The sequence below is a fragment of the Pseudomonas sp. 9.3L genome (assembly GCF_058536285.1).
This window is the reverse complement of the sequence record NZ_JBZUBK010000001.1, coordinates 1,414,520-1,470,707: the sequence shown is the minus strand read 5'-3', so window position 1 is coordinate 1,470,707 and position 56,188 is coordinate 1,414,520. Positions and strand designations below refer to the sequence as shown.

50 protein-coding genes, 3 tRNA genes and 1 pseudogene (2 of these 54 cut by a window edge) are annotated in these 56,188 nt (G+C 61.0%); 21 read left to right on the top strand and 33 right to left on the bottom strand.

Translation table 11 applies throughout. The features are described 5' to 3' along the window. Positions 1–221: the 5' end (the start) of an ATP-dependent Clp endopeptidase proteolytic subunit ClpP gene (clpP, locus tag AC4LE2_RS06675; protein WP_491825004.1), read on the bottom strand. Its footprint begins 418 nt before the window's first position; 221 of the gene's 639 nt are visible here — the first part of the coding sequence; its start codon is at positions 219–221; its stop codon lies off the left edge, out of view. Positions 222–309: 88 nt separating this feature from the next. After that, complete coding sequence (tig, locus tag AC4LE2_RS06670; protein ID WP_491825003.1) at positions 310–1,623, bottom strand: trigger factor; 1,314 nt, start codon at positions 1,621–1,623, stop codon at positions 310–312. A 232-nt stretch (positions 1,624–1,855) separates the two neighbouring features. On the opposite strand from tig, the gene AC4LE2_RS06665 reads away from it, so the two are divergent. After that, on the top strand, positions 1,856–2,470 hold the full coding sequence (locus AC4LE2_RS06665; protein WP_491825002.1) for a biliverdin-producing heme oxygenase: 615 nt from the start codon (positions 1,856–1,858) through the stop codon (positions 2,468–2,470). 22 nt (positions 2,471–2,492) lie between these two features. Here AC4LE2_RS06665 and hepT read toward each other — a convergent pair whose 3' ends face one another. From hepT to AC4LE2_RS06640, 5 genes are all read right to left on the bottom strand, one after another. Further along, complete coding sequence (gene hepT, locus AC4LE2_RS06660) at positions 2,493–2,915, bottom strand: type VII toxin-antitoxin system HepT family RNase toxin (RefSeq protein WP_491825001.1); 423 nt, start codon at positions 2,913–2,915, stop codon at positions 2,493–2,495. Then, on the bottom strand, positions 2,905–3,300 hold the full coding sequence (gene mntA / locus AC4LE2_RS06655; RefSeq protein ID WP_491825000.1) for a type VII toxin-antitoxin system MntA family adenylyltransferase antitoxin: 396 nt from the start codon (positions 3,298–3,300) through the stop codon (positions 2,905–2,907). Before mntA ends, hepT begins: the two co-directional genes overlap by 11 nt. A 306-nt stretch (positions 3,301–3,606) precedes the next feature. Then, positions 3,607–3,691: transfer RNA gene (locus tag AC4LE2_RS06650), tRNA-Leu, on the bottom strand. A gap of 57 nt (positions 3,692–3,748) precedes the next feature. Then, a tRNA-His gene (locus AC4LE2_RS06645) sits at positions 3,749–3,824 on the bottom strand. A 44-nt stretch (positions 3,825–3,868) separates the two neighbouring features. Beyond that, positions 3,869–3,945 (bottom strand) — tRNA-Arg (locus tag AC4LE2_RS06640). A 286-nt stretch (positions 3,946–4,231) separates the two neighbouring features. Between AC4LE2_RS06640 and folD the strand changes: the two genes are divergently transcribed. Then, a complete protein-coding gene (gene folD, locus AC4LE2_RS06635; protein ID WP_491824999.1) occupies positions 4,232–5,086 on the top strand; it encodes a bifunctional methylenetetrahydrofolate dehydrogenase/methenyltetrahydrofolate cyclohydrolase FolD in 855 nt (284 codons plus the stop codon). A 49-nt stretch (positions 5,087–5,135) separates the two neighbouring features. Here folD and AC4LE2_RS06630 read toward each other — a convergent pair whose 3' ends face one another. The 7 genes and pseudogenes from AC4LE2_RS06630 to AC4LE2_RS06600 all read right to left on the bottom strand — a co-directional run bounded on the left by AC4LE2_RS06630 (position 5,136) and on the right by AC4LE2_RS06600 (position 11,097). After that, entirely contained in the window at positions 5,136–6,878 is a 1,743-nt protein-coding gene (locus tag AC4LE2_RS06630; RefSeq protein ID WP_491824998.1) for an ABC transporter substrate-binding protein, read from the bottom strand. A gap of 77 nt (positions 6,879–6,955) precedes the next feature. Next, on the bottom strand, positions 6,956–7,228 hold the full coding sequence (locus AC4LE2_RS06625; RefSeq protein ID WP_491824997.1) for a DUF2160 domain-containing protein: 273 nt from the start codon (positions 7,226–7,228) through the stop codon (positions 6,956–6,958). A gap of 12 nt (positions 7,229–7,240) precedes the next feature. Continuing rightward, complete coding sequence (locus AC4LE2_RS06620) at positions 7,241–8,041, bottom strand: carbohydrate ABC transporter permease (RefSeq protein ID WP_491824996.1); 801 nt, start codon at positions 8,039–8,041, stop codon at positions 7,241–7,243. A 4-nt stretch (positions 8,042–8,045) separates the two neighbouring features. Continuing rightward, entirely contained in the window at positions 8,046–8,909 is an 864-nt protein-coding gene (locus AC4LE2_RS06615) for a carbohydrate ABC transporter permease (protein ID WP_491824995.1), read from the bottom strand. Beyond that, complete coding sequence (locus AC4LE2_RS06610; protein ID WP_491828070.1) at positions 8,906–9,268, bottom strand: TOBE domain-containing protein; 363 nt, start codon at positions 9,266–9,268, stop codon at positions 8,906–8,908. Before AC4LE2_RS06610 ends, AC4LE2_RS06615 begins: the two co-directional genes overlap by 4 nt. Then, positions 9,247–10,003, bottom strand: a pseudogene (locus AC4LE2_RS06605) (ABC transporter ATP-binding protein); the annotation flags it as partial. The gene AC4LE2_RS06610 and the pseudogene AC4LE2_RS06605, both read right to left, overlap by 22 nt. Further along, positions 10,003–11,097: an ABC transporter ATP-binding protein gene (locus AC4LE2_RS06600; RefSeq protein WP_491824994.1), complete on the bottom strand. Its 1,095-nt coding sequence runs from the start codon at positions 11,095–11,097 to the stop codon at positions 10,003–10,005. The gene AC4LE2_RS06600 and the pseudogene AC4LE2_RS06605, both read right to left, overlap by 1 nt. Before the next feature lie 210 nt (positions 11,098–11,307). On the opposite strand from AC4LE2_RS06600, the gene AC4LE2_RS06595 reads away from it, so the two are divergent. Beyond that, positions 11,308–13,086 (top strand): sigma-54-dependent Fis family transcriptional regulator, encoded by a 1,779-nt coding sequence (locus tag AC4LE2_RS06595; RefSeq protein WP_491824993.1) that lies wholly within the window; start codon positions 11,308–11,310, stop codon positions 13,084–13,086. Positions 13,087–13,140: 54 nt separating this feature from the next. Here the strand turns inward: AC4LE2_RS06595 and cysS are convergent, their stop codons facing one another. Then, complete coding sequence (gene cysS / locus AC4LE2_RS06590; protein WP_491824992.1) at positions 13,141–14,523, bottom strand: cysteine--tRNA ligase; 1,383 nt, start codon at positions 14,521–14,523, stop codon at positions 13,141–13,143. Positions 14,524–14,529: 6 nt separating this feature from the next. Next, positions 14,530–16,242, bottom strand: coding sequence for a glutamine--tRNA ligase/YqeY domain fusion protein (locus AC4LE2_RS06585; protein WP_491824991.1), 1,713 nt, complete (start codon positions 16,240–16,242; stop codon positions 14,530–14,532). A gap of 139 nt (positions 16,243–16,381) precedes the next feature. Here AC4LE2_RS06585 and AC4LE2_RS06580 point away from each other — a divergent pair, with 139 nt between their 5' ends. Further along, entirely contained in the window at positions 16,382–16,885 is a 504-nt protein-coding gene (locus tag AC4LE2_RS06580) for a peptidylprolyl isomerase (RefSeq protein ID WP_491824990.1), read from the top strand. After that, on the top strand, positions 16,882–17,604 hold the full coding sequence (locus tag AC4LE2_RS06575) for a UDP-2,3-diacylglucosamine diphosphatase (protein WP_491824989.1): 723 nt from the start codon (positions 16,882–16,884) through the stop codon (positions 17,602–17,604). The genes AC4LE2_RS06580 and AC4LE2_RS06575 overlap by 4 nt, the downstream gene beginning before the upstream one ends. Before the next feature lie 14 nt (positions 17,605–17,618). Here AC4LE2_RS06575 and AC4LE2_RS06570 read toward each other — a convergent pair whose 3' ends face one another. Continuing rightward, positions 17,619–18,422, bottom strand: a complete 804-nt coding sequence (locus AC4LE2_RS06570) for a substrate-binding periplasmic protein (protein WP_491828069.1) — start codon at positions 18,420–18,422, stop codon at positions 17,619–17,621. Between the two features lie 161 nt (positions 18,423–18,583). Between AC4LE2_RS06570 and AC4LE2_RS06565 the strand changes: the two genes are divergently transcribed. Beyond that, positions 18,584–19,141: a 3'-5' exonuclease gene (locus AC4LE2_RS06565; protein ID WP_491824988.1), complete on the top strand. Its 558-nt coding sequence runs from the start codon at positions 18,584–18,586 to the stop codon at positions 19,139–19,141. 63 nt (positions 19,142–19,204) lie between these two features. Further along, on the top strand, positions 19,205–19,486 hold the full coding sequence (gene ppnP, locus AC4LE2_RS06560) for a pyrimidine/purine nucleoside phosphorylase (RefSeq protein WP_491824987.1): 282 nt from the start codon (positions 19,205–19,207) through the stop codon (positions 19,484–19,486). A 47-nt stretch (positions 19,487–19,533) separates the two neighbouring features. Here ppnP and pdxB read toward each other — a convergent pair whose 3' ends face one another. Genes pdxB through rlmM form a run of 3 tightly spaced genes read right to left on the bottom strand, consistent with a single transcriptional unit; the run spans position 19,534 to position 22,058 of the window. Further along, positions 19,534–20,676, bottom strand: coding sequence for a 4-phosphoerythronate dehydrogenase PdxB (gene pdxB / locus AC4LE2_RS06555; protein WP_491824986.1), 1,143 nt, complete (start codon positions 20,674–20,676; stop codon positions 19,534–19,536). A gap of 17 nt (positions 20,677–20,693) precedes the next feature. Next, the gene (tusA, locus tag AC4LE2_RS06550; RefSeq protein ID WP_491824985.1) at positions 20,694–20,948 is read right to left on the bottom strand and encodes a sulfurtransferase TusA; all 255 of its coding nucleotides are present in this window, start codon (positions 20,946–20,948) and stop codon (positions 20,694–20,696) included. 54 nt (positions 20,949–21,002) lie between these two features. Further along, positions 21,003–22,058, bottom strand: coding sequence for a 23S rRNA (cytidine(2498)-2'-O)-methyltransferase RlmM (gene rlmM, locus AC4LE2_RS06545; RefSeq protein WP_491824984.1), 1,056 nt, complete (start codon positions 22,056–22,058; stop codon positions 21,003–21,005). A gap of 251 nt (positions 22,059–22,309) precedes the next feature. Here rlmM and acnA point away from each other — a divergent pair, with 251 nt between their 5' ends. The 3 genes from acnA (at position 22,310) to AC4LE2_RS06530 (ending at position 27,574) form a co-directional block, all read left to right on the top strand. Then, positions 22,310–25,048 carry an aconitate hydratase AcnA gene (gene acnA / locus AC4LE2_RS06540; RefSeq protein ID WP_491824983.1) on the top strand — a complete coding sequence of 913 codons (2,739 nt, stop codon included), beginning with the start codon at positions 22,310–22,312 and terminating at the stop codon, positions 25,046–25,048. Positions 25,049–25,265: 217 nt separating this feature from the next. After that, positions 25,266–26,831 carry a methyl-accepting chemotaxis protein gene (locus tag AC4LE2_RS06535; protein ID WP_491824982.1) on the top strand — a complete coding sequence of 522 codons (1,566 nt, stop codon included), beginning with the start codon at positions 25,266–25,268 and terminating at the stop codon, positions 26,829–26,831. 83 nt (positions 26,832–26,914) lie between these two features. Next, entirely contained in the window at positions 26,915–27,574 is a 660-nt protein-coding gene (locus AC4LE2_RS06530; RefSeq protein ID WP_491824981.1) for a helix-turn-helix transcriptional regulator, read from the top strand. 7 nt (positions 27,575–27,581) lie between these two features. Here the strand turns inward: AC4LE2_RS06530 and AC4LE2_RS06525 are convergent, their stop codons facing one another. The 3 genes from AC4LE2_RS06525 to AC4LE2_RS06515 all read right to left on the bottom strand — a co-directional run bounded on the left by AC4LE2_RS06525 (position 27,582) and on the right by AC4LE2_RS06515 (position 30,303). Then, complete coding sequence (locus tag AC4LE2_RS06525; protein ID WP_491824980.1) at positions 27,582–28,532, bottom strand: ornithine cyclodeaminase family protein; 951 nt, start codon at positions 28,530–28,532, stop codon at positions 27,582–27,584. After that, on the bottom strand, positions 28,529–29,521 hold the full coding sequence (locus AC4LE2_RS06520; protein WP_491824979.1) for a threonine/serine dehydratase: 993 nt from the start codon (positions 29,519–29,521) through the stop codon (positions 28,529–28,531). The genes AC4LE2_RS06525 and AC4LE2_RS06520 overlap by 4 nt, the downstream gene beginning before the upstream one ends. 119 nt (positions 29,522–29,640) lie before the next feature. Next, positions 29,641–30,303 (bottom strand): alpha/beta family hydrolase, encoded by a 663-nt coding sequence (locus AC4LE2_RS06515; RefSeq protein WP_491824978.1) that lies wholly within the window; start codon positions 30,301–30,303, stop codon positions 29,641–29,643. 133 nt (positions 30,304–30,436) lie between these two features. Between AC4LE2_RS06515 and ccoN the strand changes: the two genes are divergently transcribed. From ccoN to AC4LE2_RS06465, 10 genes are all read left to right on the top strand, one after another. Further along, on the top strand, positions 30,437–31,888 hold the full coding sequence (gene ccoN / locus AC4LE2_RS06510) for a cytochrome-c oxidase, cbb3-type subunit I (RefSeq protein ID WP_491828068.1): 1,452 nt from the start codon (positions 30,437–30,439) through the stop codon (positions 31,886–31,888). Beyond that, positions 31,885–32,493 (top strand): cytochrome-c oxidase, cbb3-type subunit II, encoded by a 609-nt coding sequence (gene ccoO, locus AC4LE2_RS06505; protein WP_491824977.1) that lies wholly within the window; start codon positions 31,885–31,887, stop codon positions 32,491–32,493. Before ccoN ends, ccoO begins: the two co-directional genes overlap by 4 nt. Positions 32,494–32,495: 2 nt before the next feature. Next, on the top strand, positions 32,496–32,657 hold the full coding sequence (locus tag AC4LE2_RS06500) for a cbb3-type cytochrome oxidase subunit 3 (RefSeq protein WP_491824976.1): 162 nt from the start codon (positions 32,496–32,498) through the stop codon (positions 32,655–32,657). Next, positions 32,650–33,615 carry a cytochrome-c oxidase, cbb3-type subunit III gene (gene ccoP / locus AC4LE2_RS06495; protein WP_491824975.1) on the top strand — a complete coding sequence of 322 codons (966 nt, stop codon included), beginning with the start codon at positions 32,650–32,652 and terminating at the stop codon, positions 33,613–33,615. The genes AC4LE2_RS06500 and ccoP overlap by 8 nt, the downstream gene beginning before the upstream one ends. Further along, positions 33,612–34,994, top strand: a complete 1,383-nt coding sequence (ccoG, locus tag AC4LE2_RS06490; protein ID WP_491824974.1) for a cytochrome c oxidase accessory protein CcoG — start codon at positions 33,612–33,614, stop codon at positions 34,992–34,994. The genes ccoP and ccoG overlap by 4 nt, the downstream gene beginning before the upstream one ends. After that, positions 34,991–37,402, top strand: a complete 2,412-nt coding sequence (locus AC4LE2_RS06485) for a heavy metal translocating P-type ATPase (protein WP_491824973.1) — start codon at positions 34,991–34,993, stop codon at positions 37,400–37,402. Before ccoG ends, AC4LE2_RS06485 begins: the two co-directional genes overlap by 4 nt. Next, complete coding sequence (gene ccoS / locus AC4LE2_RS06480) at positions 37,399–37,572, top strand: cbb3-type cytochrome oxidase assembly protein CcoS (protein ID WP_491824972.1); 174 nt, start codon at positions 37,399–37,401, stop codon at positions 37,570–37,572. The genes AC4LE2_RS06485 and ccoS overlap by 4 nt, the downstream gene beginning before the upstream one ends. After that, on the top strand, positions 37,565–38,233 hold the full coding sequence (locus tag AC4LE2_RS06475; RefSeq protein ID WP_491824971.1) for a sulfite exporter TauE/SafE family protein: 669 nt from the start codon (positions 37,565–37,567) through the stop codon (positions 38,231–38,233). Before ccoS ends, AC4LE2_RS06475 begins: the two co-directional genes overlap by 8 nt. A gap of 94 nt (positions 38,234–38,327) precedes the next feature. Further along, a complete protein-coding gene (fnr, locus tag AC4LE2_RS06470; RefSeq protein WP_491824970.1) occupies positions 38,328–39,062 on the top strand; it encodes a fumarate/nitrate reduction transcriptional regulator Fnr in 735 nt (244 codons plus the stop codon). A gap of 56 nt (positions 39,063–39,118) precedes the next feature. Further along, entirely contained in the window at positions 39,119–39,667 is a 549-nt protein-coding gene (locus tag AC4LE2_RS06465; RefSeq protein WP_491824969.1) for an adenine phosphoribosyltransferase, read from the top strand. 66 nt (positions 39,668–39,733) lie between these two features. On the opposite strand, the gene recR is transcribed toward AC4LE2_RS06465, so the two are convergent. From recR to dnaX, 4 genes are all read right to left on the bottom strand, one after another. Then, entirely contained in the window at positions 39,734–40,336 is a 603-nt protein-coding gene (recR, locus tag AC4LE2_RS06460; RefSeq protein ID WP_491824968.1) for a recombination mediator RecR, read from the bottom strand. A gap of 75 nt (positions 40,337–40,411) precedes the next feature. Continuing rightward, the gene (gene curA / locus AC4LE2_RS06455) at positions 40,412–41,443 is read right to left on the bottom strand and encodes an NADPH-dependent curcumin/dihydrocurcumin reductase (protein WP_491824966.1); all 1,032 of its coding nucleotides are present in this window, start codon (positions 41,441–41,443) and stop codon (positions 40,412–40,414) included. A 79-nt stretch (positions 41,444–41,522) separates the two neighbouring features. After that, positions 41,523–41,849 (bottom strand): YbaB/EbfC family nucleoid-associated protein, encoded by a 327-nt coding sequence (locus tag AC4LE2_RS06450; protein WP_491824964.1) that lies wholly within the window; start codon positions 41,847–41,849, stop codon positions 41,523–41,525. Positions 41,850–41,876: 27 nt separating this feature from the next. Beyond that, positions 41,877–43,922 (bottom strand): DNA polymerase III subunit gamma/tau, encoded by a 2,046-nt coding sequence (gene dnaX, locus AC4LE2_RS06445; protein ID WP_491824962.1) that lies wholly within the window; start codon positions 43,920–43,922, stop codon positions 41,877–41,879. A gap of 164 nt (positions 43,923–44,086) precedes the next feature. On the opposite strand from dnaX, the gene AC4LE2_RS06440 reads away from it, so the two are divergent. Next, entirely contained in the window at positions 44,087–44,569 is a 483-nt protein-coding gene (locus tag AC4LE2_RS06440; RefSeq protein WP_491824960.1) for an N-acetylmuramoyl-L-alanine amidase, read from the top strand. A gap of 24 nt (positions 44,570–44,593) precedes the next feature. On the opposite strand, the gene AC4LE2_RS06435 is transcribed toward AC4LE2_RS06440, so the two are convergent. From AC4LE2_RS06435 to AC4LE2_RS06410, 6 genes are all read right to left on the bottom strand, one after another. Continuing rightward, complete coding sequence (locus AC4LE2_RS06435; RefSeq protein ID WP_491824959.1) at positions 44,594–44,869, bottom strand: hypothetical protein; 276 nt, start codon at positions 44,867–44,869, stop codon at positions 44,594–44,596. A 114-nt stretch (positions 44,870–44,983) separates the two neighbouring features. Then, complete coding sequence (locus AC4LE2_RS06430) at positions 44,984–46,423, bottom strand: hypothetical protein (protein ID WP_491824957.1); 1,440 nt, start codon at positions 46,421–46,423, stop codon at positions 44,984–44,986. 23 nt (positions 46,424–46,446) lie between these two features. After that, positions 46,447–48,690, bottom strand: coding sequence for an autotransporter outer membrane beta-barrel domain-containing protein (locus tag AC4LE2_RS06425; protein ID WP_491824956.1), 2,244 nt, complete (start codon positions 48,688–48,690; stop codon positions 46,447–46,449). 93 nt (positions 48,691–48,783) lie between these two features. Next, positions 48,784–50,307, bottom strand: a complete 1,524-nt coding sequence (locus AC4LE2_RS06420; RefSeq protein ID WP_491824954.1) for a hypothetical protein — start codon at positions 50,305–50,307, stop codon at positions 48,784–48,786. 521 nt (positions 50,308–50,828) lie between these two features. Next, positions 50,829–53,141, bottom strand: a complete 2,313-nt coding sequence (locus tag AC4LE2_RS06415; protein ID WP_491824952.1) for a hypothetical protein — start codon at positions 53,139–53,141, stop codon at positions 50,829–50,831. A 1-nt stretch (position 53,142) separates the two neighbouring features. Further along, positions 53,143–56,188: the end of an RHS repeat domain-containing protein gene (locus AC4LE2_RS06410; protein WP_491824951.1), read on the bottom strand. The gene runs 3,977 nt beyond the window's last position; the window shows 3,046 of its 7,023 coding nt (coding positions 3,978–7,023); its start codon lies off the right edge, out of view — the gene reads right to left on this strand; the stop codon is at positions 53,143–53,145.

The following is a 56,188-nucleotide window of genomic DNA, read 5'->3' as shown; positions in this document are numbered from 1 at the left end:
TCCTTGTCAGGGTTTTCTGCCTCCAGGAACAGCAACTGGGCTGCCACCAGGTTGGCCATGTAGTCTTCAACAGGGCCGATAAGGAAAATCACGCGCTCCTTGAGGAGGCGAGAGTAGATATCGTATGCACGTTCGCCACGTGCGGATTGCTCGATAACCATCGGGACCAAGCCGCCAGCGGCCTGGATGTCTGAGCTCTGAATAAACGAATTGCGGGACATGCCTGCACTCACTCCCAATTAGTCATGACTTAGATACGCATAAGCCAGCGCGAAGGCTGGCTTATGGTTGTTCCGAAGCTGGGCCGGTTTACTCGGCTTCAGGCGCTGCCTGGGCTGGTTTCACCGCTTCTTCGTAAGAGACCGCTTTGTCAGTAACACTAGCTTTCTGCAGGACAGTATCCACAACTTGTTCTTCCAGCACAACAGAACGCACTTCGTCCATTTGCTGCTCGTTCTTGTAGTACCAACTTACGACCTGCTCAGGCTCCTGGTAGGCCGAGGCCATTTCCTGGATCAGCTCGCGCACACGGGCGTCATCTGCCTTGAGTTCGAACTGCTTGACCACCTCGGCGACCACTAGCCCCAAGGCCACGCGGCGACGCGCTTGCTCTTCGAACAACTCGGCAGGCAGTTGGTCTGGCTTGATGTTGCCACCAAACTGCTGCACGGCCTGAACGCGCAGGCGGTCCACTTCATTGGCCAGCAAGGCTTTAGGGGCTTCGATCGGGTTGGTGGCAAGCAAGCCATCCATGACCTGGTTCTTGACCTTGGACTTGATGGCCTGGCGCAGCTCGCGCTCCATGTTCTTGCGCACTTCGGCGCGGAAGCCGTCGATGCCGCTTTCCTTGATGCCGAACTGGCCAAAGAAGGCTTCGTTCAGCTCGGGCAGCTCAGGGGCTGCTACGCTGTTCACCTTCACGGTGAATTCAGCGGCTTTGCCGGCCAGCTCCAGGTTTTGGTAATCCTCAGGGAAGGTCACGTTCAGTACGCGCTCTTCGCCTGCTTTTGCGCCAACCAGGCCGTCTTCGAAGCCCGGGATCATACGGCCAGAGCCCAGTACCAGCTGGGTGCCAGTGGCCGAACCGCCGCTGAAGGCTTCGCCATCGATCTTGCCAGCGAAATCGATGTTCAGCTGGTCTTCGTTCTGGGCTTCGCGCTCGACGGTTTCATAACGGACATTCTGCTTGCGCAGGATATCGAGCATGTTGTCGACGTCGGAATCGGCAACTTCAGCGCTTTGACGTTCGACGGTGATGCCTTCGAAACCTGCTACGGTGAACTCAGGGAATACTTCGAAGGTAGCGATGTACTCGAGGTCCTTGCCCTTTTCGAACACTTTAGGCTCGACGGAAGGCTGGCCGGCCGGGTTGAGCTTTTGCTCACGCACGGCTTCGAAGAAGGTGGCCTGGATCAGTGTGCCCAAGGCCTCTTCGCGCGCAGCGGCTTCGTAGCGCTGGCGAATGACGCTCATTGGCACCTTGCCAGGACGGAAACCCGCCACCTTGGCGTTGCGGGCGGTCTGTTGCAGACGCTTGTTGACTTCAGTCTCGATGCGCTCGGCGGGAACGCCGATGGTCATGCGGCGCTCGAGCGCAGAAGTGTTTTCAACAGAAACTTGCATGGATATTCCTCGTTGCACAGACGATAGCCGGCGATTCCCGACTCCAGATCAAGGGCAAGCATTCTAGTGGCTCGAATGCCAGAAGTCACCCCACCCGGTACGTCAATGAAACCGGGCATCGGGCGCCGCTGACCGCCCATGGCGCCAGAACCCTCGAACCGCTACCTGGCCAGGCGGCTGGGCGGTGTACCGGTAGGCTACAGGCAGGGGTACTGCTATCCTGCGCACTACTTTGTATTTGCCGGAGAGCACCATCATCGCCTCGGACATTTCCCCCGCTCTGGCTGCGCTACGCGAGGCCACTCGCACGCTGCATGAAACCCTGGACGCAGCCTCCCCCTTGACCGGCCCTGGCTTCACCGGCGCAGATTACCTGGCGTACGCTACCCGGGTGGCCGGCTGGATGCGCCCTGTGGAGCGCCAGCTCTATAGCACCGGCCTGCTTTGGCCTAAGGCCGTTGATGCTCCGGCCCGCTCGCTCAAAAGCATGTGGCTGGCCGAGGACATTGGCCAGGCCCTGCACTCGGCCCCCGAATGCCCCTATACGCCAACACCCCGCAGCCTGGCGGCGGCGTATGGCCTTGCCTACGTATGCGAAGGCGCGACACTAGGCGGGGCCTATTTGTATAAACGGCTGCTACCCCAACTCGCGCCTCTCCCCTTGCATTGGCTAAAAGGCTATAGCGCGCAGACCGGGCCCATGTGGAAAGGCTTCACCGCCAGCCTGGCCACCGAGGTCACAACGCCCGAGCAGATCAAGGCCGCATCCAATGCGGCGCGGGAAGGGTTCATCACGTTCGAGCGGTGGATGCGCGAGGGACAGTGCGTCAACCTTGGCTCTGCGTAGGGCCTGGCGAGGTTTAAGGCCTTCAGTGCCGCTCACCATCGCGCAAGAGCAGAGCCTTGCTGAAGGCTGTAAAGCTTTCAAGGTGCTGCGTGATGATGGCGACCGTGATCGGCAGTTGCAGCGTTTGATACTCATGAACTGCGATATTTCTGAAACCCACCATGCTTTTCATCGAAGGCAGCAGGTCAGCCGCCACCCAGCCATTTCTAGCTAACAAATCGAACGCGTCGCGAGCGCTCTGGGGCCCCCCCAAGCGATCGCGACGAATCAAGTGCTGCGCCATGTCAAGCGCGGCCTCGCAGGCACGCTGTATGTTGAAAATTGCTGCATCCTGACGAGTGAAATCAGCGGCGAACGTTTCAGGGCCCTTGTCGTATTCTTCCCTAGCCCTGGCAACGCATCGTTCGATGGAAGCCGCCTTATTGACCAGCACATCATCGTGCATGCACACGCCCCTCTTGGTAGATATCGCTAAGCAGCCCGGCCCGCGCCGTGTCCAATGCTGTTTTTTCGCTAAGCATGAACGCCTCGTACACACCCGCCTGGACACCACCTCCTGCTATCCGTCGGCCAGTGGTGATTATTTGGTATTGCATGATCGTGCTCGCGCTACGCAGATCTAGCAAGTCTACCGGGCGCTGTACGATGTCAGCCAGTTCACCGCTCAGCGCCCACAACTCCAGCGCGCTTATGCAGCCATCCACCAGCACCGCAAGGTCAACGTCACTATCAACGGTCGCCTGCCCCGTGGCTTGACTACCAAACAGGTAGACAGCCATCAGACCGGGGACGCGGTGCTGAAGATGCGCGATAGCAGAGTCGAGATTCATGTGAAGTGCCTTTCCCGCGCGAGTGCAAATTGAGTAGAGGGCCTGAGGCGAATCAACATCTGGCAGAGGCTAGACGCACTGCAAGCGATTAGCACCCTGAGACTGAAAGATTAAGGCACTCCTGCTGACAGAGCCTCATAAGAGACTTTCAGATCATCGTGTAGGCGCACATAGCGCTAGCGATTTTGGGAGGGGTCAGATGCAGACCAAGACCATGAACAGGCAAGTTCACGTACAGTTCGCGCTGCTAATCCAGCGCGCCAAGGGGGAGCATTGCTTAACGCTCGTGACCCTTTGACTTATAAATGGTGCGGACGGAGAGACTCGAACTCTCACAGCTTGCGCCGCTGGAACCTAAATCCAGTGTGTCTACCAATTCCACCACGTCCGCGAATCTTTGCGTAAAGCAAGGGCGCCAAACTCTCGCAAGGCGCCCTGATACAGAATATGGGGTGGACGATGGGAATCGAACCCACGACAACTGGAATCACAATCCAGCGCTCTACCAACTGAGCTACGCCCACCAAAACGCAATTACCTGTTCGAACCGGCTACCCAAGCTGCCTGATGGCGCACCCGGCAGGACTCGAACCTGCGACCATCCGCTTAGAAGGCGGATGCTCTATCCAGCTGAGCTACGGGCGCTCAATATTCAACTTCAGGCTGAAGTTAAAAAGCTGCTACCGCCAAAAGCACAACCTGCTGATTAACAACGGGTTTTTAGCGATCACTTGCGCCAGTGTTAGGCCCTGCCCGACAAGTGCGACGAATCTTATAGAGCGCTCTAAACCTCGTCAACTCTTTTTTGGCAAAAAAAGGCTGGGATATAAAGGGCTTAGCAGATTCAGTGCCGTCTGCGCCTTTGACCTGATCGCCTACCGTGCGAGAATGGCGCCACATTTTTTTCCCCTTCGAGGGTTTACCACGCGTCATGACAGCACAACTTATCGACGGCAAGGCGATTGCCGCCAGCCTGCGCCTGCGCATCGCTCAGCAGGTTATCGAGCGGCGCGAACAGGGCCTGCGCGTTCCAGGGCTTGCGGTCATTCTGGTCGGTACCGACCCAGCCTCCCAGGTATATGTTTCCCACAAGCGCAAGGATTGCGAGGAAGTCGGCTTCCTGTCACAGGCCTACGACTTGCCAGCTTCCACTCGCCAGGATGAACTCGAGGCGCTGATCGACCGCCTCAACGCAGATACCGCCATCGACGGGATTCTCCTGCAACTGCCACTGCCGGCTGGCCTGGAGGCCTCCAGCCTGCTGGAGCGTATCCGGCCCGATAAAGACGTGGACGGCTTCCACCCCTATAACGTCGGGCGCCTGGCCCAGCGTATCCCGCTCCTGCGGCCTTGTACCCCCAAGGGCATCATGGCCTTGCTAGAAAGCACCGGCCAAGACCTCTATGGCATGGACGCCGTCGTGGTGGGCGCATCGAACATCGTCGGCCGTCCCATGGCGATGGAGCTGCTGCTTGGTGGCTGCACGGTAACGGTTACCCACCGCTTCACCCGCGACCTGGCGGCCCATGTGGCCCGGGCCGACCTGGTAGTGGTAGCCGCCGGCAAGCCAGGGCTGGTCAAAGGGGAATGGATCAAGCCGGGCGCCATCGTGATCGATGTAGGCATCAACCGTCAGGAAGATGGCAAGCTGGTCGGTGATGTGGTGTACGAAACCGCCCTGCCCCGCGCAGGCTGGATTACGCCCGTACCTGGGGGCGTAGGGCCCATGACCAGGGCCTGCCTGCTGGAAAATACGCTCTACGCCGCAGAAGCCCTCCACGGTTAACGCACACCCTGGCCGCCCAGCAGAGGGCGCCCAGGGTACGAATGGCCCGTTATTTCTTGGCCGACTCCCATGATTTCAGCAGCTCGTTGTAGTTGACGGTCTGGCCTTGAGGCTTCTCGTCAGCCAGCTTCGGCTTGGGTGCGCCTGGCTGGTCGAACCAGTACTGAGCGGTTTTTTCCTCGTTGAGCTTAGGCCCGCACGTAGAGGCGCTCTGGGCGCGCTCCAGCCGCTTGAGCATCGCGTCCTGGTCTGCCGCCAAGCCATCCAGGGCCTGCTGGGCGGTTTTCTCGCCACTGACTGCATCGGACACGTGCTTCCACCACAGTTGAGCCAGCTTTGGATAATCCGGCACGTTGGTACCGGTAGGCGTCCACTGCACCCGCGCCGGGCTGCGGTAAAACTCCACCAACCCGCCCAGCGTGGGCGCCAGGTCGGTCATGGCCTGAGAGTTGATATCGGACTCGCGAATAGGCGTCAGGCCCACGATCGTTTTCTTCAGAGAGACGGTCTTGGCGGTCACGAATTGCGCATACAACCAAGCGGCCAAGCGTTGCTTCTCAGGGGTCGATTTGAAGAACGTCCAAGATCCGGTGTCCTGATAGCCCAGCTTCATGCCCTCCTCCCAATACGGCCCTTTGGGCGACGGGGCCATGCGCCACTTAGGCGTGCCGTTGTCGTTCATCACCGGCAGCCCGGGCTTGGTCATGTCCGCCGTAAACGCGGTGTACCAGAAGATCTGCTGGGCCACCGCACCCTGGGCAGGCACCGGGCCCGCCTCAGAGAAAGTCATGCCTGCGGCCTCAGGCGGCGCATAGGCCTTGAGCCAGTCGATGTATTTTTGCGTGGCGAACACTGCCGCCGGGCCGTTGGTGTCGCCGCCGCGGGTGACGCTTGAACCTACCGGGCGGCAGTTGTCCACGCGAATACCCCACTCGTCTACAGGCAGGCCGTTGGGCAGGCCTTTGTCACCACCGCCCGCCATCGAGAACCAGGCATCGGTGAAGCGCCAGCCCAGCGACGGGTCTTTCTTGCCGTAGTCCATGTGGCCATACACGCGCTTGCCGTCGATTTCCTTCACGTCTTCGCTAAAGAATTTGGCAATGTCTTCGTAGGCGGACCAGTTCACCGGCACGCCCAGCTCATAGCCGTATTTGGCTTTGAACTTGGCCTTGAGGTCTGGGCGCTCGAACCAATCGGCGCGGAACCAGTACAGGTTGGCAAATTGCTGGTCAGGCAACTGATAGATTTTTTTGTCAGGGGCGGTCGTAAAGGAGATGCCGATGAAGTCCTTGATATCCAGAGTCGGCGATGTGTAATCCTTGCCTTCATTGGCCATCAGGTCGGTCAGGGACTCCACCTTGCCGTAGCGCAAGTGCGTACCGATGAGGTCAGAGTCGTTGACCCAGCCGTCGTAGATGTTCTGGTCGGACTGCATCTGGGTCTGCAGCTTTTCGATCACGTCCCCTTCCTGCAACAGATCGTGCGTCAGGTTGATGCCGGTGATTTCGGTAAAGGCCTTGGCCAGCGTCTTGGATTCGTACTGGTGAGTGGTGAGGGTTTCGGACACCACCTTGATGTTCATACCGCGGAAGGGCTTGGCCGCCTCGATGAACCATTTGAGCTCGGCCATCTGTTGCTCGGGCGTCAGCGTGGACGGCTTGAACTCGCTGTCGATCCACTTCCTGGCCGCCTCTTCATAAGCGTCTGCCCAGGCCATTGAACCGTAGACACTGCACACCAGCAGGGCCGCCAGTGTAAGGCCCTGTCGCCTGTTGTTTTTATTCTCGAACATGGGTTACCTCCCAAATGGATAGATGCGCACACCCCAAAGGGCCTACGCCACTCTTGCAATGCGTTCGCGCCAAGTGCCTAGCCCCAGCGCATGACTACTGCCAACCACACCAGGGATAGGCCCGAGGCCACCCAGATGCTCCAGTCGGTGGCGCCAATGATCACTAAGTGAAGGTAGGCGCTACCGAGAAGGCCGATGAACAGCCGGTCGCCACGGGTAGTGGCGATCGGCAAAAACCCTCTTCGTTCAGTGCTGGGCCAACGCAGCTCGACAGCTGTCATGGCGGCCAATACCAGGCCGATGGCGATGAAGAACAAGGCGGTGGGAAGGGTCCAGGCCATCCAACTCATGCTACGGCTCCCTTAAACGCGGCCCAAGGCAAAGCCCTTGGCCACATGGTTGCGAACGAACCAGATCACCAGCAGACCCGGAAGGATGGTCAACACCCCTGCCGCTGCCAGCACGCCCCAATCGATACCCGAGGCCGACACCGTGCGGGTCATGACCGCCGCGATAGGCTTTGCATTCACGCTGGTCAACGTACGGGCCAGCAGCAACTCCACCCAGGAAAACATGAAGCAGAAGAACGCGGTGACGCCAATGCCTGACCCAATGAGCGGGATGAAAATCCGTAGGAAAAACTTCCCGAAACCATACCCGTCGATGTACGCGGTTTCGTCGATCTCCTTGGGCACGCCGGACATGAAACCTTCAAGAATCCATACGGCCAACGGCACGTTGAAAAGGCAATGGGCCAACGCCACCGCGTAAGGCGTATCGAACAGACCTATGGAGGAATACAGCTGGAAGAACGGCAGCAGGAACACAGCTGGCGGTGCCATGCGGTTGGTCAGCAGCCAGAAGAACAAGTGTTTGTCTCCCAGAAAGCGGTACCGCGAGAAGGCGTAGGCCGCTGGCAAAGCTACCAGCAAGGAGATGGCCGTGTTCAGGCTCACGTAAGTCATGGAGTTAAGGTAGCCCTCGTACCAACTAGGGTCGGTGAAGATGACCTTGTAGTTCGCCCAGGTGAAATCCCGCGGCCACAGGGTCAGGCCGCCGAGGATTTCGGTGTTGGTTTTGAAGGACATGTTCACCAGCCAGTAGATCGGCACCAGCAAAAAGGCCAGAAACAGCAACAGCACGAGGGTTTTGCGAGTGGTCATGGCCTTAGTCCCTGTCCGAATGGGTCATGGCGGTATAGAACAGCCAGGACACCAACAAGATGATCAAGAAATACACCAGCGAAAACGCTGCAGCCGGGCCTAGGTCGAATTGCCCTACCGCCATCTGTGTCAGGGTCTGGCTCAGGAAGGTCGTCGCGTTACCTGGGCCGCCCCCGGTGAGCACGAAGGGCTCGGTGTAGATCATGAAGCTGTCCATGAAGCGCAGCATCACTGCGATCAACAGCACGCTCTTGAGCTTGGGCAGTTGGATATAACGGAACACTGCCCAGGCCGAAGCGCGATCGATACGGGCCGCCTGGTAATACACATCGGGGATGGCGCGCAGCCCTGAATAGCACAGCAAGGCCACCAGCGACGTCCAGTGCCAGACGTCCATCACCAGCACCGTGCCCCAGGCATCTGCGGTGTGAGCGGCATAGTTGTAGTCCATGCCCAAGGCATTGAGGCCCCACCCCAGCAAACCGATATCGCCCCGGCCGAAGATCTGCCAGATGGTCCCCACGACGTTCCAAGGGATCAACAAGGGAATGGCCATTACGATCAGCACCAACGAGGCGCGACGTCCACGCGCGGGCATGGTCAGCGCAATGCCGATGCCCAGGGGTATTTCAATGGCCAGTACGCACGCGGAATAAATGAACTGACGTAGCAGCGAGTCGTGCAGGCGTGGGTCCTGAAGCACCTGACGGTACCAGTCGGTGCCCACGAAGAAGCGGCTGCTGGTGTCGAAGATGTCCTGCACCGAGTAATTCACCACGGTCATCATCGGCACGATGGCGCTGAAGGCCACTAGCACAAACACTGGAAGCACCAGCCACCAGGCTTTGTTATTAGGGACTTTATTCATTGTTCAGCCTCCACCAGCAGGTCGTTGGCGTACAGCATTAACCAAGGCGCCGGGAAACTGATCGGTACCTCACCCTCTGGCAAGGGTCGGTCTTCCGGCAAGCGCGCCATGATCCGCTGCCCGCCCAGTTCCAGGGTGAGGATGCGGTACGTGCCGAGGTCTTCGACGTGACGCAATCGGGCCATCAGGGTCTGCTCGGACGGCGTGTCCCAGATGCGTACGAACTCTGGGCGGATGCCTACCTTCAAGGGTTGGCCGGTCAACTGATCCAGGCGCTCCGCTAGCCCCGCCGGGGGCGTGATACGCAGGCCGCCGAAGGTCAGGGCATCGCCCTCCCGGGTCACGTCGATCAGGTTCATGCCGGGGCTGCCGATGAAGTAGCCCACGAAACTGTGGCGAGGCCGCTCGAACAGCTCGCGAGGCGTTCCGAACTGCACGATCTGCCCGCCGTACATCACTGCGATTTTATCGGCGAAAGTGGACGCCTCCAGCTGGTCATGGGTGACGTAGACCATGGTGATGTTGAACTGCTCGTGAATCTGCTTGAGCTTGCGCCGCAGCTTCCACTTCAAGTGAGGGTCGATTACCGTCAAGGGCTCGTCGAACAGGATGGCCGATACGTCGTCACGCACCAGCCCTCGGCCCATGGACACCTTTTGCTTTTCGTCCGCGCTCAGGTTCTTGGCCTTCTTGGCCAGTACCGGGGTCAGCTCAAGCACCTCGGCGATTTCCTCGACCTTCTTGCGCAACTTGTCGGCGGCCATGCCCTGGTTACGCAGGGGAAACGCCAGGTTGTCGAACACGGTCATGGTGTCGTACACCACGGGGAACTGGAACACCTGCGCAATGTTGCGCTGCTCCGGGGTCTTTTCATTCATACGCTGCCCGTCGAAGAGCACCTGCCCTTCCGACGGCACCAGCAGCCCGGAAATGATATTGAGCAGGGTGGACTTGCCGCATCCCGACGGGCCTAACAGTGCATAAGCGCCGCCCTGGGCCCAGATATGGTCCAGGTGCTGCAACGCGTAGTCTTCGGGCGCGGAGGGTTTGCTGGCGTAGCTATGGGCCAGTTGTTGCAAGCGAATCTCGGCCATCAGGCACTCCTCGCCACGCGGCGGCCAGGGGCTTGAACCAAGCGCCCTTGTGGCTCGAACACGAACAATTTATGAGTAGGGATGTACACCTTGATAGGCGCGTCCACGGGGAACTCATGCACGCCAGGCAAATGCGCGACCAGCCGCCATTGATCGTTGCGAACGTGCAGGAAGGTTTCCGAGCCGCTGATTTCAGCCAACTCCACGGTCACGGCCAGTTCAAGGTCGTCGTCGTTGGAGGGCACCAGGGTGATATGACTGGGCCGTACCCCAAAACGAAAGTCCCCTTCGCCGATCCCTTGCAAGTCGGCGTTAAGCGGAAAATGCGCAAAGTCCGCGAAACTGGTCTCGCCGCCGCGAATGCGGCCAGGCAGCAGGTTCAGCGGCGGCTCGGAAAACAGCTCCGCCGCCAAGACCTCACGCGGTCGTTGGTAGACTTCGGTAGTGGGGCCGCTCTGGATGATTCGACCTTCATGGACGATGGTCGTGGTACCCCCCAGCGCCAATGCTTCATTAGGCTCGGTGGTGGCGTAGACCGCGATGGTGTGGCGGGTAGCAAACAGCTCGCGCATTTCCAGGCGCAGCTCCTCGCGCAACTTGTAGTCCAGGTTCACCAGCGGCTCATCGAAGAGGATAAGCTCGGCATCCTTGACCAGTGCCCGCGCCATGGCGGTACGTTGTTGCTGCCCCCCTGAAAGGGCCAAGGGGAAACGCGCAAGGAAGCGCTCGATGCGCAGCATCGCTGCGGTCGCCCGTACGCGCTGGTCTATCTCGTCAGCCGGCACTTTGGCCTGACGCAGCGGCGAGGCGATATTTTCGTACACCGTAAGGTTGGGGTAGTTGATGAACTGCTGGTACACCATCGATACCTTGCGCCCCCGAACCGGCACACCGGTCACGTCCTGACCCTGCATGAACACCTGCCCGGCGTCCGGGCGATCAAGGCCCGCCATCAGGCGCATCAGGCTGGTTTTGCCAGAAAGGGTCCGGCCCAGCAGTACGTTAAAAGAGCCTGCTTCGAATCGGAGGTTAGCGGTATCGATCCACCGTTGCCCCTCTACGATCCGGCAGACATCGCGCAGTTCCAATGCCATGGCCGCAACCTTGTTGTTGTAATGACTTGGGCTTAGCGACAACCGTGCCATTTCAGGAAGAAGGGCGGCCTAGGGGGCTTGGGCAGGGAAACGGCGTAGGGAATGAACAAAAGTGAACACCCTACCCTGAACAACTGAACACAAGAGCTGTTGACAATGTTCAGCTTTCAACAACACTGGGTGAACAAAAAAACCATAAAGGGCGCTACCATGTCCGCCAGCACTACCGGCATCGTTCACGAAAGCGCTATCCGAGCAGCTTGGGCCCGGTCGGTAGTCACCGGGCTTCAACCTTCGGCAGCGGCGGACCACGGGGCACCTCATGCGGCTGATATCGCCGGTTGGCAGGCCCAGCGCCACGAACTGCTTACTCTCACCGAAACCCACGTATTGCCCGCCTATGCACAGGTGCTGGCGCCCATCCAGGCGTTATTGGTCCTGGCAGACGAGCAGGGTCGAGTGCTGCGCACGTGGGGCACGCCGCGTTTTGACCCTGTGCAGGCCCAAGCGTTTGTACCAGGGGCAGACTGGAGTGAGGCCCGAGTGGGCTGCAATGCCCTGGGTACTGCACTGGCGTGCGGCCAGGCCATTCATGTGGAGCACGACGAGCACTTCCTTGCCGCCAACCGGTTCATGAGCGGCTCTGCGGCTCCGGTGTTCGATGCCAACCGCGAACTGGTGGGTGTGCTGGGGCTGTCCAGTGACAGCTTTTTGCCGCCCTCTCACACCCTCGGCACCGTAAAAATGATGGGGCAGGTGCTCGAAAACGCCCTCCTTGAAGGCCGCTATGCTGATGGCTGCCACCGGCTGGTGTTCAATACTGCACGCAACAACCTCGACAGCCCCTGGGCCGGCATCGTGGCGTTTGACGCGCGGGGCCTGGCGGTGGCCGCCAACCGACGTGCAGACACCCTCTTGGGGCAGGACCCTCGCGGTGCCTCCATGGAAGCGCTGTTTCGTAGCAGCCTTAACGACCTGCTTGCGCGTCAGCCCAACACTGCGTTTGCATTAGTCGCGGCAGGCCGTAGCCGGCTGCAATGCTTGCTCCATCCGCCGCGCCAGCCTGCTCCCATGCTTGCTCCAGCCGCTGCCCCACCGGCCTACCAAGTGTTGCTGGACAAAGGCTTACGCCTGCTGGAGCGCAACATTCCATTGCTCATCAGCGGCGACACCGGCACCGGCAAAGAGGTGCTGGTCAAGGCGCTGCATGCCAACAGTTCCCGTGCCAGGCAGCCCTTGGTAACCGTCAACTGCGCGGCCATCCCCTTGGAGCTGGTGGAGTCGGAATTGTTTGGCTACGAACGTGGGGCGTTCACCGGCGCTAACCACAAAGGCAGCCCTGGGTTGATACGCAAAGCCGACACGGGCGTGTTGTTTTTGGATGAGATAGGCGACATGCCCCTGGCCACCCAGGCGCGGCTGCTCAGGGTGTTGCAGGAACGCAGTATCCAACCCTTGGGCAGCGGTGACCCTGTGCCGGTGGATATACGCATCGTGTGCGCCACCCATCGCGACCTGCCGCAGGCAGTTGCCCAAGGGCATTTCCGTGAGGACCTGTATTACCGTATCGCCGGCTGCACCTTACGGCTGCTGCCCTTGCGCGAACGCGCAGACCGCCGTGCGTTGATTCAGGCGTTGTGGGAACAGCACCGCCTGCCGGAACAACGCGCAGGCTTCAGTGAAGCGGCGCTTCAGGCGTTGATGACCCATCACTGGCCAGGGAACCTGCGACAATTGAGCAGCGTCATCCAGGTGGCCTTGGCGCTGGCCGACAACGATGCGATCGAGCAGGCACACCTGCCGCAGGAGCTGCTGCAACCTTTACCTGCCCGCACAGCCACAGCGCCCGCCATGGTTGAGGTGCAAGCGCAAGACATCAGTGCGTTGCTGCAGGCCACCGATGGCAACATTTCACAAATGGCCCGCCGCTTGGGCGTGAGCCGCAACACGGTATACAAGCGGCTAAGGGAATTGAACGCCAGCGCTTGAGCTGACGTTTTTTTGTGGGAGCCAACGGCAGTTGGCGAATGATCTGCCCCGCAATCAATCGGCCAGGCGCCAGGTGGTGCCACCTTTCGAGTCTTCTAGCACAACGCCCATTGCCGTGAGCTGGTCACGCAGGCGATCGGACTCAGCCCAGTTCTTGTCGGTACGGGCCTGCAAGCGTGCCTGGATCAAAGCGTTTACTTCAGCAGGGTCTACCCGGCCTTCAGCACCCGCTTGCAGGAAGCTGTCTGCGTCCAATTGCAACACGCCCAGCAGCCCACCCAACTCACGCAAGCGGCCCGCCAGGCCCGCCGCTGCTGACGCGTCGAGGTCACGCAGGCGGTTGATTTCCCGCACCAGGTCGAACAGCACGGCGCACGCTTCGGCCGTATTGAAGTCGTCGTTCATCGCTGCCGCGAACCGAGTCGCGAAGGCTTCGCCACCGAGTGCCGTGCTGACAGGCAAGCCCTTCAGCGCGTTGTAGAAGCGGTCCAGCGCGCTTTTGGCGTCGCGCAGGCTGTCCTCGGAATAGTTGATCGCGCTGCGGTAGTGGCTGGCTACCAGCAGGTAACGCACCACTTCCGGGTGATACTTCTCCAGCACATCGCGAAGGGTAAAGAAGTTGTTCAACGACTTGGACATCTTCTCGCCATTGATACGGATCATCCCGCAGTGCATCCACGCGTTGGCATACGGCTTGCCGGTGGCGGCCTCGCTCTGGGCGATCTCGTTTTCGTGATGCGGGAATTCCAGGTCGCTGCCACCGCCATGAATGTCGAAGGTCTCCCCCAGGCAGCAGGTGGACATCACCGAGCACTCGATGTGCCAGCCGGGCCTGCCAGGGCCCCATGGGGACTCCCAGCTGGGCTCGCCAGGCTTTGCGGCCTTCCACAGCACGAAGTCCAGTGGGTCCTGCTTGGCTTCCTCTACTTCGATACGTGCGCCGATGCGTAAGTCTTCAATGCGCTTGCGTGACAGCTTGCCGTAGCCCAGGAACTTGCCGACGCGGTAATACACATCACCGTTGCCAGGGGCGTAGGCATAGCCTTTGTCGATCAGGGTCTGGATCATCGCCTGCATACCAGGGATGTGGTCCGTGGCGCGCGGCTCTTGATCGGGCGGGAGAATACTGAGACGGCGCTCGTCTTCGTGCATGGCCTCGATCATCCGCGCCGTCAGCGCCTCGTAGGCCTCGCCGTTCTGCCGTGCGCGGTTGATGATCTTGTCTTCGATGTCAGTGATGTTGCGCACGTAGGTCAGGTCGTAGCCGCTATGACGCAGCCAGCGCGTGATCAGGTCGAATGCAACCATGCTGCGCCCATGGCCCAGGTGGCAGTAGTCATAGACCGTCATGCCGCACACGTACATGCGCACCTTGTTGCCATCCAGCGGCGTGAAGGGCGCCTTGGTCTTGGTCAGGGTGTTATAGAGGTTCAGCACTGTGTATCAGCTCCAGGAGTCACGCAACGTCACGGTACGGTTGAACACGGGCTTGCCCGGCTGGGTGTCTTTGAGGTCCGCGCAGAAATACCCTTCGCGCTCGAACTGGAAGCGGTCCTCAGGCTGCGCCTGGGCCAGCGAGGGCTCGGCACGGCACCCGGTAAGCACCTGCAGCGAGTCAGGGTTGATGTTGTCCAGGAAGCTGCCGCCCTCCTCGGATTTTTCGGGATTGGCAGAGCGGAACAGGCGGTCATACAGCCGCACCTCGCATTCCACGCTGGCCTTGGCTGGCACCCAGTGGATCACGCCCTTGACCTTGCGCCCTTCCGGGTTTTTGCCGAGGGTGTCGGGGTCGTAGGAGCAATGCAGCTCCACGATGTTGCCTTCAGCGTCCTTGATGGCCTCGTCGGCGCGGATCACGTAGGCCCCGCGCAGGCGCACTTCGCCGCCGGGCTCAAGGCGCTTGTAGCCCTTGGGTGGGGTTTCCATGAAGTCATCGTGATCGATGTACAGCTCCCGAGCGAAGGGTAACTGACGTACGCCCATGTCTTCCTTGGGATGGCGCGCCAACTCCAGCATTTGCTCCTGGCTTTCGGGGTAATTGGTGATCACGATTTTCAGAGGCCGCAGCACGCACATCGCGCGTGGGGCGGTGCGGTCCAGGTCCTCGCGGATGCTGAATTCCAGCATGCCCATGTCCACCACCCCATCAGAGCGGTTGGTGCCGATCATCTCGCAGAAGTTGCGGATCGCGAGGGGGGTATAGCCGCGCCGACGGTACCCTTGCAGCGTGGACATGCGCGGGTCGTCCCAGCCGCGCACGTGCTGCTCGTCTACCAGTTGCTTGAGTTTGCGTTTGCTGGTGATGGTGTAGTTCAGGTTGAGCCGTGAGAACTCGTATTGGCGCGGTTTGCTGGGCACCGACAGGTTATCCAGAAACCACTCGTACAGGGGGCGATGGCCCTCGAATTCCAAGGTGCAGATCGAATGGGTGATGCCTTCAAGGGCGTCGGACTGCCCGTGGGTGAAGTCGTAGTTGGGATAAATGCACCAGGCATCGCCGGTCTGGTGGTGATGGGCATGACGGATGCGATACAGGATAGGGTCGCGCAGGTTCATGTTGGGGGACGCCATGTCGATCTTCGCCCTCAGCACACGTTCGCCGTCCTTGAATTCGCCGGCCTTCATGCGAGCGAACAGGTCCAGGTTCTCGGCCACGGAGCGGTCACGGAACGGGCTGTTCTTGCCCGGTTCGGTAAGGCTGCCGCGGTACTCGCGCGCCTGCTCGGGCGTAAGGTCGTCCACATACGCCTTGCCGGCCTGGATAAGCTCCACGGCCCACCCATGCAACTGGTCGAAATAGCGAGAGGCATAGCGCACCTCGCCCGCCCACTCGAACCCCAGCCACTTTACGTCGGCCATGATGGCGTCGATGTATTCCTGGTCTTCCTTGGCCGGGTTGGTATCGTCGAAGCGCAGGTGACACTGGCCACCGAACTCGCGGGCCAGGCCGAAGTTCACACAAATCGATTTGGCGTGGCCAATGTGCAGGTAGCCGTTGGGCTCGGGTGGGAAGCGCGTGACGATAGCAGCATGCTTGCCGGCCTCCAGATCGGCTTGGATGATCGGGCGCAGGAAATTGGCCGGCACCACCGGCTCGGCCTTGGCGGCAGCGGTCGAGGCATTGTGTGGGGTAGGCACCGCAGTAGGCTTGGTCATGGCATCCTTTAATACGCGTAGGCCAGCTAGGCTAGGCCGGCTAAAACAAAGCCCGTATCATAGCCCAAGCAATCAAGGCACTGACAGGCCGTCACCGTAAAACCATGGCGGCACTTGCAACCCCGATAAGAGAGTCATTATGTCCAAGGTCAAACTCACCACCAACCACGGCACCATCGTTCTGCAACTCAACGCAGAAAAAGCCCCGGGTACCGTTGCCAACTTCATCGAGTACGTGAAGGCTGGCCATTACACCAACACCGTGTTCCACCGTGTCATTGGCAACTTCATGATTCAGGGCGGCGGCTTTGAACCTGGCATGAAGGAAAAAACCGACAAGCGCGCCCCTATCCAGAACGAAGCCGACAACGGCCTGGCCAACAAGAAATACAGCGTCGCCATGGCCCGCACCATGGACCCGCATTCGGCGTCCGCTCAGTTCTTCATCAACGTGGCGGACAACAGCTTCCTCAATCACACCGCAAAAAACAGCCAGGGTTGGGGCTATGCGGTGTTCGGTGAAGTGATCGAAGGCCAGGGCGTGGTCGACACGATCAAAGGCGTCGCCACGGGCTCCAAGGGCGGCCATCAGGACGTGCCCAAAGACGACGTGATCATCGAGAATGCCGAGATCATCGAGTGATACTGCTGATCTCTGATCTGCACTTGCAACAGGAGCGCCCGGACATCACCCGGGCGTTTTTACGCTTCCTCGACGAGCGGGCGCGGGCGGCTAAAACGCTGTACATCCTCGGGGACTTCTTCGAAGCCTGGATCGGCGACGACGCCATGTCCAGCTACCAGGCAAGCATTTGCCAAGCCTTGCGCACACTCACCGACAGTGGCACGCAGGTGTTCCTGATGCACGGCAACCGGGACTTTCTTATAAGCCGCGGCTTTTGCGAAAAGGCGGGCTGCACGCTACTCAACGACCCCTGCGTGGTTGACCTTGAAGGTGAGCAGGTGCTGCTGATGCACGGCGACTTGCTGTGTACCGCCGACACGGGTTACCTGAAGCTTCGGCGCATCTTGCGCCACCCCCTTACCCTGTGGGCCCTGCGACACCTGCCCATAGGCTGGCGGCAGCGGCTGGCGCGCAAGCTGCGAAACGAAAGCCGGGCACAAACCCGCCGCAAGGCTAGCGACATCGTCGATGTAACGCCGCTCGAAATTCCTAAGGTAATGGGGCAGGCAGGTGTTCATACGCTGATACACGGCCACACCCATCGCCCTGCAGTGCACAAGTTGCAAGTGGGCCAGGCGCCAGCACGGCGCATCGTGCTGGGTGACTGGGACCGTCAGGGCTGGGTACTGGAATGGGATAGCGAGGGCGCCCGCCTCGAAGCCTTCAACCTCCACTGAAAGGGCGCGGCAGCTCAGCGCACACCCTCGTCAGGCACCGGGCTCACTGCCGGCAGTACTTGAATGCTATAGGGTGAAAACAGCCGGGCGAATGTGCCATCGGCACGCAGTTGCGCGATATAACCGGCCATCTGCTGCACACTGATCGGTGCCTGGGGCCGTAGCAGCGCGTAATGGTGGTACACCTGGTCAGCCCGCTGGGCCACCCTGAACCCCGCGCGCGTTGCGGGGTAGCGCTCATAAAAGCCTTCAAGGTACGAACGGGTGACCAGCGCGATATCGGCCCGATCACGGGCCACCATCAGCAGGTTGCTGTCATGTGAGTAGGTCATGGTTGCGCGGTAGTGGCGCGTCAAGTAGTCCGGCTCGGCGTTAAAGTCAGCGAAGGCATAGTGATAACCGCTATAGAGCGCCAGGCGTTTGTCCGCCAAGTGACTGAAATACTCCTCACCCCTGCCCTGCACATTGCGCGCTACGAATACCTCAGCATCTTCCACGCCCAGGTCCAACGCGCTATAGGCCATGCCATCCCACCCCCACCGTGGATTCTCGAAAATGGCCATGTCCACCTTCCCTTGGCGAAAGTCCTGGTAGCGTCGGGGCAAGGAGGTGGGTACTACAACAAAAATATAGTCCTGCTGCATTTGATTGAGGGCGGCCAACAGCTCCGGCAGCAACCCCATGCCGCTGCCGTTTTCAGGGTGGACCATGTAAGGCGGAAAGTGCACGGCGGCGACGCGTACCACGTCCTGTGCGTAAGCAGAGGTAAAGGCACACAGGGCACCCACTAGGGCTAGGGGTTTTAAAACGGCGCGCATCAACTGGAATGACACAGGTAGGGTTCCGAGTAGGGGTCTCCATAAGCTAGGCGTTTTTAGGTAAGCCGACAACGTGCGCACCACATACTGAACAAACACCTATCGGAACCTTAGCCGATTGCCTAGGCTCTAGCTTCAAGGAAGAGCCTTAAGGAATGCGCATGCCGAACTGGCTAGTGATCGACCTGGAAGCCACGACAGACGAGGGTGGCTGGCCGGTCGAAGAAATGGAAATCATCGAAATTGGGGCCTGCCTGGTAAACCCCAGTGGGCGTGAGCTGGATCATTTCCAGCGCTTCGTCAAGCCACAACGGCGCCCGCTGCTCACCCCTTTTTGCCGTACCCTTACCCATATCACTCAGGCTGATATCGCCGCAGCGCATGGCCTTACAGACGTGTGGGGAGACTTCGAGCGATGGCTAGGCCAGCTGCGCGGCCCACTGGCGGGCTGGGCGAGCTGGGGGGATTACGACCGCCAACAGTTTTTGCGGGCCTGGGCTGAGTACGGAATCAGCAGCACCCTGGCCCATGTGCCTCACGTGAACCTCAAGCAGCGCTTCGCCAAGGCGCGACAGCTGCCTCGCCCCACCGGCCTCAATGGCGCCCTGCAACTGGCCGGCCTGCATTTCCAAGGCACCCAGCACCGCGCACTTGAAGACGCCCGGAACACTGCCCGCCTGCTGCCGCTGGCCTTGCCAGGCCCGTACAAAAGCGGGTGACGCACTGGGTACCCTTGGGCATACTGGCCCACCGTTTCTGCACCAGCGTTAAAGGAGCACCGCATGTTCAAGGTCAACGAATATTTTGACGGCACCGTGAAGTCCATCGCCTTCGAAAACGCTGAAGGGCCAGCGACCATCGGTGTCATGGCGCCGGGAGAATATGAGTTTGGTACCGCTCAACGCGAGATCATGCACGTGGTATCCGGGGCACTGAGTGTAAAGCTGCCGGGCACAGACACCTGGGAAGCCTTCGCGGCCGGTAGCCAGTTCGAAGTGCCTGCCAACAGCAAATTCCACGTCAAGGTAAGCAGCGAAAGTGCCTACCTGTGTGAGTACCGCTGAGTGTAATAACCGACGGGGCGCCGCCTGCGCCGCCCCTGCTCATTCCGCTAAACCAGCGTTGCCCCCAAGGCCTTGACGCACTGCCGTAATAATGGCGCGTTGCCTTCTATCCCTACCTCAAGCCCTGTGATCTCCCGCCGCTCTGGGTACGCTTTGCGCAGCGCATCGAACGCTGCGCGCTGCACAGCCGCGTCAGGGCTCAGGCTTCGGCGCAGGTCCGCGTCATCGCGTCGAGGGTCGTACACGGCACGGCAGAGTACCGGCAGCGCCTGGCTCGGTTGCACGCGTGCGTTGAAATGAAGGCGCCCCAGCCCAGGCTCGGGCAGCAACTGCGCCAGCTCCACGGTTGGCGGCTGGCCCAGCCAGGCACATAACGCTTGATAGATCATGGCAGTGCCGCGTTGCCGGCCTTCCAGGCTATAGCCTGCGATATGGGGAGTGGCCAGCACGCACAGGTCAGCCAACGCCAGGTCCACCGTGGGTTCCTCCTCCCAGACATCAAGCACTGCCTGTACGTCGTCCCGCGCCCGCAGCACCTGCTTGAGCGCCTGGTTACTCACCACCGGCCCACGGGCGGCATTGATAAGCCAGGCGTTTGGGCGCAACCGGGCCAACCTGGCCTCATCGAACAGGTGCCACGTAGGGCACGGGCCGGTACGGGTCAGCGGCGTATGCAGGCTGATGACATCACACTGCTCGATGATCTCGTCCAGCGAGCAGTAAGCCCCGCCTTCGGCAGCCTGCCGGGGCGGGTCGCACACTCTCACGTTCCAGCCCAAGCCTTCCAGCACGGCGAGCAGGCGGCTGCCTACCTGGCCGGCCCCCACGATGCCGAAACAACGGTCGGGCAAGGCCACGCCCTCCAGCTCAGCCAGGGTAAAGAGGCTACCCAGCACGTAGTCCACCACGCCCCGTGCATTACACCCTGGTGCGCTGGCCCACTGAATACCAGCGGCCTCCAGCCAGGGGAGGTCCAGGTGGTCGGTGCCGATGGTGCAGGTGCCCACGTAACGCACCGCACTGCCCTCAAGCAACTGCGCGTTGACCTGCGTGACCGAGCGCACCAGCAGCACGTCGGCGTCGCGTACCGCGTCGGCGGTAAGGGTGCGGCCCGGAAGGCGATGGATATCGCCCAGCCCGCCAAAGAAGGCCTCCACCAACGGAATGTTTTCGTCTGCCACTATGCGCATGGGAAGCCTATGGACGCTCACTGCGCCTTCTTGCGAATCCAATAAAGGTACGTACCGTTTTCTTCGTGCTGCCCCACCAGTTCATGGTCGAGGAACGCGCAGAATTTCGGGATATCCCGGCGTGTCGACGGGTCAGTGGCAATCACTTTGAGCAGGCCGCTGGCCGGCAGGTCGCGTACGTGCTGGTGAAGCATCATCACCGGCTCCGGGCAATTGAGGCCGGTAGCGTCGAGCACGCCATCGACAGGCAATTGGTGAAGGTTATCGGGCATGGGTTAGCTCACAGTCAGGGGCGGCAGTGCAACGGGCTGCCAGGGTAGCCGTCATTATTTATCTAGCCGGCGCAGGTGGCAGGTAACTTCCTCACGGTCGTGGTACAGCTGCTTGCAGCCGATCGCTACCTTGATGCGCCGCGCGTCGAAACCCTGCTCAATACGCTCGAGCAGGCGTTTCACCTCTGCGTAGCGTTGTTTCATCGGCAACTTGAGGTTGACCACCGCCTCACGGCAATGGCCCTCACCTAGCCAGGTTTCGAGCAACGCTGCATTACGCGCGGGCTTTTCCACGATGTCACAGACCATCCAGTCCACCGGGGGGCGGGGGGCGTAGGTAAAACCATCCGCCATCAAGTGGCGAACCAGGCCGGTGTCCATCAGGCTCTGGGCCATGGGGCCGTTGTCCACGGCAGTCACCAGCATCCCCCGGTTCACCAACTGCCAGGTCCAGCCGCCGGGCGCTGCGCCGAGGTCCACGGCGGTCATGTCGCCATGCAGGCGCTCGTCCCATTGGTCCCTGGGAATGAAGTGATGCCAGGCTTCTTCAAGCTTGAGGGTGGACCGGCTTGGGGCCTCGCGAGGGAATTTCAGCCGTGGGATACCCATCGGCCACATGGCGCTGTTGCGCTCAGGCGCAACCCCCAAGAACACCTCACGACCACTGATAAAAGTCAGCAGCAGCCGCTCGCCAGCCCCACCCGGCCGCAGAGCCCCCGCGTTCTCCAGCGCTTTGCGCAGCGGGGCTTCGAACTTGCGGCAAAACGTAGAAAGTTCTTTGCCATCGTTGGTGTCCAGCACCTCCAGCCACAGGCTGGTGGCCTGAGGGTAATCGGCCAAGGCATCGAGCAGCACGCTGATGCGGTCGGTATCTGGCAGGCTGACGAAGCGCCCGCGCGCCCATTGCCGGGGGAAGATCAACGTACTGAAACGCAGCCCCGCCATCAATTGGGCCGCGCCCTGGGCCTCGGTGCAAACGAACTCAGCGCAGGCGCTGGCCGGCCGTGCCTTGGCGTAACCCGCAACGCCAAGGCGCGCCGCATGCTCGCTGATTTCCGCGCACACCTCCCCTTCGAAACCGGGGCGACAATGTAGCAACAGGCTATTCATTCGTACTCCGCTGGCCACTGCTGGCCTTGCACCCGTGAAGGGCAAGTGCCATGGCATCACAAACCGTGAATGATAGCGCAGCTGGGGTGGGTTTAGCGCATGCAGGGTGCAGAAGCGATGGCGTATCCGGAGGAACCCGACGGGAACCCTATGGGAACCCGACGGGAACCCTGCACCCCGCGAGAAAGTCCAGAACACATAACCCCTGTAACTGCCCGTGCCGTGCGGGCCCGCCTAGAGGATTTTTTCCGATGCCCTCCCTGGACAGCTTGAATACCCTACGCACCCTGAACGTGGGCAACCGCGAGTACCGCTATTACAGCCTGCTGGCGGCGGCAAGCCAATTGGGTGACCTGCAACGCCTGCCCATGTCCCTTAAGGTGCTACTGGAAAACCTGCTGCGCTGGGAGGACGGCACAACGGTCACAGCCGCAGACGCCCAGGCGCTGGGCGAGTGGCTCAAGGCGCGGCGTTCAGACCGAGAAATCCAGTACCGCCCGGCCCGCGTATTGATGCAAGATTTTACTGGCGTGCCGGCCGTGGTAGACCTGGCCGCCATGCGCGCCGCCGTTGCCAAGGCCGGGGGTGACCCGCAGCGGATCAACCCGCTGTCCACCGTCGACCTGGTCATCGACCACTCGGTGATGGTCGACCGCTATGGCTCGGACCAGGCGTTCAACGAAAACGTAGACATCGAAATGGACCGCAACGGCGAGCGCTACGCCTTCCTGCGGTGGGGCCAGAGCGCGTTCGACAACTTCAGCGTCGTGCCACCGGGTACCGGCATCTGCCACCAGGTCAACCTGGAATACCTGGGCCGCACCGTATGGACCCGGGAAGACGACGGCCACACCTACGCCTTCCCTGACACCCTGGTAGGCACCGACTCCCACACCACCATGATCAACGGGCTTGGGGTATTGGGCTGGGGCGTGGGCGGAATCGAAGCCGAGGCCGCCATGCTAGGCCAGCCGGTGTCCATGCTCATTCCTGAAGTGGTGGGGTTCAAGCTCACCGGCAAGCTGCGCGAAGGCATTACCGCCACAGACTTGGTGCTCACTGTCACCCAGATGCTGCGCAAGCAAGGTGTGGTGGGCAAGTTTGTGGAATTCTATGGCGATGGCCTGGCAGAGCTGCCGTTGGCAGACCGCGCGACCATCGCCAACATGGCGCCCGAGTATGGCGCCACCTGCGGCTTCTTCCCGGTGGACGACATCACCTTGGGTTATCTGCGCCTCTCAGGCCGGCCAGAAGAGACCGTGCAGCTGGTCGAAGCCTACTGCAAGGCTCAAGGCCTGTGGCGCGAGCCGGGCCAGGAGCCCGTATTCAGCGCCCAGCTGGGGCTGGACATGGGCGAAGTAGAAGCCAGCCTGGCAGGGCCGAAGCGCCCGCAAGATCGGGTTGCGCTGGGGCAGGTGAGCCAGGCCTTCAATGACTTCATTGGGCTGCAACTCAAGCCCGCCGCCAAGGAAGAAAGCCGCCTGGAAAGCGAAGGTGGTGGCGGTGTCGCGGTCGGCAATGCCGACCAAGCCGGCGAAGCCACCTACACTGACGGCGATGCCAGCCACACCCTCAAGCATGGCGCGGTGGTGATTGCAGCGATCACGTCCTGCACCAACACCTCCAACCCCAGCGTAATGATGGCCGCCGGGTTGCTGGCCAAAAAAGCCGTGGAAAAAGGCCTGACGCGTAAGCCTTGGGTTAAAACGTCCTTGGCACCCGGCTCCAAGGTGGTCACCGACTACTACACCGCAGCGGGGTTGATGCCATTTCTGGAACAGTTGGGCTTCAACCTGGTGGGCTATGGCTGCACCACTTGCATTGGCAACTCGGGCCCGCTGGATGCGCCCATAGAGGCCGCTATTCAACAGGCGGACCTCACGGTGGCGTCGGTGCTCTCGGGCAACCGCAACTTTGAAGGGCGTGTGCACCCCTTGGTGAAAACCAACTGGCTGGCCTCCCCGCCCTTGGTGGTGGCCTACGCCTTGGCAGGCAACGTACGCATCGATATTTCCAGTGCGCCCCTGGGTGCAGGGCCAGACGGCCAGCCGGTGTTCTTGCGCGACATCTGGCCAAGCCAGCAGGAAATCGCCGACGCGGTGGCCAAGGTGGATACAAGCATGTTCCATAAGGAATACGCCGAAGTGTTCGCAGGCGACGCCCAGTGGCAAGCCATCGAAGTACCGCAGGCCGCCACCTATGTGTGGGATGAACACTCTACCTACATCCAACACCCACCCTTCTTCGAAGGCATTGCTGGCCCCTTGCCGGTGATCGAGGATGTAAAGGGCGCTTACGCCCTGGCGCTTCTGGGCGATTCAGTCACCACCGACCACATCTCCCCTGCCGGCAATATCAAAGCCGACAGCCCTGCGGGTCGCTACCTCCGGGAAAAGGGCGTGGCGCCTAAGGACTTCAACTCCTACGGCTCGCGCCGCGGCAACCATGAAGTGATGATGCGCGGCACCTTCGCCAACATCCGCATTCGCAACGAAATGCTAGGCGGCGAAGAAGGCGGTAATACGCTGTACATTCCCAGCGGCGAAAAGCTCGCCATCTATGACGCCGCCATGCGCTACCAGACGCAGGGCACGCCGCTGGTTATCATTGCAGGCGCCGAATACGGCACCGGCTCCAGCCGTGACTGGGCCGCCAAGGGCACTAACCTGCTGGGCGTGAAAGCGGTAATTGCCGAAAGCTTCGAGCGCATTCACCGCTCCAACCTGGTGGGGATGGGCGTGCTGCCTCTACAGTTCGTAGGCGGGCAAACCCGTAAAACCTTGGGCCTCACTGGCCATGAGCGGTTCGACCTGCTGGGCCTGAGCAACGCCACCCTGGCCCCCGGCATGCACCTGACGCTTGGCATTACTCGCGAGAACGGAAAGCAAGAGCAGGTCGAGGTGTTGTGCCGCATCGACACGCTCAATGAAGTGGAGTACTTCAAGGCCGGTGGGATTTTGCATTATGTGCTGCGGGAGTTGATTGCGTGAGGCAGCTCTCTGGGGCCTTGCGGTAATACCGTCTAGACCATTCGCGAGCTATCGCCCGCTTTCCACAGGTAGGGTGTAGGCACCGGGCGTAGCTCGCGCATGAGTACGCTGCGATTTCGCACCCACGCACTCAGGCGTTACTTAAGGAACTGCAAACTAAACTATCCCGCCCCTCCGCCGACACCCTATAAAAGCCCTATGCGGAACCTGCCTTTTCATGCGCAATAACCAGCCTGTCACTCAGCGTGAACGTACCTTCCCCGCTCAACAGCGGCTGATCTCCACCACCGATACCCAGGGGATGATCACCTACTGCAACGACACCTTCGTGGAGGTGAGCGGTTATACCCGTGACGAGCTGATACGCGCGCCACACAACCTGGTGCGTCACCCGGACGTACCGGCTGCAGTGTTCGCCCATATGTGGGGCACCCTCAAGCAGGGGCGGCCGTGGATGGGCGTGGTAAAAAACCGCTGCAAGAACGGCGACTTCTACTGGGTCAACGCCTACGTCACGCCCGTGTTGGAAGGTGGCCAGGTGGTGGGTTATGAATCGGTGCGGGTCAAGCCCACCGCTGAGCAAATACGCCGCGCGCAAGCGCTGTATGCGCGCCTCAACGCAGGCAAGCCGGCGTTGTCAGCGGCCGAGCGCTGGCTGCCCGTGCTACGGGATTGGCTGCCGTTCATTCTGGTGAGCCAGATCGGCTTCCTGATCGGCGTCTGGCTGGGCAGCGGCTGGGGCTTTGCACTGGCTGCGGTGTTGTCGGTGCCACTGGGGCTGCTGGGCCTGAGCTGGCAGCAGCGTGGCCTCAAGCGCCTGTTGCAGCTGGCTGAACAGACCACGTCTGACCCCCTGATCGCCCAGATGTACACCGACAGCCGAGGCGTGCAGGGGCGCTTGGAAATGTCCATGCTCAGCCAGGAAGCCCGCCTCAAGACGTGCCTTACCCGTTTGCAGGACACCGCCGAGCAGCTTAACGGCCAGGCGCGCCAGGCCGATAATCTGGCCCATGAAAGCTCTGAAGGGCTGGACCGTCAGAAGGCAGAGACCGAGCAGGTGGCCGCTGCCGTCAACCAGATGGCCGCGACCACTCAAGAGGTGGCCAACCATGTGCAGCGCACGGCAGATGCGACCCAGCAGGCAAACCAGCTCACCCGCCAGGGCCGCGCCATCGCCGGCGAAACCCGCGAAGCCATCGAGCGCTTGTCAGCCTCGGTGGGTGAAACCGGGCAAACCGTTACACGCCTGGCCAAGGACAGCGATGAAATCGGCGGCGTGGTAGACGTGATCAAAGGCATTGCCGACCAGACCAACCTCCTGGCGCTGAACGCGGCCATCGAAGCGGCCCGCGCGGGTGAAATGGGCCGGGGCTTTGCAGTGGTTGCCGACGAAGTGCGCCAGTTGGCGCAGCGCACGGCCGAGTCCACCGGGCAGATCCATGGCCTGATCGCCAAACTGCAACACACCGCCACCGCTGCCGTGCAGACCATGGAAACCGGCCACCGCCAGGCCCAGGAAGGCGTGGCGCGGGTACTGGAAGCGGACAAAGCCTTAGCCGGCATCAGCGAGGCCGTGGCCAACATCACCGACATGACCACGCAGATCGCGGCGGCCACTGAAGAGCAAAGTGCAGTAGCGGAAGAGGTGAACCGCAACATTGCAACCATTGCCCAGTTGGCGGACCAGACCTCCGGCAAAGCCCAGAGCACTGCGCTGCTCAGCGAAGCCCTCACCCAGACCGCTGCCAGCCAGTACTCCCTGGTGGAGCGTTTCAACCGCTAACCATTAGGGCAACGAACCAAGGCGGCCCCACCAGGGTTGGCCTTGGTTTACTATCATGGGCATTTTGAGCAGCGAGACGCTCCATGATGTTAACCCCAGGCGCTGATACGCCCCGGCTGGACAACTACAAGGTGATCGCCGACAGCCTGGCCGCCTTGTTGTTTCCGCACGGCGAAGTGGTGTTGCATGACCTGGCAACCCAAACGGTCGTGTACATCGCCAACAACCTTTCCAAGCGAACGCTGGGTGACCCTTCTGCCATGGAGGAGATCGCGGCCGACTGGGCCACCCAGCGCAGCATCGGCCCCTATGAAAAGCTCAACTGGGATGGCCAGCGTATACGCTCGACCACCAGCGTGCTCCTCGACGAACACGGCAAGCCCGCCATGGCGCTGTGCGTGAACCTCAACTATTCACTGCTGGAACAAGCGCGCCATGCGCTGGAGGCGTTCTTTCAAACCAGCCGCCTGATCGCCCAGCCCGCCGTGCTGTTCAAAGATGACTGGCAGGAACGCATCAATACCTTTCTGCACGCCTGGCTCACCACTCACCACCTGGCCCTCAACCACCTGGGCCGCGAGCCTAAGCGCCGCTTGATCGAGGCGCTGTACCACGAAGGCGCCTTCGAAGGGCGCAGCGCCTATGACTACGTTGCCAACGTGCTGAACATGGGCCGGGCCACGGTCTACAAATATGTCAAAGCCTGCCGTGAGGCGAGCCCGGAACCGGCGCCAGGCCAGTGAGCAGTGGTCATGCTTGCGTGCAAGACGCCAGCGCGCAACCGGCGATTTGCGCATCCTGCACAGCCACGCCGGTAAGGTCTGCCACGGTCACCTGTTGATCGTTACGCCGCCCGCAAGTGTGCCCTGCCAAGAGCGCGCCCAACTCCACCAGCGCGCTTGCCTGGATCAACCCTGCGTCAAGGGCATGAGACACCTCGCCATACTGGCTGCACTGGCCGATGGCATCCACGACGATCAGGTCCGCCAGGCCCAGCACACTGGGGGCGAGTTCCTGTTTGCCCGGCGCATCGGCGCCCACGGCGGTGATATGGGTGCCCGGCTGGACCCACTCGCTGTGCAGCAAGGCGGCCCGAGACGGGGTCGTGGTAACGATCAGGTTCGCCTGGCGCGCCACCGCTTCGGCACTCTGCGTCACTTGCACCGAAAACCCCAAGCCCTCGGCGAACGCTTGGTAGGCCTCCAACTGAGCCGCGCCGCGCCCCCACACGATGACCTGGCGGCAACGGGTCACCGGCATCAGCTGCTCCAACTGCATCCGCGCCTGTAGGCCCGTGCCCACTATGCCAATCGCCTGTACGTTCGACGGCGCCAGGGCACGCGCTACCAATTGGCCTGCGAGGGCCGTGCGCATTGCAGTGAGCCAGCCTCCGTCCTGAAGCAAGGCCAGCGCTTGGCCCGTGTGTGCACACAGCACCAGCATCAGGCCGCCATTACTGTCCAAGCCTTTGCCGGGGTTGTTGTAAAACCCGGTGGACACTTTCACGGTAAAGGTGTCGCTGCCTTCTACCCATGCCGACTTCACACAGCAATCGCCGTTGGCCTGCGGAAACACAAAATGCTGAACCGGCGGCACGCTCACCTTGCCCTGGGAGAACGCGATAAACCCTTGGGCCACGGCCTCGGCGGCCTGGGAAAGGTTTAGGGTGCTCATGATCTGTTGCCGGGTGAACACCTTCATGCGTCTGCCTCCTGAGAAACGGCCTTCAGGAAGGTGTCCAGCACAATGTTGCGCCCGCACAACACCACGGCCACGCGCTTGCCCTGATACTCAGCAGCCAGTTTTAATGCCCCTGCCAAGGCGACTCCGGCGGCGCCTTCGATGATCCAGCGCTCGACGCGAGCGACCTCGCGCAGGGCAGTGGCGATGTCCTGTTCGCTGACCAGCACGGTGCGGTCGATCACACGTTGGCACAGGGGGAACGTAATGCTGTCGGGCTCGACACCACCGGCCGTACCGTCCGACAGCGTAGGCGCTTCTTCCATCTCGATGATGCGGCCTGCGGCAAGCGAGCGCTGCAGCGTGGGCGCATTCTCCGGCCAGCAGCCGATCACCTCTACCTCGGGGTTGAAGTGCTTGAGGGCCGTGCCGATGCCCGACACCATACCGCCCCCGCCCACTGCGACGAACACGGCGTCCACGTTCGGCAACTGGTCGTGTATCTCCATGCCGATGGTGCCCTGCCCGGCAATGATCTGCAGGTCGTTGTAAGGCGAAATAAACGCCTGGCCACTGCGCTGCGCTTGCCGAGCGGCCTCCAGCTCTACGCTCAATGGGTCGGTGTCCAAGGTAATTACCTCGGCGCCCAAGGCGCGGATGGCCTCAAGCTTCAAAACTGAGGCCGTGGTGGTGGCGTACACGGTGACCGGTACCCCTGCGCCTTTTCCTGCCAGCGCCACGCCCTGGCCATGATTGCCTGACGAGGCGGTGACCACGCCCCGCTCGCGTTGCGACGGCTCAAGCAAACGTATTTTATTGGTCGCGCCGCGGTACTTGAAGGAACCGGTGTGCTGCAAGTGTTCGCACTTGAGGTACAGCTCGCAGCCACTGAGGGCAGACAGCCCCTTACTGAGTGTGAGCGGGGTTACCGATACCTCAGGGCGCAAGGCCGTATGGGCGGCTTGGATGGCATCGAACAGGTCGGCAGCAGTGGGAACGGTAGGGGTCATAGGTGCTTCATTCAGGTGATAAGAAGAAAGGATGGGCACATGCACTGGCCCATCCTACACCTGCAAGCAATAGAAAATTAATACAGGAAAGAATATTTATCTACGCACACAGCTTGCGATTAGCTTAGAAACGCACAGATGCGATCAGCTGCGGCTTCCAGGTGCTGCTGGTGGGTATAGCCTGATGACTTCAAGGGTTTGAGGTCGTGGTCTGCGGCGTCCAGCCAGTACAGCTCCACGGCAGGCGCCAATGTATAGCCCTCGACCCGCTCCAGGTTACCCAGAGCGTCACGCTCGCCCTGAATGATCAGCGTCGGCACTTGAATGTCAGCCAAATGTTCCACCCTTGGCTTGTCCGGCTTGCCTGCGGCGTAAAACGGATAGCCTAGGCATACGAGCGCATCAGCGCCCAATTCGTTGGCGAGCAGGCTGGCCATGCGCCCACCCATGGACTTGCCGCCGATGGCGAGTCGGCCTGGCACTTGGGTCCGGGCCAAGGCATACGCCTCGCGCCATTTGTATAACAGGCGCGCTTGCGGGTCCGGTGGCCGCTTGCTGCCGCCTTCACGGCGCTGCGCCATATAGGGGAATTCAAAGCGCAGTACGTCGATGCCTCCCTTGGCCAACAGCGCTGCCATGGTGTTCATGAACGGGCTGTCCATGGGGGCACCCGCGCCATGGGCCAAAATCAGGCAGGTGCGGTCATCTTCGCTGGCCTGGCTATCGGCGCTGTCCCACAACCAGCCGTTTTCTCGAACGCGTTCCGACCATTCATCACTCACCAGACATCCTCCGTAACAAAATTCCAAATCGGCCTGAGCCCGTGGCCAGGCGCTAAGGCCTGCGCGAGGCGCCGGGTCGCATTGCACGGGGAAGTGGCTTCCCCCACACTGCCGGCCGCCGTTTACTTGGACGCTGGAAACCGCCATGAGTCCCACACAAAGCGCAGTGTATAACGATCACGTGGTGCGTCAGTTCACGGTGGCGACGGTGCTCTGGGGCATTCTCGGCATGGCCCTGGGCGTGTTCATCGCGGCGCAACTGGTGTGGCCTGCACTGAACCTGGAGCTGCCTTGGACCACATTCGGCCGCCTGCGCCCGTTGCACACCAACCTGGTGATCTTCGCCTTCGGCGGCTGTGCACTGTTCGGCACCTCGCTGTACGTGGTGCAACGCACCTGTAAGGTGCGGCTGATATCCGACACCTTGGCCGAGTGCGTGTTCTGGGGCTGGCAAACAGTGCTGGTCGCGGCCGTGGTGTCGCTACCGCTGGGGTACACCACGAGCAAGGAGTACGCCGAGCTGGAATGGCCCATCGCCCTGCTGCTGGCGCTGGTGTGGGGCGCTTACGCCTGGCTGTTCTTCGGCACGGTGAAGGCGCGCAAGGTGGTTCATATCTACGTGGCCAACTGGTTCTACGGGGCTTTTATCCTGGTGATGCTGATCCTTCATGTGATCAACCACCTGGCGCTGCCGGTGAGCCTGTTCAAGTCCTACCCCCTGTATGCCGGCGCCACCGATGCCATGGTGCAGTGGTGGTATGGGCACAATGCCGTAGGGTTTTTCCTCACCACCGGCTTTCTGGGCATGATGTATTACTTCGTTCCCAAGCAGGCCGGGCGGCCGGTGTATTCGTACCGGCTGTCCATCGTGCACTTTTGGGCGCTGATTACCCTGTACATCTGGGCCGGCCCCCACCACTTGCACTACACCGCCCTGCCCGACTGGGCGCAAAGCCTGGGCATGGTGATGTCGGTCATCCTCTGGGTGCCCAGCTGGGGCGGGATGCTCAACGGCATGCTCACCCTGAATGGCGCCTGGCATACGCTGCGCAGCGACCCAATCCTGCGGTTCCTTGTGGTCGCGCTGGCGTTCTACGGGATGTCTACGCTCGAAGGGCCGATGATGGCCATCAAAACGGTCAACGCCCTCTCCCACTACACAGACTGGACCATCGGCCATGTGCATTCCGGTGCGCTGGGCTGGGTCGCGATGATTACCATCGGCGCCACGTACCACATGGCGCCCCGGGTGTTCGGGCAACCCGCTATGTACAGCACCACTGCGATTCACGCGCACTTCTGGCTGGCCTCGGTGGGCACCGTGCTGTACGTCACCGCCATGTGGGTCAATGGCCTTACACAGGGCTTGATGTGGAAAGCGTTCAACGATGACGGCACCCTGGCCTACAGCTTCGTGCAAGCCGTACAGGCCAGCCAAGGCGGCTACGGGGTGCGGCTGCTGGGCGGCGCCTGCTTTGCGAGCGGCATGCTGGTGATGGCCTGGAACCTATGGAAGACGATCTTCACCGCGCTACCCCACGCCGCTACCCCAGCGGCCCGTCTGCCTGCACAGGGCCAGCCATGAACCACCAGCGGCTTGAAAAAAACGTAGGGCTGCTGGCACTGATGATGGTGCTGGCAATCAGCGTAGGGGGCCTGACCCAGATCGTGCCCTTGTTCTTCCAGGAGATTGCGACTCGTCCCGTGCAGGGCATGACGCCACGCACGGCGCTGGAAGTCGAAGGCAGGGACCTGTACATCGCCAATGGCTGCGTGGGTTGCCACTCTCAGATGATCCGCCCGCTGCTGGCCGAAACCGAGCGTTACGGTGCTTACTCGGTGGCAGGTGAGAGCGCCTGGGACCACCCCTTTCTGTGGGGTTCCAAGCGTACCGGGCCAGACCTGGCAAGGGTGGGCCGACGGTACTCGGATGCCTGGCACATCGCGCACCTGGCCGACCCACGCAGCCTGGTGCCCGAATCGGTGATGCCTGCCTACCCCTTCCTGGCACAAAGGCTGATCGACGCCCGCCACACGGCAAGCAAACTGCGGGCACTCAAGGCCTTGGGCACCCCTTACAGCGATGCGGACATCGCAGCGGCCGAGGCGTCGGTGGCCGGCAAAACGGAAATGGACGCCCTGGTGGCTTACCTGCAAGGCCTGGGCACCACGCCTGGCGCGCGGCCCTGACCATGGACATCGGCATCCTGCGCGGCTTGGGCACCTTGCTGGTATGCCTGGGGTTTATCGGGTTGTTGGTCTGGGCGTTCAGTGCGGCCCGCACTGCAAGCTTTGATGCCGCCGCGCAATTGCCCTTCGTCGATGACCCTGAGGCCTTGCCCCCCGATGAGTAGCGCCTGGAGCCTGTACATCAGCGTGCTGACCCTGGGTACGCTACTGGCGATGGCTTGGCTGCTGTATGCCACGCGCAGCGGCGCACCCCCCGCTGAAGAAACTTCGCCGCCGACCGAAAGCGTTGACGGCATCGAAGAGCAGGACAACCCCCTGCCTCGGTGGTGGCGGTGGCTGTTCATAGGCACGCTGGTGTTCGCGGTGGTGTACCTGGCGTTGTACCCAGGGCTGGGTAATTGGCGCGGCCTGTTACCGGGTGCTGAAGGCAACGGCTGGAGCAGCACCGGCGCCTGGGCACAAGACTATGCCCAGGCCCAAGCCCGCTACGGCCCCTTGTATGCACGCTTTGCTGCCCTGCCCCTGCCAGCAGTGGCGGCGGACCCTCAGGCCCATACCATGGGCGCGCGGCTGTTCGCCCACCAGTGCGCGCAATGCCACGGCGCAGATGGCCAGGGGGCACCGGGTTTTCCTGATCTGACCGATGCCCTATGGCGCTGGGGTGGCGACCCCGCCGCCCTTGAAACCAGTATTCGCCAGGGTCGCACTGCCGTGATGCCCGCGTGGGGCGCGCTGCTGGGTGAGCAAGGCAGCCGCGATGCCGCTGCGTACGTACTGCACCTCAACGGCCGGCCAGTACCCGCGGATAGCCTGGCCAGCCGGGCCAACGGCGAGAGGTTATACAACCAGGCCTGTGTGGCGTGTCATGGCGCCGACGCCCGAGGCAACCCGCTGCTGGGCGCGCCCGACCTTACTCGCGCGAGCGGGTTCATCTACGGGTCAAGCTTTGAGCAGGTGCGCCTGAGCATTCATGAGGGCCGCCGGGGGCAGATGCCTGCACTGGGCGCCGTACTGGGTGATGACCGGGTGCATGTGCTGGCGGGCTATGTGCTAAGCCTGGCACGAGCGCCGGTTGCGCCTGCGCCCGTTAACACCCAAGGCACGCCCGAGGCTGCGCCATGAATCGAGTGCCAGTGCGTGATATCACGCCGCCTTTGCACCACTCACCTTTGCCCGCCGCGCGGAAGCCACTTCAACCACGCCGCGTAGAAGGCCGGTATGCACGATTACGCAGCGGCATTGGCGTGGTGCTGACGGTGGTGTTTTTTGCCCTGCCGTGGCTGCAATGGGGCGGGCAACCCCTGCTGTGGGTGAACGTGTCCGCCGCGCGCGTTCACTTGGCCGGTGCCACGTACTGGCCTCAAGACCTTGGCCTGCTGGCCCTTGCGTTGCTGGTGGCCGCGTTCGGGCTGTTCTGGCTGACTGTGCTGGCGGGGCGCGTATGGTGCGGTTACGCCTGCCCGCAAACCCTCTGGGCCGCCCTCTTTCGAGGGTGTGAGCGCATCACTGAAGGGGCGCGCCCTCGGCAAGGCCATGCCGCCATGACCCTACAACGGCTGATACGCCGCGCCGCCAAGCATGGGCTGTGGGGCGCACTCAGCCTGCTCACGGCGTTTTCACTTGTGGCGCTGTTTATACCAGCGCAGACGCTCCTCCCGGCCCTGCTGCACGGTACGCTCGGTACAGTTGCCTGGGGCTGGCTGATAGGGCTGAGCCTGGCTACCTACGCTAATGCAGGGTGGGTACGAGAGCAGCTGTGCACCTACGCTTGCCCCTATGCACGCTTTCAGGCGGTCATGTTTGACCCTGCCACCCCGGTGGTGACCTACCACAGCGCACGCGGCGAACCCCGTGGTCGCCCACGGTCGGGCAGTGCGGGTGCCCCGCAGGGCGCCTGTGTGGACTGCCACTTGTGCGTACAGGTTTGCCCCACCGGCATCGACATCCGCCAGGGTTTGCAAAGCGCCTGCATCGCCTGCGGCGCCTGTGTGGATGCATGCGATACGGTCATGGCCAAGCTCTACCCTACCTGTACACCACAAGGCCTGATCGCCTATGGCGGTCAGGCCGCTCACACACCCAGTCGCAAGGTAAAAAGGCGGCCTCGGCTGCTAGCCTATGGGGTACTTGCCGTTATGTGCGCGCTATTGCTCGGCCATGGGTTGGCGACGCGCCCGCTGGTGGCAATGAGCGTAGCCAAGGACCGCCAGCTGTTTCGCGACGGTGGCGACGGCCTGATCGAAAATGTCTACACCCTCACCCTGATGAACAAGGGCCAGCAGTCACACCGTTACACCCTGCGCGCGCCTTCGCTGCCCGCCCTGCGTTGGCAGGGAGCTACCTCCGTTTACCTGGCGCCGGGTGAGCAGCGCACCGAGGTGGTTCGCCTCGCGCTGCACGCCGCGCAGGCAGTGAGCCAACCTGTGGTGTTCGAACTGCTCACCGAGGCAGGCGGCCAGGCCCTTACCGTGCCCAGCCGCTTTACCGGGCCACGCCCATGAGCACAATCACTTGCTTTCATTGTGAGGCGCCCGTGCCGGCCGCGTTGGTTGAGCGTTATGGCGCGAACGTGCTGGGCAGCCCTCGGGCTTTCTGTTGCCTGGGCTGTCGGGGCGTGGCCCAGGCCATTGCCAACGCCGGGCTAGCGCAGTTTTACCAGCACCGCGAAGGCGCACGGGGCCAGCCGCCACCGGCTGGCCTCAGCGGCGATGAGGCCCGTGTGTTCGACCGCACAGGCCTGCTGCAACACTACGCTCGTGAGGTCGAAGGCGTGAGCAGCCTGCCATTGGCACTTGAGGGCCTGCACTGCGCTGCCTGCGCGTGGCTGATCGAGCAACGCCTGAGCGCATTGCCGGGGGTAGAGCAGGCGCAGGTCAACCTGGCGAGCCGCCGCCTACACCTGGTGTGGCGGCAAGCGGTGGTGCCGCTGAGTCAATTGCTCGAAGCACTGGGCCGCCTCGGTTACAGCGCGCGCCCTTGGCGGGCAAGCGAGGTGGCCGACGCTCAGGTGCGGGCGGCAAGACGTGCCCTTAAACGCCTCGGCGTGGCAGGCATCCTCTGGTTCCAGACCATGATGGCAACCATGGCCACCTGGCCGGAGTTCAACGTGGACCTCACGTCCGCCCTGCACACGCTGCTGCGCTGGGCCGGGTTTTTCCTGATCACGCCGGTGGTGTTTTACAGCTGCGCGCCACTGTTGCGCAGCGCCAGCCAGGCAGTGCGAGCCGGCCACCTGAGCATGGACGTGTCCGTCGCCCTGGCCATCCTGGGGGCCTATGTCGCCGGGGTGTACACCACGGTCAGCGGCCAGGGGGCGCTGTACTTCGACGCCGTGGGCATGTTTGCCTTTGCGCTGTTGGCTGGTCGTTACCTGGAAGCCTGGGTACGTCAGCGCGCGGCCCAAGGTACGGCCCGGTGGGATACCTGCCTGCCCCTGACCTGCCTGCGGTTGGGCGCGACGGGCCTTACCGAGCAGGTGCTGCTCGGCGAACTGGTGGTTGGCGATCAGGTGTGGGTGCCGCCCGGTATACGAGTGCCCGCCGACGGCGTGGTGGTCGAAGGGCAATCACGGCTCGACGAGGCGCTGCTGACGGGTGAGTTCAAGCCCGTAACGCGTGGCGTGGGCGCAGCGGTAAGCGGCGGCACCCTGAACCTGGACCAACGGCTACGTCTTGAAATCACCGCAGTGGGTGAGCACAGCACGCTATCGACCATCACCCGGTTGATGCACAACGCCCATGCGCAAAAGCCCTCGCTGGCTAAACGTGCCGACCAGGTGGCCCGTTGGTTCCTGCCCACCGCGCTGATCGCAGCGGGGGTGAGCGGGGCAATCTGGTGGTGGCTTGATCCCGCTCAAGCGCCGTGGGTGGTGCTCGCCATGCTGGTCGCAACCTGCCCGTGCGCCCTGTCGCTGGCAACGCCCACCGCGTTAACGGCCGCCTTGGCGAATTTGCAGCAGCGCGGGGTGCTCATCACCCAGGCGCATGTGCTCGAAACCCTCCCCCTGATCGACACCTTGTTGTTGGATAAAACGGGCACCCTGACTGAAGGCCGGCCTTGGCTCTGCGCTCAGCTGGCCTTGGGCACATTGCCGGCTGATCAATGCCTCACCCTGGCTTGCGCACTGCAACTGGGCTCAGGCCACCCTTTGAGCCAGGCCTTCGCCCCAGTCGAAGTGCAAGCCCATGCGGTGATAGCGCACCCAGGACAGGGGCTGGCTGGCTATGTGGGCAACCACCACCTGCGCCTAGGGGCCCCGGGGTGGGCCTGCGCGCTGGCAGGCGGTGGCGCCCCACCTTGCCCTGACGAGGAGCACCAATGGCTACTACTGGCCGATAACCAAGGCCCACTGGCCTGGTTTGGGCTGGATGACCGCCTACGGGACGACGCCACTGCGTTGATTGCCGACGCACGGCAACGAGGGTGGCAGGTGGTCGTGGCCTCCGGGGACCGCTCCCCGGCCTTGCACCGCCTAGGGGTGCAGCTAGGCGTCGACGCACACGGCGGCCTGCTGCCTGACGCCAAGCTGCACCTGTTAACGCACCTGCAGCGCGCTGGCCGGAAGGTGATGGCGGTAGGCGATGGCAGCAACGACGCCCCTCTGCTGGCCCAGGCGGACATCGGCGTTGCCATGGGCCAAGGCACGGACCTTACGCGGACTCAGGCCGACGCGGTGCTGCTGAACAACCGCTTGGGCAGCCTGGTGTACGCGCTGGAGGTGGCTGGCCGTTGCCGCCGGGTGATCCGCCAGAACCTGGCGTGGGCATTACTGTACAACGCCTTGGTGCTGCCCTTTGCCGCAGTGGGCTGGGTTACCCCCGCCTGGGCGGCCGTAGGCATGTCGGCCAGTTCATTGTTCGTCGTAGTCAATGCCCTGCGCCTGACACCCTCCTCCAAGGGGCGGGCATGACGGCGTTGTATGTACTCATCCCCGTCGCGCTGGTGATCATAGCCGGTGCGTTGTGGCTGTTTTGCTGGGCCGTGAACAGCGGCCAGTACGACGACCTCGACACGCCTGCCCGCCGCCTGTTGCTGGACGAAGACACCCCTGTACCGCCACAGAGGCCCACCGATGATTGACCTGCTGCTTGCACTCATCAGTGCATTCACCCTCGGCCTGCTGGGCAGTGGCCATTGCCTGGGCATGTGCGGGGGCCTGATGGGCGCGCTCAGCCTGGCGGCGGGGCCTAGCCCCACTAAACGTTGGCACCTGCTACTGGGTTACAGCTTGGGCCGGGTGTTCAGTTATGCCGTGGCAGGGTTGCTATTGGGCAGCCTGGGCCTTGCCGTGGCGCACACCCCTGCCCTGGTTGCATTACGCATGCTCGCTGCGCTGCTGCTCATGGCCATGGGGCTGTACCTGGCCGGCTGGTGGCACGGCCTTACCCGGATCGAAGCGCTGGGGCAAGGGCTATGGCGCTATTTGCAACCCCTCACCCGGCGCTGGTTGCCCGTGCGCAACCTGGCTCAGGCCGTCGCGCTGGGCAGTGTGTGGGGTTGGCTGCCCTGCGGCCTGGTGTACAGCGCCTTGCTATGGGCCGCCGCCCAGGGCAATGCCTTGCACAGCGCGCTACTCATGCTCGCCTTCGGGCTGGGCACCTGCCCGCTCATGCTGGCCACCGGCCTTGCCAGCCAACGGTTATTGGCCTGGCTGCGTCAACGGGGCGTGCGCACGGCGGCAGGGTTATTGGTGCTGGGGTTTGGAGCGTGGAGTATGCCTGGGTGGCACCCCACACACTGACCCCTAACAGCTTGATTCCACCGCCCCCTTGACCCAGCTCCTGGAAAAAATCAGTTACGCTTGCCCTTCGTAAGTGATTCAAGGAGTTTCAACCATGACCGAGCCACTCAAACAGGGCGTCAGCCACCAGGCTCACTGCAGGGATTGCAGCTTGGCGCCACTCTGCCTGCCGTTGACATTGGAGCTGCGGGACATGGACGCGCTGGACGCCATTGTCAAACGCGGCCGGCCGTTGAAAAAGGGGGATTTCCTCTTCCGCCAGGGGGACCCCTTCGGCCCATTGTTCGCAGTGCGTTCCGGCGCGGTGCGCACCTTTAGCCTCAGCGATAACGGCCAGGAGCAGGTCACAGGCTTTCACCTGCCCAGTGAGCTGGTGGGGCTCAGTGCCCTGGACCGCGACCATTACCCCGTGTCGGCAGTTGCGCTGGAAACCACATCAGTGTGCGAGATTCCGTTCGATCGGCTTGAAGAGCTGACCCTTGAACTTCCGCAGTTGCGTAAACAGTTATTGCGAGTCATGAGCCGCGAGATCCGTGAAGACCAGCAGATGATGCTATTGCTGTCCAAGAAAAACGCAGACGAGCGGATCGCCACCTTTCTGGTCAACCTGTCGGCGCGGTTTCGGGCCAGGGGGTATTCGCCCAATCAGTTCCGCCTGAGCATGTCGCGCAACGACATCGGCAACTTCCTGGGCCTTGCGGTGGAGACGGTGTCCAGGGTGTTCACCCGGTTCCAGCACGTGGGCCTGATCGTGGCGGAAGGCAAAGAGGTGCAGATCCTCGACGCCGATCAACTGTGTGCCCTGGCCGGCGGGTCGATGCAAGGCTAAGCGTCACGGCGATGCGGTGGCTATAATGGCCACCATTTGCCTGCCGAGACGTACCCATGCCGTTCGATGATTCCGCCATCAAGCCTTTGATCCGCCCTGTGGTGGACTTTCCCAAGCCTGGCGTCGTGTTCCGCGACATCACCCCGTTGTTCCAGTCCCCCAAGGCCATGCGCACCGTGATCGACCACTTCGTCGAGCGCTATGTGGAGCAGAACGTCACCCACATCGGTGCCATGGACGCACGCGGCTTTTTGATCGGCGCCGTGGTGGCCCACGAGCTGAACAAGCCCCTGATCCTTTTCCGCAAACAGGGCAAATTACCTGCGGATGTCATTAGCGAGGGGTATCAGACCGAGTACGGTGAGGCCTTCCTGGAAGTGTATGCCGACAGCTTGTGCGAAGGGGACTCCCTCGTGCTGTTCGATGACCTGATCGCCACAGGAGGCACACTCTTGGCAGCGGTCAACCTCACGCGCCGCCTTGGCGCACATGTACATGAGGCCGCCGCGATCATTGACTTACCGGAATTGGGGGGTGGTAGCCGCCTGGTAGAAGCCGGCGTACCCGTGTTCAGCCTCACGGCCTTTGCCTTGGACGAGATGTAAGCGGTTTACGTCGATGGGCCCGGTTCGCCACTGTGGGCGTCAACGCTAGTTGACGAACAGGGCCTATCAAAATGCCATGGGCTTACGCCCGGCAAATGAATGGGCCAGGGTGCCGCCATCTACCATTTCCAGTTCGCCACCCAGCGGCACACCGTGGGCGATACGTGAAACCACCAGGCTGCTTTCGCCTAGCAGCTGCGCGATGTAGTGGGCGGTAGCCTCCCCTTCCACGGTAGGGTTGGTGGCCAGAATCACCTCGGTGAGTGCCTTATCGCCGCCAATCCGCGCCATCAGTTGCGGAATACCAATGGCCTCAGGCCCTAGCCCATCAAGCGGCGACAAATGCCCTTTGAGCACAAAATACCGGCCTCGGAAGCCGGTCTGCTCGATGGCGTACACGTCCATCGGGCCCTCCACCACGCACAGCACGGTGTCATCCCGCCTGGGGTCGGCGCACTGCGGGCAGAGGGCTTCCTCGGTGAGGGTACGGCAGCGTTGGCAATGGCCCACACCGTCCATGGCATGGGCAAGGGCCTGAGATAAGCGGGCCCCGCCGCTGCGGTCGCGCTCCAGGAGCTGCAACGCCATGCGCTGGGCGGTTTTTTGGCCGACCCCTGGCAAGATGCGCAGGGCGTCGATCAGTTGACGAATCAAAGGGCTGAAGCTCATTGGTCACAACCTGACATAAAACAGCGAAGACGCGGGTTATACCCGCGCCCTTACAGGAAGGTCAACGCCGGACGGTCACTCGCTTACTTTTACTACCAACTTGCCAAAGTTTTTACCCTCAAGCAGGCCAAAGAATGCCTCAGGTGCGTTGTCCAAGCCCTCGACCACATCCTCGCGGAACTTGATTTTGCCATCCCGTAGCCAAGGCACCATGGCCGCGAAGAATTCGGAGTGGCGGTCGCCGAAGTCGTCGAACACGATAAAGCCCTGCATACGCGCACGCTTGGTCAGCAGCACGCGGGGCAGGAGGCTGAAGCGGTCTTGGCCTTCTGGTAGCTCATGGTCGTTGTAATGGGCGATCAACCCACACACCGGGATGCGCGCGCGGGTGTTGAGTAGTGGCATCACGGCGTCGAACACATGGCCCCCTACATTCTCGAAGTACACGTCGATGCCCTTCCCGCACGCAGCCTTGAGTTGCTCGGCGAAGTCTTCAGCGCGATGGTCGACGCAGGCGTCGAAGCCCAACTCGTCCACCACGTAACGGCACTTGTCAGCGCCGCCTGCCACGCCCACCACCTTCAGCCCTTTAAGCTTGGCGATCTGCCCTACTACCGAGCCCACCGCGCCGGACGCAGCCGCTACTACCAGGGTTTCCCCTTCTTTGGGTTCGCCGATATAGGTAAGGCCAGTAAAGGCAGTCATTCCTGGCATGCCCAATACACCCAAGGCCATGGAGGGTTCAGGAATGCCCGCAGGCAGCGGCACCAGGCCGGTACCGTCGGAAATGGAATGCGTTTGCCAGCCGGTGATGCCCACCACCAGGTCGCCCTGCTGGAATTTTGAGTTGCGCGAGGCCTCTACGCGGCTTACCGCACCGCCGGTCATGACGTCGTCGATTTCTACCGGCGCGGCATAGGAAGGGGCGTCACTCATGCGCCCACGCATGTACGGGTCCAGTGACAACCACAGCGTACGCAGCAGCACCTGGCCTTCTTGCAGCTCGGGCAGTGCTCGGGTTTCAGTGCGGAAGTTATCAGCGCTTGGCTTGCCCTGAGGGCGTGACGCTAGAACGATGCGGCGACTTTCAATGGCGTTGGCAGCCATATGGCAGCTCCTTCAGTCATAACTAGACTGAAGGAAGACCGCGCCCGCCCTTGAGCGTTCGGCGCGGTGTCACTCACCCTTAGAACGGCATCTTGAAACCTGGCGGCAACTGCATGCCCGAGGTCATGCCAGACATTTTGTCCTGGCTGTTGGCTTCGATCTTGCGCACGGCGTCATTGACCGCAGCGGCGATCAGGTCTTCCAGCACGTCTTTGTCCTCTTGCATCAGGCTGTCGTCCAGCGAAATGCGCTTGACGTCATGGCGCCCTGTCATCACCACGGTCACCAGCCCTGCGCCGGATTGACCGGTCACTTCGGCGTTGGCCAACTCCTCTTGCATCTTGGCCATTTTTTCCTGCATCTGCTGTGCCTGCTTCATCAGGCCGGCCATGCCACCTTTCATCATGGGTTGGTGCTCCGTTCTCGTACTGTGTCATTCGCCCCGGTTAGCCGGGGCGTCCAAGGGTTCAATAGTATCGTTACGCACCGTAGCGCCAAACCGTTCCGCCAACTGACGGATGAATGGGTCTGCGGCGATGGCCTGCTCGGCCTCCTGCTGGCGCTCGGCGCGACGGCGGGCCGCTGCCTGGGCTGGGGTTTCCTGCTCAGGGCGCACCAGTTCGATCTTCAGGGTAAGGGTACGGCCCAGGTGTTGGTTCAGCGCCTCGTTCAACCGCCGCTGTTGGGTTGTATTGAACAGCGCGCCCTGGGCAGGGTCCAGGTGCAGCACCCAGGTATCACCGTCCACGGCCACCAAGCTACAGTTGGCGGCGATGCTGCCCGTGAGGCCAGACACCGGCAGCTTGGGGAACAGTTCCAGCCATTGCAGGGCCAGGCCAGTTGCCGCCTGAGTAGCGGGTGCAGGCTCGGGGGGCTGCTGGGGCTCGGCGGCATGGCTGGCCAGGTCGTCCAGGTATGCATAGCCGGTAGGGTCTACGTCACCTGGGTAGTAATCATCGTCGGCGGGCGGCTCGTCATCGCGTTGCATGCCAGCGGGGCGGTATTCAATGGGCGCGCCCGCGTTATCGTCACGCTCGGGGTGGTTGTCCGGGGCAGGTGGCACCGCACTGGCGGGCGTTGGGGCCGGCATCGGCACCAAATCGGGCGGCGCGGCGCGGGTATCGAGCATGGCCTGAGGCGGTGGGGCAGGCGCATCCATGGGCACTTCCTGCGCGTTCCACGGCAGGCTAGGGTCGTCTTCGGGCAACGCGGCCTGCTCAGGCGCGGGTTCAGGTTGGGAGGCAGGTACTGTTGCAGCCTGCGGAGCGGGCGCAGGCTCGGCCTGCCGTGGCTCGGCGGGCTGGGAAACTGGGGCAGCGGCCACCGGCGTGGAGGAATCAGCCGTGGCCTGGCTGACCCCTGCCGGCTTTAACACGGCCGGTGGCGCCGCTTCCCCCGCAGGCCGGAAGGCCAACATGCGCAGCAGGACCATTTCGAAACCGGCACGAGGCTCGGGTGCCAGCGGCAAGTCGCGACGGCCGATCAGCCCCATCTGGTAGTAGAACTGCACGTCCTCGGCCGGCAGCGCCTGCGCAAGGGCCAGCACCCGATCACGGTCGCCATGGCCGTTGTCCACCGCCTCGGGCAAGGCCTGAGCAATGGCTACCCGGTGCAGTACGTTAAGGATCTCGGCCAGCACACCGGCCCAGTCCGGGCCTTGTTCAGCCAGGTGGGCCACCGCGCTGAGCACGGCTTTAGCGTCGCCGCCCAGCAACCCTTGCAGTACATCGAACACCTGCCCGTGGTCCAGCGTGCCCAGCATAGCCCGTACGTCTGCCGCCAGTACCTTGCCTTCCCCAAACGCAATCGCCTGGTCGGTCAGGCTCATGGCGTCGCGCATGGAGCCATCGGCCGCACGCCCCAAGAGCCACAGCGCGTCCTGCTCGAAGGGGATGGTCTCAGCCTCCAGCACATAAGCCAGGTGCTCGACCACCCGCTCTGGGGTCATGTTCTTGAGTGAAAATTGCAAGCAGCGCGACAGAATGGTTGCCGGAAGCTTCTGCGGATCGGTGGTGGCCAGGATGAACTTGACGTAGGGCGGTGGCTCTTCGAGGGTTTTGAGCAAGGCGTTGAACGAGTGCGTGGAGAGCATGTGCACTTCGTCGATCAGGTACACCTTGAAACGGCCCCGGCTAGGCGCGTACTGCACGTTGTCCAGCAACTCGCGGGTGTCTTCCACCTTGGTGCGGCTGGCGGCGTCGATCTCGATCAGGTCTACGAAGCGGCCTTCGTCGATCTCCTTGCACACCGAGCACACGCCGCAGGGCGTGGAGGTGATGCCGGTTTCGCAGTTCAGGCACTTGGCGATGATGCGGGCAATGGTGGTCTTGCCCACGCCGCGCGTGCCGGTGAACAGGTACGCGTGGTGTAGCCGTTGGTTATCCAGCGCGTTAATCAGCGCCTTGAGCACATGGCCCTGCCCGACCATTTCCCGGAAGGTGCGTGGCCGCCATTTACGTGCAAGAACCTGATAACCCATGGACACCACATGACTCGAAGCGAAAGACCGCTAATCCTAGCCGAGCAGGGCCTAAAAAGCACTCACCCCCGCGAAGTGCCAACCGCCAGGCAGCGCTTCCGTATTGGTCTGATTGCACTGCTGCGTTTTCCTGCGCGCCCCAAATCGCGTTAAGGACCGACGCCGTGACTACTATCTCCCTGAAAAAACGCTCGCGCACCGACTGGCTTGTTGTGCACTGCTCCGCCACGCGCGCCAGTGCCGACATTGGCGCCGCTGACATTCGCCGCTGGCACCTTGACCAGGGCTGGGCCGACATCGGCTATCACTATGTGATTCGCCGGGATGGCACGCTGGAAACCGGCCGCGCAGACGACACCGTGGGCGCCCATGTGAAAGGCTTTAACTCGGTAACCGTGGGTATTTGCCTGGCCGGTGGTCTAGCGCCCAACGGCACGCCAGAAAACAACTACACTGCCGAACAGTTTGACCGCCTGCGTGCCTTACTGACCGACCTTAAACGCCGCTACCCTAAGGCAGGCATTCGAGGGCATCGGGATTTTTCACCTGACCGCAACAACGATGGCGAAATTACGCCCAATGAATTCATCAAGGCATGCCCGTGCTTCGATATGACCGAATGGCTCGAACGCAACCCGCTGGGCTAACCCGCCGCAGTCGCCACGACAACCTTAGTCGTGGCGCAGGCGAACGGTGTAGTGCGCCTCTATACCCGCCATTTGCGGTTGAAAATGGGTAGTGGTAATCAAATAACTTGCCACCGTGCCATCCGCGCGGTGGTGTTCAAGCGTGTCGCCGGCCCCTGCGTTAAGGGTCACTTCCCAAATCAATGCCTTGTTCGCCTCTACCGTGGTTTCGAAGGGGCCGAAGCGGGTGCCGTCGATTCGCTGGATGTAAACGGTCTCCAACGGCTGGCTGTGCATCTGTTCCACGCGCGGGTACTCCATGACTGGTTCAACTGCCAACAAGCCGCGAAATATGAACCAGTCAGGTAGGGTTGTAAACGTGTGGCATTTAGCTCATACGCGCTAGCGCCTTGCTTGCAGACAACCCGCTAGAGCTTAAGCAGACAAGGTGGGCACCAAATCACGGAAGGTGGGCTGCTCTGGCCATTCAGATGAACCATTGAAGCTAAGGTAGCCTTCTATATAAAACGTGGTGTTCAACCGCAAGCGCGCCAGCAGCGCCCTAGGGATCACCAGGCTGCCGTCGCCGCCGACCCCAACGCCTACTTCATTTGCCTGCACCACATGGTCAGCCACGGCCTCGTCCAGGCTCGCGCCATTCTTGTCCACGCCGTTTACACGTATCATCAAGCGCTGGTAATCCGTCATCATCTTCCACGACGCCACCGTTACCGGCGCACCTGTGGAAGGCACTCGCCGCAATGAGAGGTAGCCGCCATCAACAAGCTCACACTGCACCGTAGGAAAATTTAGCCCCTTTGACTCAGTCATCGTTAGTGTTAGAGGGTTCGAACAATGAAGCGTGCCCTCGGTATCCGTGACTTCATAGCGAATCAACAGGCTTCGGTCCAGGTGCGCGGCTACATATTCATAGCCAATGGGAAGCAGCTCGCCCGCGCCTTCTATAGGGGCAGTGACGCCACCAACTTTTGCAGGATCAGCGAACACCAGACGAGCGCTTTCACCTGCCTTGATGACCGCATTGTCTGGCACCTTAACCTCAACACCATTTACAGCTTGAATGGCACGCAGGCTTTGCGAGGCGCCGCTGCTTGCGGCACCGACCACTTGCGGCACAGGCAACACACGGGGAATGGGCGTAGCCCGTATCTGTAACTCAACGACACCAGACTGCGTGGCATTGCCGGCGTAATCGGTTACCTCATAATGAGCAAACCGCAAGCCATCGCCACGGCTGCGGATAATGTCGCCGGGAAACGCCACAGTCATGGGGGGTGCCAGCTCGGTGACAAGGCCTTCGCCTACCTGCTCACGGGTATTGAGCCGCTGATCCCAGTACCAGGTGACCCGGTCACCGGGTGCTTGGCCCTCATAAGCGGGAACCACGGCTTCAAGCGTATCCCCATGTGCTTGCAGGTAATCATCGGTCACTCCGCCGATCACCTCGCTAGCAAACTTCAGGCGCGCCGGCGGTGCGCCCAAGTCAGGGGGCACGATGTCCACATTCACTTCAACCGGCGCGCCCTCGGTGATGCTGCCATTGCCCAATACCACCTCGTAGCCAAGTTGGTGCAGGCCGTGGCCCAGCGGCAAGGACGGCAGCGAGAAGATAAGGTCAGCCTGACTAAAATCCTTATCTAGCGTTGCCTCAAGTACCGGCAACGCATCCCAGTAAATCCGAACCTTGGGGGGTGCTAAGCCACCGCTTTCCGCCCACATAGGAACCTCGACTCGAACGGGCAGTGCCAGTGTTGAGGTGGGCAAGAGGTTCACGGGTGCTCCAGGAAGGTCAGGCAAGGCATCCAGCACCTTGGCCGGTGGCAAACTTAGGTAAAGGGTGTTCGACGTGCGCATGGTTCACCTCCCGGAGGCATGTTTTACCAGTTGTAGCGCAACCCGGCGTTGACGCCCCAAGGCTGCTCAAGGGCATCGCCATGGGCGTAGTCGAAGCCGGCGTTGGCTTGCAGGCGGTTGCCGAAATTCACCGCCATGCCTACGCCAAGCTCTCCACGAGAACCTGCCAGGTCATTATTGAAGCGGTTTTCATTGACTGACACATCGTTGCGCTTGGCGAACTCATGGGCCAATGCGGCACGTACATAAGGCTGTGCGCTGCGCCCCTCGCCTAGGTCGAAGGTACGCCCCAGGGTGGCGCCGGCTTTACCGAGCAACGAGCGAGCACGGTCGCCGTCCGCAGTCAGGCCGTTGTCCAAGCTGAAGCTACGCCCCTGCACCACCAGCGAAGAGAGTTGTGCATAGGGCTCTACGAACCAGCCATCGCCCAGCCCAAGGTGTCGGCCAACCTCTACCGAAGCACCGACACCCAGCGTGTTGTAATCGCCCTCGGCGCGCGTGCCATCGCTTACCGCGACCTTGGCGTCATTGCGGAACCTGTTGGCTTTGAGTAAAGCATCGACGTAATAGCCGGTACTGCTGTCCAGCCAGGTTGCATAGGCACCCGCGTAGTAGCTGTCCACCGTGCCGCTGGTGCCACGTTGCAGGTCCAGGTCGGACTGGCTATACCCCAACAGTACGCCCCCAATCCATTGCCCGTCGCCCCACGGCAGCGGTGCGTCGGCGCCTAATGACAGGCCCTGTTGTTGCTGCTCGTAACCAATGCCCGAGCTCGTATTAACGTTGAGCTTGTTGCCGTAGCTGCGCACCCAGGCGCCCGGTGCTGCAGATTTCCAGCGCAACTCGCCCATGCGGCTACGCAGCGTAGTCAGTTCGCCGTACCACACCGTCGGCGCTGTATTGAATAGGGCCAAGGCCGAGGCCGCGCCTGGGCTGATCACGCTCTCGCTGCCATCCAAATACCAGCTTTTGCCGTCGTCGGTCAGCAGTTGATAAGACCAGGTGCCCAGGTCGACCCGCCCGCTCATCAGGGAGAAATCCGCGCCGCCGTCGGCGGTTTTTGCCACCTTGATCCGCGCCTGGCTTGCATCGCTGCCGCTGCTCGCCACATTCAGTACATGGCTGCCTGCGGAGGTACCAGTTACGTCCACGAAATCGGTTTGTCCCGTGGCAAAGTTGGTGTGCAGGTCAAACTGACCACCACTGCCATCGAGGTGCTCGACTGTGAGGGTACGGTAACCGCTGCCATCGCCTACCTTCACCACGCCGCCGTCCAGCGTCAGGTGCCGCTGCGCGGTGTCGCCTACCAGCGACCAGGTCGCGCCGCTAGCGATGCTGACGTCATTGACGTTTTCCAGCCGGCCAGTGAACAGCGCGCCGTCGGTCATGGTCAGGCTTGCGGTGGCCGTATCAGCCGCCAGCACATCGCCTACCCAGCTCGCACCCTGGCCAAGCGACAGCGCCAGGTTGGTATCGTTACCGGCTACCAGGTTGCCCTCCAACAGGCTGCCGGTTACATCGACGGTAGCGCCAGAGCCCTCGGACAGGGCGATCAACGTGTTATCCCCGCCACTGAGCGTGGCACCGTTACTCAGGGTGATGGTCGCCTGCCCTCGAACACCCCCGGTGTAAGGAATGCCCACCTGAATAGCAGGCCCGGTATCGGCTTGCACATGCGTACCACTGAGAGTGACCATGCCTGTGTCGTTGCCCGTGGCATCCTCAACCACGATGCCAAACTCACGCCCCCGGATGGCGCCACCGCTAGCGCTCAAGGTAGCGCCGCCCATATAGATACCCACAAGGTCGCTACCGGTGACGTTGGTGCCCGCCAGCGTTAGCTTACTGCCCGTAGCGATTTGAGCGCCTACCTGCCCTCCCACCAGGCTGCCGCCTTCAACCTCAGCACTGCTTTGGGTGCCTACCCACAGGGCCGTGTTGCTAGCCTGGACGGCGACATCGGTCAATCGCGCGCTGGCATTCACTAACTCAACACCGAACACTCCCGTATTGGACACTGCGCCACGTTCAAGGGCCAACGTTCCACCCTCCACTCGCGCGCCCATGATAAGCGCGTCGGTGCCAGTGAGCGTCGCATCGCTGGAGACTCGGTAGGTGGTGGACGCGTGGTTCCCGGTGATCTGGGTATCGCTCTTGATGGGTACTTCATCCGCCCATGCACCGACACTGGCGCACCCTGCACCCAGAACGGCTGCAAGGTGAAGGCCACGGGTACGCCGGTTTGGCTTGATGATCAGACTGTTCACAACTGCACTCCTGAGTGGACGGTGCATGCACCTATAAAGGCCAGAAGGCTACGTACCTGTAACCTTCTGATATGTAGGAATAGTCTGAAAACATCACCCCACTCGACAGTCGGCGCAGCCGGCCAGGCGCGCGGTAGTGCACGCCCCGCCAGCATCGTAAAACGCGCAGATAATGTTGTCCGGTGCCGGCGCCTCCACCTCGTTGCCATTGACGCTGACGCTGTAACTCACCTCGACCATGCCGTTAGGCTCTTCGCTGCCGTCATATTTGTAAGTCGCCGCGCCATAGGGGTCATAAGGCACCAGCCAAGTGAACCCAGTGCCTTTAAGGTCATCGGCGAGAAGAACATGAGGCTCTATGAACACCCCGTCTTCATCTGCTGGAATAGAGATAGGGATCTCGCCATCCAATGTGGTGCCGCTAAGGCCTTTCCAGGTCAGCGTCACTGTGTCGCCTGCTACCTGGTTGAAGGGCGGCTGAGACAGGTCTGGAACGGTGACTTGGATGCATGGCTTATCTGCAGCGTTGAGGACCAAGGAGCTACACGTGAGCATAAGATAGCCGGGCAAACCACCTGCCGCCCCCTGGAACTCTACGGGTGGCGCCAGCAATGGCAGGTCAGACACGTCCACTGCCGTATCAGGCGCTTGCTGATAATTCTCAGGCGGGGCGCCAGGCAAACGTATGCGGTAGAACACCGGCACTTGAGTCGAGCCCAGGTAGTTCTCAATGGCTGCCCAGGGGATAGGGAAATCCCGTGTATTGCCGGCCGCATCGTCAGCCTTGAGGTTATAGGTTAACAACGGCGTTATTCCCCAGAACAACTCCACCGCATCCTTCTCCTGTGCGTCAGGATAAACGGTGAAGGTCAAGGTGGCCTCTTCACCGACATCGGCACTGGGGATTTCATTTTCACTGCCACTGCTACTGGTCACCAACAGCGGGGGTAAGTCGGCGTTGATAGGGTCGGGCCAGCCGGGGTTCCCTGGGCCAGCCTTGCGCAGGTCGATCTTTATCGAGGTAGCGGGCGAAGGGGCCGACGCCCAATTCAACCTTGCAATGGTGTAGGTCACGCTCACAGTCTTAGCAGCTGTATCACTGCCGAATACCTGCAGCAACGTCTCGGTAGGCACATCGATGAAGGCCTGGAAGGCCCCGCTGTTGAGTGTGTAAGCAGCCAGGGCCTGGTCGCCAAATAGCACCCTCACCTCATCGCCAGGCTTCCAATCGGGCATTTCCGGCACGTCTACGTACACGCCTTGCGCTGCATCTTCGCGGTCGATGGTCGGATCCGCTGCGGGAACGGTCGGGGCCTGTAGCACACTTGGCAATGCGCCCAGCACCAGGGTGACTTCCGCGGTAGCCGACAACGCCGACCGATTACCAGCTTTGTCCATCAACAGATAACTAACGAAGTAAATCCCGTCCCCCTTGGCTCGAATAGCGTCCGCAGGCACTTTGACTGTTGTATCTCCGCTGATTGTTTGCTGACGCGGCACCAAAGGAGGCGGTTGCGTGCCGGCGTCTGGCGGATCCTTTTCCATCCAGACGTACACGGCATCACCAAGTTGGTGATCCGCATAGCCAGGTATCACTATGGAAACGTCAGTATCCAAGTTTGCGTCAGTAATCAATGCGAGCGCGGGTTTTGGCGCCAGCGGGTGTTCGATGCCAGAACCTTCATACGGCGCAATACTGTCGAGTCGCACTTTAAAGGGGTCACTGTAATTAAAGGCACCCGCATTGACACTAACCCCTACACGGACATATACATCGCCCTCCTTGGCCAAATTCCCTTTTGAAACAGTGTAGGAATAGGTAGTCGCCCCCCTGGTCAACGTAAGTTCGTCAATTTGGGTATAGCCGCTATCTGGCTGACCGTAGGCCAATTCGACTCTAAGCACAGGCGGCAATAAGCCGGATTGTGCCCATGAAGCATTAACGTCCAATCCCATATCCCACTGGGCACGTATCAAAGTACGATCGTTATTGGGATCCGCCAGGTTTGGGTCAACAAAATAGCGATCATCAATAGTCAGGAGCACGCTTTCGGTTGTTCCCTGGCCTAGGGCATCCAATAATCGCTTATGCCGAGCCAGGCGAGTGCGGGGTGAAACGGATTTAGTCATGGGCGTGTTCATAGTGCTGCCCTCTCTTTGCCTAGCAATTCAGTGATGGACATGGATGGGTTCTGCAAGAGTGCTAGGCTATCGGTGCCATCAAGAATACTGAGGGGTAGCGGAAGCATTGTATAACTGAACATCATTTCCATAAAGTTAGCCTGAACTATAATATAGCGCTCGATAGGAGAAGCTTCAGACTTCACAATATTTCCCTCCAAAACACCACCACCTACAACTTTGGTGAAGGTCACACCCGACAATTCACCTGCCGCGCCATAGGCTTTCAATGTAGCTGAATCCTTATCACCATCAAGCTCCCCGCGCACTTCAAAATTAGAGCCTTTGGTCACTACAATTTTGCTAGTAGTAATATTTGAACCTACTTTTATCTTAATTTCCTCAACGATAAAGGTTCCATCAATCGTCGCAGGCGGTATGTACTGCATCGTGCCAGGGTCAAAAGATTCGTCTGCCCCCGGCTCTACGAGGGTGCCCTTGAGCCCGGTAGTATCCCAGGCCCATTCGCCAGTCGCGCCGCCCCGGACGAAATACTTCTGAGCGGCCCCCACTACCGCTAACTGAATAGCAGGGGATATTGTGGCCAACTCTTTAACCACGGTAATTAGCGCTCTTGTAATAAAATCCCCTCGCTTCGCTGTTAGCCGTACCCGTGCATAGGCAGCCGTAATGGCCGGGGCGGTGTAGAGGCCACTGGCGCTGATGGTGCCAGCGTCGTTCGCCATAGCAGAAACGCCGTCTATTCGCTCCAGGCTCCATGTAACAGCGCCCCCCCCGCTCGCCTCAAATTGGAACGTGGCATTAGTGCCGACCACTACCTCCAGTTTATTGAGGGTAAGGCCAACACGCTCATCCGTGAGGTTGCCGTACATCACCAGGTCGCCAGGCAGCTTCGCGCCTTTTAGCCGGATGGGTTGGTCGTCTGCTAGTACGATGTTTGCAAGATGGGCAGCATTGATGTTAGTCCGAAACGAGCTTTCTATTCCGTCGACTTGAGCCGAGGCCAAATATGGAGCTAAACGCTCCCCCAAACTATTTTTTAACTCATCACTCATACCGGAAACTATTCCGCTACCGATTGAATTAAATTCAACAATACCCGTATTAATATTTATTACTGGTTCCAAACTGCATACACAGGCCACATCCAGATTCTCATCAAGCCATAAAGTGGCCTCAAGGGATGGCCGATTTATTTCGCCCGTGGCTTTACCAGACGCAGACCACTCAACGATGATCTTTCCCCCACTCGACTTAGCGGAAAAAGGCTTATCGCTCGCCAACTGAAGTTCACCTTCTAGCTGTAATCCTGGATAATCCGGCGTATCGATATACATAACCCAAGCGCAGCGAACTACACCACCACGCCCATTCAGCTGCTTCCATGGCGCGTCGTCCAATATTGTGAAAACAACTCCCTTTAATCCTACGACTGCATCAGTAGCACCGGCTAATTGCGTCATACTGTATTCAATAAGACGTCCAATCGTCCATTCTTGGCTCAACACCAACATCGCCGAATGCCCACCCTCCTTGGGATCAAGCAAATAGCGCCAATTGGGGTCCTGAGGCACCGGCCGAGAACCCACGCTCCCACCTTTCATTGCCACGAACGCCAACACCGCGCCGTCCCCGTACCGGGCAGCGCCCCGCGTGCGCCCTTCCGGGGCTGATTGGGTTAATAACAGAACATGCTCGGGCTCGAACAGGGAACCCTCTTCGGCCTTGAGCTCACTCAATACATATTCCCTAATTTCGGGCGGGTTGACTCCAAAGGCTGCCGCCAACGCTGTACCCATTTGCTTTTGCACACTATGTGGTGCACCAAACTTCAGCACCGGTTCCTGCCCGTCAGCCACGTCGATGATTACCTTTTGATCCCGTATTCCAACATTTTTACTCGTTAATTTTACGACAATTTCGTAGTCAGAGCCGTTGACCGGAGACTCATAGGTAATTGAGGTAAGCTTCCGAGTTGCACTACTTACATCCCACGTATACATCACTCCGCCCAAGCTTTGAATACGCAACGTAGCGGTAGGGCTTTGCAGGTCTGCGTTCTCGAACGACAGCCGTGGTTTATCGAATACATAATTTGATAGCTCAGTCAAAGTGCCATAGCCGTCTTGCCTGGACTCGTTAACCGGCGGCAAGTAACTGTCGCTGTTGAACCGATCAATGTATTGCTGTAACAGCAGCGTATTCACCGTGGCCTGATCGAACGCCAACATAGCGTCCCAGCCATAGGTGCGCGGCGCTTCGCCGAACCATTGAAGCAATTCATCAATGCTTTGATAGGTCTGATTCATTTCATTTATCTCTATGTTGAGCCGATTGGGCGGTGGTTTGTTCAGCTACCAGATGTTCACCGGCTCGTACGATTAAGGTGGCACCCTGTTCTTCAAGCAGGGTGTGCAGCACGCCATCGCAATAGAAGCGCCCTTCGTTAGCGGCCCCTGCACCCTCAGTTCGGGCACTGATTGCGTCGAGGGGGTCATAGAGGTAAGTGCTGGAGGTTTCATGCTCCAAACCCGTGACCTGAATCAAACGGCCGAGTGCGTCATATTCAAAGCCCCTGCCCCACTCATCGTTGAGCAAGTTGCCATCGGCGTCGTATTCCAGGCTCACCTCAGTTGGGTAACTGGAATGCGTATTGCTGATACCGGTCAGTTGCACTGGGTCATCGGGGTTGTCGTATTGGTACATGGCTGTGTTCGAGTTATCTTCCGCCAACGCGGTCAACGCCTCCCCTCGCTGCCCGTTACGGTAAGCCTCCAGTACCAGGCCACGAGACGCCTCGGCCCATTCGGTATAAACCAACGTATGGTTGTCCAGAGCATCGCACTCGAAGAGCTGGAAGGTGATGACATGGCCGTACGGGTCCAGAGGGCATTCCGGGCCTTTACATTCGTACGTGTCCAAATGACCGCGAGGGTCATAGGTGAACGTCTCCTCGCGCAAAACACTGTCATCTCCCACAGTCAGGGTTTTACTAACGATGCGATCGAGGCTGTCGTACGTCTGCGCCAGGGTCTCGTGCTGCCCATTGTCGAACTCAAAACAGCGCGCGATTTCCCGGCTGAATTCGTCGTAGGTCAAGTGCGTGCTGAGGGAGGTGCTGGCCTGTGTGTCCTGGGTGGTAACCCGCCGATCTCGCCCAAGGGTGTCGTACTCCACCTGGCACTCCAGGCCAGTAGCCGTCATGGCGGTCAGGCGGCCACCGTAATTGGCGTCGTAGTGCCAGGTCTGGCGCTGCCCAGTCACGTCGGTGTAACTCAGCAAACGCTCCTGCACGCTGTAGGCATAATGCATCTGTTTAGTTTCGAGGCCGTGCTGACGCGTTTCGCTGAGCAGCCGACCGTTGCTGTGGTAGCTGCGCGTCATGACCTCCTGCTGCGCGCGCAGGCAACGGGTTAACCGGGCATCTTTCGGGTCGTACTCGTAGCACTCCTCGGCGTCGACACCGCCCTGCTCGCCCACGCTGCGCAGGATAGGTTGGTCCCCTAGCCTTGGTTGATACTCGTATACCAAGTCATGACCTTTGGGGGTCTTGACTTTGGTAGGGCGGGTTTGGTTGGCATGGTAGGTAAATTCACGCGTGCGCCCACCGGTGACGGCTTCAGTCATGCGCCCTACGCCGTCGAAGGCCTGGGTTCCAAGCAGATACTCTTTGCCGGCGGCATTGATCACCGCGATACGTGTTGGCAGGTCCTCGGCCGAATGGCTGGCATAGGCTCGCACCACTTTGGCATTATCCGGCAGCGTAGTGAGTACGTTGCGGTCGAACAGGTCGTAGCGATAGGTGGTGGTGTGGTTGAGCGGCGTGCGCTCCTCTACTTTGCGGCCCAACCCGTCGTAAGCATAGGTGTACTCGTGAGTAGTTGGCGCGCTGGCATCGAGCTGACGGAACGTCTTGACCTCCTGCTCAAAGGCATTGAGGTAACTCACCTCGATGGCGCTGATGTCTTTACCGTCAGTGCTCTCCAACCACTGGCTACGGACCTGAATAACGCCTTCGGCAGGCACACCCAGGGGGTCGGTACGGTCAATGCGGCGTACACCATCAGCGCCGAGGGTAGAACAGAGCGTGCCCCAGTCGTCGTACTGGTACTGCTCGGTCATCGACACCGCGCTGCGTTGCGCGCCAAAGTCGTCCCATTCAGTGGCTTGTTTCAGTTGCCCCAAGCCGTCGTATTGAGCCTCGAAGGTTTGCAGTTCCACCGTCACGGCAGGCTCACGACGGTGCTCAGCGACGGCACGGCCTAAACCATCGACTTGCGTACGCAACCGCAATCCCTTGACGTCAGTGACTGTCTGTTCCGCGCCGCGCCCAGCGCCGTCTACCAACGTGTAACTGTACAAACGGCTCGCGTTCTGAGGCGTACCAGGGGCGATGGTTTCCTCCACTACGCGCTGTAGTGCGTCATAGCGGCGGCGAATATCGACGTCCGCACCCTCCCCCTGGATATCGCGCTCAAGCAGCATCAAGCCGTTGACCGTGGACTGTTCCAGGTACTTGATTTGCTGCGTACCGTCGAACCCTTCAAGCGTGACACTTGTTTTTAACACCGTGCCCACGCCGGCCTCCCCATCGCCCAATGCATAACCATAACGCTGCAGGGTGGGCAGGCTTTCATCGCCGAAGAGCACCGTACGCTGTTCAGCCAGCCGCCCCAGGGACAGGGGGTCATTCGCATCGCTAAACCAGCTGTAGGTTTCCAAACGCGCGGCTGCGGATTCGGCTGCCTGCGTCAAGGCCTCGGTATGCAGCAGCACCACCCCTGGCGAGATTGAGCCGCTCAGCGCGGGGCATTTTTGATAAGTCGAGGTGGTGGTGAGCTCAGGCGCGCCCGCTTCGGTGGATTGCGTGCTTGGCACCACAGTGCGGGTTTTCTCATAGCGCGTGAAACCATGAGGGTCTTTAGGGCACCCGTCTAAGTCCTGATCGCCTGGATAGTAGCTATAGCGGGTCACTACGCCGTTTTCGGCGGTGTGTTTGGTCAAGTTGCCGTTGCTGTCGTAATCGGTCTCAACCACCTCACTGCGTACCTTGGGCTCTCCCTCTATTCGCCACTGTGTATTCACTTTCTTGGGCAGTTGGCACACGTTTGGCTGAGCCGAGAACGAAGCACCGGGCTGCCAGTGAAACTCTGTTTCAACCGTGTGAGCGTGGCCGTTCTGAGTGGTTTGTTCCTTACTCAGCAAGTGCAGGCTGTTATAGGTACGTTCAACCTTCCGCACAGTGCTGCCGTCGGTGTGGGTAGCAGTACTGGAATACTGATATTGCCACGCCGCCCTATAGAGGTTGTCCTCCTCCTCCTGCCAGCTGCTGACGCTGCCATACCCCAGGAAATTC

What these genes read in the sequence shown, in the direction of transcription:
- AC4LE2_RS06620 (WP_491824996.1), bottom strand. Translation starts at nt 8,041, where the DNA reads ATGACCACTCGCAAAACCCTCGTGCTGTTGCTGTTTCTGGCCTTTTTG.
- AC4LE2_RS06485 (WP_491824973.1), top strand. Translation starts at nt 34,991, where the DNA reads ATGAGCACAATCACTTGCTTTCATTGTGAGGCGCCCGTGCCGGCCGCG.
- AC4LE2_RS06625 (WP_491824997.1), bottom strand. Translation starts at nt 7,228, where the DNA reads ATGAGTTGGATGGCCTGGACCCTTCCCACCGCCTTGTTCTTCATCGCC.
- AC4LE2_RS06465 (WP_491824969.1), top strand. Translation starts at nt 39,119, where the DNA reads ATGCCGTTCGATGATTCCGCCATCAAGCCTTTGATCCGCCCTGTGGTG.
- AC4LE2_RS06430 (WP_491824957.1), bottom strand. Translation starts at nt 46,423, where the DNA reads ATGCGCACGTCGAACACCCTTTACCTAAGTTTGCCACCGGCCAAGGTG.
- AC4LE2_RS06525 (WP_491824980.1), bottom strand. Translation starts at nt 28,532, where the DNA reads ATGAAGGTGTTCACCCGGCAACAGATCATGAGCACCCTAAACCTTTCC.
- AC4LE2_RS06415 (WP_491824952.1), bottom strand. Translation starts at nt 53,141, where the DNA reads ATGAATCAGACCTATCAAAGCATTGATGAATTGCTTCAATGGTTCGGC.
- pdxB (WP_491824986.1), bottom strand. Translation starts at nt 20,676, where the DNA reads ATGCGCATAGTGGCAGACGAAAACATTCCGTTGGTGGAGGCCTTCTTT.
- AC4LE2_RS06535 (WP_491824982.1), top strand. Translation starts at nt 25,266, where the DNA reads ATGCGCAATAACCAGCCTGTCACTCAGCGTGAACGTACCTTCCCCGCT.
- AC4LE2_RS06475 (WP_491824971.1), top strand. Translation starts at nt 37,565, where the DNA reads ATGATTGACCTGCTGCTTGCACTCATCAGTGCATTCACCCTCGGCCTG.
- tusA (WP_491824985.1), bottom strand. Translation starts at nt 20,948, where the DNA reads ATGCCCGATAACCTTCACCAATTGCCTGTCGATGGCGTGCTCGACGCT.
- acnA (WP_491824983.1), top strand. Translation starts at nt 22,310, where the DNA reads ATGCCCTCCCTGGACAGCTTGAATACCCTACGCACCCTGAACGTGGGC.
- AC4LE2_RS06565 (WP_491824988.1), top strand. Translation starts at nt 18,584, where the DNA reads ATGCCGAACTGGCTAGTGATCGACCTGGAAGCCACGACAGACGAGGGT.
- hepT (WP_491825001.1), bottom strand. Translation starts at nt 2,915, where the DNA reads ATGCACGATGATGTGCTGGTCAATAAGGCGGCTTCCATCGAACGATGC.
- AC4LE2_RS06610 (WP_491828070.1), bottom strand. Translation starts at nt 9,268, where the DNA reads ATGAACCTGATCGACGTGACCCGGGAGGGCGATGCCCTGACCTTCGGC.
- curA (WP_491824966.1), bottom strand. Translation starts at nt 41,443, where the DNA reads ATGGCTGCCAACGCCATTGAAAGTCGCCGCATCGTTCTAGCGTCACGC.
- AC4LE2_RS06600 (WP_491824994.1), bottom strand. Translation starts at nt 11,097, where the DNA reads ATGGCATTGGAACTGCGCGATGTCTGCCGGATCGTAGAGGGGCAACGG.
- AC4LE2_RS06450 (WP_491824964.1), bottom strand. Translation starts at nt 41,849, where the DNA reads ATGATGAAAGGTGGCATGGCCGGCCTGATGAAGCAGGCACAGCAGATG.
- folD (WP_491824999.1), top strand. Translation starts at nt 4,232, where the DNA reads ATGACAGCACAACTTATCGACGGCAAGGCGATTGCCGCCAGCCTGCGC.
- tig (WP_491825003.1), bottom strand. Translation starts at nt 1,623, where the DNA reads ATGCAAGTTTCTGTTGAAAACACTTCTGCGCTCGAGCGCCGCATGACC.
- ccoG (WP_491824974.1), top strand. Translation starts at nt 33,612, where the DNA reads ATGAATCGAGTGCCAGTGCGTGATATCACGCCGCCTTTGCACCACTCA.
- AC4LE2_RS06570 (WP_491828069.1), bottom strand. Translation starts at nt 18,422, where the DNA reads ATGCGCGCCGTTTTAAAACCCCTAGCCCTAGTGGGTGCCCTGTGTGCC.
- ccoS (WP_491824972.1), top strand. Translation starts at nt 37,399, where the DNA reads ATGACGGCGTTGTATGTACTCATCCCCGTCGCGCTGGTGATCATAGCC.
- AC4LE2_RS06500 (WP_491824976.1), top strand. Translation starts at nt 32,496, where the DNA reads ATGGACATCGGCATCCTGCGCGGCTTGGGCACCTTGCTGGTATGCCTG.
- AC4LE2_RS06435 (WP_491824959.1), bottom strand. Translation starts at nt 44,869, where the DNA reads ATGGAGTACCCGCGCGTGGAACAGATGCACAGCCAGCCGTTGGAGACC.
- ccoO (WP_491824977.1), top strand. Translation starts at nt 31,885, where the DNA reads ATGAACCACCAGCGGCTTGAAAAAAACGTAGGGCTGCTGGCACTGATG.
- AC4LE2_RS06615 (WP_491824995.1), bottom strand. Translation starts at nt 8,909, where the DNA reads ATGAATAAAGTCCCTAATAACAAAGCCTGGTGGCTGGTGCTTCCAGTG.
- mntA (WP_491825000.1), bottom strand. Translation starts at nt 3,300, where the DNA reads ATGAATCTCGACTCTGCTATCGCGCATCTTCAGCACCGCGTCCCCGGT.
- recR (WP_491824968.1), bottom strand. Translation starts at nt 40,336, where the DNA reads ATGAGCTTCAGCCCTTTGATTCGTCAACTGATCGACGCCCTGCGCATC.
- AC4LE2_RS06595 (WP_491824993.1), top strand. Translation starts at nt 11,308, where the DNA reads ATGTCCGCCAGCACTACCGGCATCGTTCACGAAAGCGCTATCCGAGCA.
- AC4LE2_RS06530 (WP_491824981.1), top strand. Translation starts at nt 26,915, where the DNA reads ATGATGTTAACCCCAGGCGCTGATACGCCCCGGCTGGACAACTACAAG.
- AC4LE2_RS06585 (WP_491824991.1), bottom strand. Translation starts at nt 16,242, where the DNA reads ATGACCAAGCCTACTGCGGTGCCTACCCCACACAATGCCTCGACCGCT.
- ppnP (WP_491824987.1), top strand. Translation starts at nt 19,205, where the DNA reads ATGTTCAAGGTCAACGAATATTTTGACGGCACCGTGAAGTCCATCGCC.
- AC4LE2_RS06580 (WP_491824990.1), top strand. Translation starts at nt 16,382, where the DNA reads ATGTCCAAGGTCAAACTCACCACCAACCACGGCACCATCGTTCTGCAA.
- ccoP (WP_491824975.1), top strand. Translation starts at nt 32,650, where the DNA reads ATGAGTAGCGCCTGGAGCCTGTACATCAGCGTGCTGACCCTGGGTACG.
- AC4LE2_RS06630 (WP_491824998.1), bottom strand. Translation starts at nt 6,878, where the DNA reads ATGTTCGAGAATAAAAACAACAGGCGACAGGGCCTTACACTGGCGGCC.
- AC4LE2_RS06520 (WP_491824979.1), bottom strand. Translation starts at nt 29,521, where the DNA reads ATGACCCCTACCGTTCCCACTGCTGCCGACCTGTTCGATGCCATCCAA.
- rlmM (WP_491824984.1), bottom strand. Translation starts at nt 22,058, where the DNA reads ATGAATAGCCTGTTGCTACATTGTCGCCCCGGTTTCGAAGGGGAGGTG.
- fnr (WP_491824970.1), top strand. Translation starts at nt 38,328, where the DNA reads ATGACCGAGCCACTCAAACAGGGCGTCAGCCACCAGGCTCACTGCAGG.
- dnaX (WP_491824962.1), bottom strand. Translation starts at nt 43,922, where the DNA reads ATGGGTTATCAGGTTCTTGCACGTAAATGGCGGCCACGCACCTTCCGG.